45 protein-coding genes and 3 pseudogenes (1 of these 48 only partly in view) are annotated in these 57,267 nt (G+C 65.2%); 30 read left to right on the top strand and 18 right to left on the bottom strand.

The features are described from left to right. The 3 genes in view from IEW98_RS10860 to IEW98_RS10850 are tightly spaced (each overlapping or abutting the next) and all read left to right on the top strand, a layout consistent with a single transcriptional unit that may run on beyond the window. Positions 1-1,119, top strand: partial view of an RAD55 family ATPase gene (locus tag IEW98_RS10860; RefSeq protein WP_188762981.1) — the 3' portion only. It extends 402 nt beyond the left edge of the window; the window shows 1,119 of its 1,521 coding nt (coding positions 403-1,521); the start codon falls outside the window, past its left edge; the stop codon is at positions 1,117-1,119. Beyond that, positions 1,119-1,478 (top strand): response regulator, encoded by a 360-nt coding sequence (locus tag IEW98_RS10855; protein ID WP_188762980.1) that lies wholly within the window; start codon positions 1,119-1,121, stop codon positions 1,476-1,478. The genes IEW98_RS10860 and IEW98_RS10855 overlap by 1 nt, the downstream gene beginning before the upstream one ends. Then, positions 1,475-3,967 carry a PAS domain-containing sensor histidine kinase gene (locus IEW98_RS10850; RefSeq protein ID WP_188762979.1) on the top strand — a complete coding sequence of 831 codons (2,493 nt, stop codon included), beginning with the start codon at positions 1,475-1,477 and terminating at the stop codon, positions 3,965-3,967. The genes IEW98_RS10855 and IEW98_RS10850 overlap by 4 nt, the downstream gene beginning before the upstream one ends. Positions 3,968-4,165: 198 nt before the next feature. Here IEW98_RS10850 and IEW98_RS10845 read toward each other — a convergent pair whose 3' ends face one another. From IEW98_RS10845 to IEW98_RS10830, 4 genes are all read right to left on the bottom strand, one after another. Further along, a complete protein-coding gene (locus tag IEW98_RS10845; protein ID WP_207792559.1) occupies positions 4,166-5,419 on the bottom strand; it encodes an acyl-CoA dehydrogenase family protein in 1,254 nt (417 codons plus the stop codon). Positions 5,420-5,541: 122 nt separating this feature from the next. Beyond that, positions 5,542-6,441, bottom strand: a complete 900-nt coding sequence (locus tag IEW98_RS10840; RefSeq protein WP_188762978.1) for an NAD(P)H-hydrate dehydratase — start codon at positions 6,439-6,441, stop codon at positions 5,542-5,544. Further along, the gene (locus IEW98_RS10835; RefSeq protein ID WP_188762977.1) at positions 6,438-7,187 is read right to left on the bottom strand and encodes a histidine phosphatase family protein; all 750 of its coding nucleotides are present in this window, start codon (positions 7,185-7,187) and stop codon (positions 6,438-6,440) included. The genes IEW98_RS10840 and IEW98_RS10835 overlap by 4 nt, the downstream gene beginning before the upstream one ends. 241 nt (positions 7,188-7,428) lie before the next feature. Then, positions 7,429-9,846 (bottom strand): ligase-associated DNA damage response DEXH box helicase, encoded by a 2,418-nt coding sequence (locus IEW98_RS10830; RefSeq protein WP_188762976.1) that lies wholly within the window; start codon positions 9,844-9,846, stop codon positions 7,429-7,431. Between the two features lie 88 nt (positions 9,847-9,934). Between IEW98_RS10830 and IEW98_RS10825 the strand changes: the two genes are divergently transcribed. From IEW98_RS10825 to IEW98_RS10815, 3 genes are all read left to right on the top strand, one after another. Further along, positions 9,935-10,312, top strand: a complete 378-nt coding sequence (locus tag IEW98_RS10825) for a GFA family protein (RefSeq protein ID WP_188762975.1) — start codon at positions 9,935-9,937, stop codon at positions 10,310-10,312. A gap of 56 nt (positions 10,313-10,368) precedes the next feature. Next, on the top strand, positions 10,369-11,367 hold the full coding sequence (locus IEW98_RS10820; protein WP_188762974.1) for a ligase-associated DNA damage response exonuclease: 999 nt from the start codon (positions 10,369-10,371) through the stop codon (positions 11,365-11,367). Positions 11,368-11,429: 62 nt separating this feature from the next. Next, a complete protein-coding gene (locus tag IEW98_RS10815; protein ID WP_188762973.1) occupies positions 11,430-12,455 on the top strand; it encodes a quinone-dependent dihydroorotate dehydrogenase in 1,026 nt (341 codons plus the stop codon). A gap of 78 nt (positions 12,456-12,533) precedes the next feature. On the opposite strand, the gene IEW98_RS10810 is transcribed toward IEW98_RS10815, so the two are convergent. Continuing rightward, positions 12,534-13,478 carry a bifunctional helix-turn-helix transcriptional regulator/GNAT family N-acetyltransferase gene (locus tag IEW98_RS10810; RefSeq protein WP_188762972.1) on the bottom strand — a complete coding sequence of 315 codons (945 nt, stop codon included), beginning with the start codon at positions 13,476-13,478 and terminating at the stop codon, positions 12,534-12,536. Between the two features lie 96 nt (positions 13,479-13,574). Between IEW98_RS10810 and ggt the strand changes: the two genes are divergently transcribed. The 8 genes from ggt to IEW98_RS10770 all read left to right on the top strand — a co-directional run bounded on the left by ggt (position 13,575) and on the right by IEW98_RS10770 (position 24,750). Beyond that, the gene (gene ggt / locus IEW98_RS10805; protein WP_188762971.1) at positions 13,575-15,281 is read left to right on the top strand and encodes a gamma-glutamyltransferase; all 1,707 of its coding nucleotides are present in this window, start codon (positions 13,575-13,577) and stop codon (positions 15,279-15,281) included. 21 nt (positions 15,282-15,302) lie between these two features. Beyond that, positions 15,303-17,165: an AMP-dependent synthetase/ligase gene (locus IEW98_RS10800; RefSeq protein WP_243450700.1), complete on the top strand. Its 1,863-nt coding sequence runs from the start codon at positions 15,303-15,305 to the stop codon at positions 17,163-17,165. Between the two features lie 77 nt (positions 17,166-17,242). Next, positions 17,243-18,280, top strand: a complete 1,038-nt coding sequence (locus IEW98_RS10795; RefSeq protein WP_188762970.1) for a hypothetical protein — start codon at positions 17,243-17,245, stop codon at positions 18,278-18,280. Between the two features lie 114 nt (positions 18,281-18,394). After that, a complete protein-coding gene (locus IEW98_RS10790; RefSeq protein ID WP_243450699.1) occupies positions 18,395-19,564 on the top strand; it encodes a pyridoxal phosphate-dependent aminotransferase in 1,170 nt (389 codons plus the stop codon). A 236-nt stretch (positions 19,565-19,800) separates the two neighbouring features. Beyond that, complete coding sequence (locus IEW98_RS10785; protein WP_188762969.1) at positions 19,801-22,017, top strand: prolyl oligopeptidase family serine peptidase; 2,217 nt, start codon at positions 19,801-19,803, stop codon at positions 22,015-22,017. After that, complete coding sequence (locus IEW98_RS10780; protein WP_188762968.1) at positions 22,017-22,499, top strand: DUF3830 family protein; 483 nt, start codon at positions 22,017-22,019, stop codon at positions 22,497-22,499. The genes IEW98_RS10785 and IEW98_RS10780 overlap by 1 nt, the downstream gene beginning before the upstream one ends. A 14-nt stretch (positions 22,500-22,513) precedes the next feature. Next, on the top strand, positions 22,514-23,401 hold the full coding sequence (locus IEW98_RS10775; protein WP_188762967.1) for a bile acid:sodium symporter family protein: 888 nt from the start codon (positions 22,514-22,516) through the stop codon (positions 23,399-23,401). 47 nt (positions 23,402-23,448) lie between these two features. After that, positions 23,449-24,750 (top strand): NAD(P)/FAD-dependent oxidoreductase, encoded by a 1,302-nt coding sequence (locus tag IEW98_RS10770; RefSeq protein WP_188762966.1) that lies wholly within the window; start codon positions 23,449-23,451, stop codon positions 24,748-24,750. A gap of 3 nt (positions 24,751-24,753) precedes the next feature. Here IEW98_RS10770 and IEW98_RS10765 read toward each other — a convergent pair whose 3' ends face one another. Continuing rightward, on the bottom strand, positions 24,754-25,257 hold the full coding sequence (locus IEW98_RS10765) for a MarR family winged helix-turn-helix transcriptional regulator (protein ID WP_188762965.1): 504 nt from the start codon (positions 25,255-25,257) through the stop codon (positions 24,754-24,756). Positions 25,258-25,696: 439 nt separating this feature from the next. Between IEW98_RS10765 and IEW98_RS10760 the strand changes: the two genes are divergently transcribed. The 4 genes from IEW98_RS10760 to IEW98_RS10745 all read left to right on the top strand — a co-directional run bounded on the left by IEW98_RS10760 (position 25,697) and on the right by IEW98_RS10745 (position 33,303). Further along, on the top strand, positions 25,697-27,409 hold the full coding sequence (locus IEW98_RS10760; protein ID WP_188762964.1) for an alpha/beta hydrolase: 1,713 nt from the start codon (positions 25,697-25,699) through the stop codon (positions 27,407-27,409). 94 nt (positions 27,410-27,503) lie between these two features. Next, entirely contained in the window at positions 27,504-30,608 is a 3,105-nt protein-coding gene (locus tag IEW98_RS10755; RefSeq protein ID WP_188762963.1) for a TonB-dependent receptor domain-containing protein, read from the top strand. 50 nt (positions 30,609-30,658) lie between these two features. Then, positions 30,659-32,074 carry a M20/M25/M40 family metallo-hydrolase gene (locus tag IEW98_RS10750; RefSeq protein WP_188762962.1) on the top strand — a complete coding sequence of 472 codons (1,416 nt, stop codon included), beginning with the start codon at positions 30,659-30,661 and terminating at the stop codon, positions 32,072-32,074. Further along, on the top strand, positions 32,071-33,303 hold the full coding sequence (locus tag IEW98_RS10745) for a M24 family metallopeptidase (protein ID WP_188762961.1): 1,233 nt from the start codon (positions 32,071-32,073) through the stop codon (positions 33,301-33,303). Before IEW98_RS10750 ends, IEW98_RS10745 begins: the two co-directional genes overlap by 4 nt. Positions 33,304-33,321: 18 nt before the next feature. On the opposite strand, the gene pgl is transcribed toward IEW98_RS10745, so the two are convergent. Beyond that, on the bottom strand, positions 33,322-34,023 hold the full coding sequence (gene pgl, locus IEW98_RS10740; RefSeq protein ID WP_188762960.1) for a 6-phosphogluconolactonase: 702 nt from the start codon (positions 34,021-34,023) through the stop codon (positions 33,322-33,324). A 130-nt stretch (positions 34,024-34,153) separates the two neighbouring features. Between pgl and IEW98_RS10735 the strand changes: the two genes are divergently transcribed. Continuing rightward, positions 34,154-34,339, top strand: a complete 186-nt coding sequence (locus tag IEW98_RS10735) for a DUF3008 family protein (protein ID WP_188762959.1) — start codon at positions 34,154-34,156, stop codon at positions 34,337-34,339. Here IEW98_RS10735 and IEW98_RS10730 read toward each other — a convergent pair. From IEW98_RS10730 to dnaK, 3 genes are all read right to left on the bottom strand, one after another. Next, on the bottom strand, positions 34,336-35,103 hold the full coding sequence (locus tag IEW98_RS10730; RefSeq protein ID WP_188762958.1) for an SDR family NAD(P)-dependent oxidoreductase: 768 nt from the start codon (positions 35,101-35,103) through the stop codon (positions 34,336-34,338). The genes IEW98_RS10735 and IEW98_RS10730 overlap by 4 nt on opposite strands. A 112-nt stretch (positions 35,104-35,215) precedes the next feature. Then, positions 35,216-36,373, bottom strand: coding sequence for a molecular chaperone DnaJ (gene dnaJ / locus IEW98_RS10725; protein WP_188762957.1), 1,158 nt, complete (start codon positions 36,371-36,373; stop codon positions 35,216-35,218). Positions 36,374-36,522: 149 nt separating this feature from the next. Continuing rightward, positions 36,523-38,421 (bottom strand): molecular chaperone DnaK, encoded by a 1,899-nt coding sequence (gene dnaK, locus IEW98_RS10720; RefSeq protein ID WP_188762956.1) that lies wholly within the window; start codon positions 38,419-38,421, stop codon positions 36,523-36,525. A 242-nt stretch (positions 38,422-38,663) separates the two neighbouring features. Here dnaK and IEW98_RS10715 point away from each other — a divergent pair, with 242 nt between their 5' ends. Next, complete coding sequence (locus tag IEW98_RS10715; protein ID WP_188762955.1) at positions 38,664-39,155, top strand: copper chaperone PCu(A)C; 492 nt, start codon at positions 38,664-38,666, stop codon at positions 39,153-39,155. After that, positions 39,142-39,633, top strand: a complete 492-nt coding sequence (locus tag IEW98_RS10710) for a vgr related protein (protein WP_188762954.1) — start codon at positions 39,142-39,144, stop codon at positions 39,631-39,633. Before IEW98_RS10715 ends, IEW98_RS10710 begins: the two co-directional genes overlap by 14 nt. Here IEW98_RS10710 and IEW98_RS10705 read toward each other — a convergent pair. Then, positions 39,630-40,367, bottom strand: a complete 738-nt coding sequence (locus IEW98_RS10705; RefSeq protein ID WP_188762953.1) for a PEPxxWA-CTERM sorting domain-containing protein — start codon at positions 40,365-40,367, stop codon at positions 39,630-39,632. The genes IEW98_RS10710 and IEW98_RS10705 overlap by 4 nt on opposite strands. A gap of 406 nt (positions 40,368-40,773) precedes the next feature. On the opposite strand from IEW98_RS10705, the gene IEW98_RS10700 reads away from it, so the two are divergent. Then, positions 40,774-42,147, top strand: coding sequence for a glutamine synthetase family protein (locus IEW98_RS10700; protein WP_188762952.1), 1,374 nt, complete (start codon positions 40,774-40,776; stop codon positions 42,145-42,147). Between the two features lie 80 nt (positions 42,148-42,227). Here the strand turns inward: IEW98_RS10700 and IEW98_RS16470 are convergent. The 3 genes and pseudogenes from IEW98_RS16470 to IEW98_RS10690 form a co-directional block, all read right to left on the bottom strand. After that, positions 42,228-42,457: pseudogene (locus IEW98_RS16470) on the bottom strand (IS5/IS1182 family transposase); the annotation flags it as partial. A 117-nt stretch (positions 42,458-42,574) separates the two neighbouring features. Then, positions 42,575-43,714, bottom strand: coding sequence for a glutathione-independent formaldehyde dehydrogenase (locus IEW98_RS10695; RefSeq protein ID WP_188762951.1), 1,140 nt, complete (start codon positions 43,712-43,714; stop codon positions 42,575-42,577). A gap of 188 nt (positions 43,715-43,902) precedes the next feature. Beyond that, positions 43,903-44,253 (bottom strand): annotated as a pseudogene (locus tag IEW98_RS10690) (transposase); the annotation flags it as partial. A 103-nt stretch (positions 44,254-44,356) separates the two neighbouring features. Here IEW98_RS10690 and fsa point away from each other — a divergent pair. Further along, the gene (fsa, locus tag IEW98_RS10685; protein WP_188762949.1) at positions 44,357-45,010 is read left to right on the top strand and encodes a fructose-6-phosphate aldolase; all 654 of its coding nucleotides are present in this window, start codon (positions 44,357-44,359) and stop codon (positions 45,008-45,010) included. Continuing rightward, positions 45,003-45,914, top strand: a complete 912-nt coding sequence (locus IEW98_RS10680; RefSeq protein WP_243450698.1) for a tyrosine recombinase XerC — start codon at positions 45,003-45,005, stop codon at positions 45,912-45,914. The genes fsa and IEW98_RS10680 overlap by 8 nt, the downstream gene beginning before the upstream one ends. A 193-nt stretch (positions 45,915-46,107) precedes the next feature. Here the strand turns inward: IEW98_RS10680 and IEW98_RS10675 are convergent, their stop codons facing one another. Next, positions 46,108-47,841 carry a class I adenylate-forming enzyme family protein gene (locus IEW98_RS10675; RefSeq protein WP_188762947.1) on the bottom strand — a complete coding sequence of 578 codons (1,734 nt, stop codon included), beginning with the start codon at positions 47,839-47,841 and terminating at the stop codon, positions 46,108-46,110. 124 nt (positions 47,842-47,965) lie between these two features. Here IEW98_RS10675 and IEW98_RS10670 point away from each other — a divergent pair, with 124 nt between their 5' ends. From IEW98_RS10670 to ppc, 3 genes are all read left to right on the top strand, one after another. Continuing rightward, on the top strand, positions 47,966-49,543 hold the full coding sequence (locus IEW98_RS10670; protein WP_188762946.1) for an amidohydrolase: 1,578 nt from the start codon (positions 47,966-47,968) through the stop codon (positions 49,541-49,543). Positions 49,544-49,588: 45 nt separating this feature from the next. Continuing rightward, positions 49,589-51,058 (top strand): coniferyl aldehyde dehydrogenase, encoded by a 1,470-nt coding sequence (locus IEW98_RS10665; protein ID WP_188762945.1) that lies wholly within the window; start codon positions 49,589-49,591, stop codon positions 51,056-51,058. Between the two features lie 164 nt (positions 51,059-51,222). After that, positions 51,223-53,895 carry a phosphoenolpyruvate carboxylase gene (ppc, locus tag IEW98_RS10660; RefSeq protein WP_188762944.1) on the top strand — a complete coding sequence of 891 codons (2,673 nt, stop codon included), beginning with the start codon at positions 51,223-51,225 and terminating at the stop codon, positions 53,893-53,895. 68 nt (positions 53,896-53,963) lie between these two features. On the opposite strand, the gene IEW98_RS10655 is transcribed toward ppc, so the two are convergent. From IEW98_RS10655 to IEW98_RS10645, 3 genes are all read right to left on the bottom strand, one after another. Beyond that, positions 53,964-54,368 carry a VOC family protein gene (locus IEW98_RS10655; RefSeq protein ID WP_188762943.1) on the bottom strand — a complete coding sequence of 135 codons (405 nt, stop codon included), beginning with the start codon at positions 54,366-54,368 and terminating at the stop codon, positions 53,964-53,966. Between the two features lie 61 nt (positions 54,369-54,429). Continuing rightward, positions 54,430-55,266, bottom strand: coding sequence for a helix-turn-helix domain-containing protein (locus IEW98_RS10650; RefSeq protein WP_188762942.1), 837 nt, complete (start codon positions 55,264-55,266; stop codon positions 54,430-54,432). Beyond that, a complete protein-coding gene (locus IEW98_RS10645) occupies positions 55,263-55,877 on the bottom strand; it encodes a glutathione S-transferase family protein (protein WP_188762941.1) in 615 nt (204 codons plus the stop codon). The genes IEW98_RS10650 and IEW98_RS10645 overlap by 4 nt, the downstream gene beginning before the upstream one ends. Positions 55,878-55,902: 25 nt before the next feature. Between IEW98_RS10645 and IEW98_RS10640 the strand changes: the two genes are divergently transcribed. From IEW98_RS10640 to IEW98_RS10625, 3 genes and pseudogenes are all read left to right on the top strand, one after another. Beyond that, positions 55,903-56,232: a DUF1993 family protein gene (locus tag IEW98_RS10640; RefSeq protein ID WP_188762940.1), complete on the top strand. Its 330-nt coding sequence runs from the start codon at positions 55,903-55,905 to the stop codon at positions 56,230-56,232. Continuing rightward, complete coding sequence (locus IEW98_RS10635) at positions 56,232-56,540, top strand: YdeI/OmpD-associated family protein (RefSeq protein ID WP_188762939.1); 309 nt, start codon at positions 56,232-56,234, stop codon at positions 56,538-56,540. Before IEW98_RS10640 ends, IEW98_RS10635 begins: the two co-directional genes overlap by 1 nt. Positions 56,541-56,959: 419 nt before the next feature. Beyond that, positions 56,960-57,267 (top strand): annotated as a pseudogene (locus IEW98_RS10625) (transposase); the annotation flags it as partial.

Below are 57,267 nucleotides of genomic sequence, written 5' to 3'. Positions count from 1 at the left end.
GTTTCGGCGCAGGCATCGATGCAGATCGAGGCGCATTCTTCGTCGCATGGCGGGACCGGCGGCGACCAGGATTTCAAGATGTTCGTCCATGATTTGCAGGAGATCGCGCTGGCGACGGATTGCACGATGATCCTGACGACCAACACGGTGGACCGGATGTCGCCCGAGCAGACCATGGTCGACGGGCTGATCACGCTGACCGACGCCGTCTATGGCTGGCGATCGGAGAGCAGCTTGCAGGTGCGCAAGTTCCGGGGCAGCGGTTTCATGCGCGGGCGGCACACCTATGAGATCACCGACGCCGGGATCTCGGCGTATCCGCGGATGGAATTCCTGGTCAGCCGGGGGGTGCAGCCGGAAATGCTGAAGGCGCGGCTGCCGACCGGGATCGACGATCTCGACGTGATGCTCGAGGGCGGGCTGCCGGTGTTGTCGACGACGGCGCTGGTGGGTCCATCGGGCATCGGCAAGACCAGCACGGGCCTGCATTTTCTCAGCCGGTCGGTGCCGGCGGCGCCGGGGTTGCTGGTCGGGTTCTACGAACGGCCGGACGGGTTGGTCGACAAGGCCGACAATTTGGGGATCGACCTGCGCGGGCTGCTGGCAAGCGGCGCGGTCGAGATCATGTGGCAGCATTCGGAGGAACTGGCGCTCGACACGCTGGGCAGCCAGATCCTCGAGGCGGTCGAGCGGCGCGGGTTCAAGCGGGTGTTCATCGACGGTTACCTGGCATTCCGGGCGGCGGCGGTCGACGAACACCGGTTCCCCGGGTTTTTCACGGCGTTGGCGATCCAGTTGCAGCGGCTGGGAGCGACGATCGTCTATAGCCTCGAGACGCCGCGATTGTACGGGCGACTGGGCGAGCTGCCGGTCGAGGACCTGTCGCGGCTGTCCGAAAATATCATCGTCATGCGGTATCGCCGCATCGATGGCGACACCCACCGCGTGCTGTCGCTGCTCAAGGTGCGCAGCAGCGGTTATGACCCGGAGGAATATGTCTTTACCATGGGGGCCGATGGCGTCGGGTTGATGGTCGATGTGGCGCCGACTGAGCGCGGGCGAAGCGGGCCGGGGCGCGGGCGAAGCGGGCTGGGGCGCGGTGACGGGGGGCGGGGGTAATGGCTATCATTCTCGTCGTCGACGACGAGGTCGGCATTGCCAGGCTGCTCGAGGATGTGTTCGTTGATGACGGGCACGAGGTGATGCTGGCGTCGAACGGCCGGCAGGCGCTCGAACTGGCGTTGACGACCGTGCCGGCAATCATCCTGACCGACCTGATGATGCCGGTGATGGACGGGGCGGAATTGGCGGCGGCGCTGGCGGCCGAGCCCAGGCTGGCAGGCGTGCCGCTGGTGATGATGAGTTCGATGCCCGAGGGTGTCGTGGTGGCGAAGGGCGCGGCATTCACGGCGTTCGTGCGCAAGCCGTTCAATATCTATGCGCTGGTCGATCTCGCCAACAGTCTGATCGTGCGATGAGTGCGCCGATGCGATTGCCGGCGGCGTTGCGGTTCCTGGCGGGCGACGGCGAAATGGCGCGGCGGATCCGTGCCTTCGATTGGGCGGCGCATCCGCTGGGGGAGCCGTCGGGATGGCCGCAGGCGCTCAAGCTGTCGGTGCGGATCATGCTGACGACGCAGCACCCGGTGTTCGTTTTCTGGGGCGCAGACAGCTGGTGTTTCTACAATGATTCCTATGCACGGTCGCTGGGGCCCGAAAAGCATCCGGCGATGCTGGGCGAGGAGGGGGCGCTGGTGTGGCAGGAGGTCTGGCACGCCATCGGGCCGCAGATCGAGACGGTGATGTCGGCACAGGGCGCGACGTGGTACGAGAACCAGCGGCTGCCGATCTTTCGCCACGGCAGCCTGCAGGACGTTTTCTGGACCTATAGCTACGGCCCGATCGACGACGACACGGCGCCGGCGGGAGTGGGCGGCGTGCTGGTGCTGGTCACCGAGACGACGGCGCAGATGCAGGCGGGCCATGAGCAGGCGCGGGTGATCGACCGATTGCAGGCGCTGTTCGACCAGGCACCGGGCTTTATGTGCGTGATGACAGGGCCGGAGCATGTCTTCGAGGTCGCCAACGCCGCGTTTCGCGAACTGGTCGGGCGCAGCGAGATCATCGGCCAGCCGGTGCGCGAGGCGATTCCGGAGCTGATCGAGCAAGGGTTCATCGAGCGGCTGCAGCAGGTGTTCCGGACCGGCGAGCGGATGGTCGCCGAGCATTTGCCGGTCGTGTTGCAGCGGAGGGCGGGGGAGCCAGCCGAAGAGCGGTTCCTCAATTTCATCTATGAGCCGATCGTCGGGGCCGATGGCAGCGTGACCGGGATTTTCTGCGAGGGCAGCGACGTGACGGCGCGACATGTCGCCGAGCGGGCGCTGCGCGAATCCGACACGCGGTTTCGCAACATGGCGGACAGTGCGCCGATAATGATGTGGGAGACCGACCCGACCGGCAATTGCACCTATCTAAATTCGCGCTGGTACGAATATACCGGGCAGTCGGAGGCCGACGCGCTCGGCCTGGGGTGGACGCTGGCCGTGCATCCCGACGAGCAGGTCGAGGCCGAGCGGGTGTTCATGACGGCGAACAAGGCGCGCGGGCCGTTCCGGATCGAATATCGGGTGAAGGGTGCGGACGGGCAGTATCGGTGGATGATCGACGCAGCGACGCCGCGTCTTGCCGACGACGGGGCGTTCGTGGGGTTCGTCGGGTCGGTGATCGATATCGACGACCGCAAGCGCGCCGAGGACGGCATACGCATCAGCGAGGGCCGGTTCCGCGCGGCGGTGGAGGCGATACAGGGCTATTTGTGGACCAACGACGTCGAGGGCCGGATGACCGGGCGACAACCGGGCTGGGCAGCGTTGACGGGGCAAAGCGAGGCCGAATACCAGGGCTATGGGTGGGTCGACGCGGTGCATCCGGACGACGCAGAGGCAACGCTGGGGGCATGGCGCGCGGCGGTGGACGAGCAGCGGCGGTTCAATCACGAGCACCGGGTACGACGCAGCGATGGCAGTTGGGGGCGTTTTGCGATCTGCGCCATTCCGATCGTCGAGGGTGCCGGCGCCAGGCCCGGCGCGCTTTCGAGCGAGAGTGGCCAGCCGGTGGCCAAATGGGTCGGGGTGCATACCGATGTCACCGAGCAGCGCCGGACCGAGGACGCCTTGAAGGAGCTCAACCACACGCTGGAGGACCGTATCGCTGCGGAACTGGCGCGGCGGTCACGCGTCGAGGCGGCCTTGCGGCAGAGGCAGAAGATGGAGGCGATCGGCGTGCTGACCAGCGGGTTGGCACATGATTTCAACAATATGCTGACGGTGATCATCAGCGGGCTGTCGATCCTCGAGCGCACAATGGTGCGCGATCCGGGCAAGGCAAAAGTCTATATCGATGCTGCCAGCGACGGCGCGCGGCGGGCGGCAGCGCTTGTTGACCGGTTGATGGATTTTGCCCGGCAGAAGCCGCTGGAGCTGGCGCCGGTCGAGGTCAACGCGTTGATCGACGGCATGTCGGAAATCCTGCGGCGATCGGTGGGCGACGCGGTGGCACTCGAGGTGACGCTCGAAGCCGGGCTATGGTCGGTGGAGACCGATGTCAGCATGCTCGAGAACGTGGTGCTCAACCTGGCGATGAATGCGCGCGATGCGATGCCGGGTGGCGGCCGGCTGGCGATCCGGTCGGAGAATGTCGCGGTCGATGCGGCGATGGCGGCGGTGCTCGATGTGCTGCCAGGGGATTATGTGATGGTCGGCGTCACCGATACCGGGTCGGGGATGACGCCCGATGTCGTCGAGCGGGCGTTCAACCCGTTCTTCACGACAAAGGCGGTCGGCAAGGGGACCGGGCTGGGGCTGAGCCAGGTCCATGGTTTTGCCAAGCAGAGCGGCGGGACCGCGGTGATTGCATCGACGAGTTCGGCGGGTACGGAGATCTGCGTTTATTTGCCGCGGGTGGGGTGATTTAAGGCGCTTGGCGCGGCGGGTTGGGCGTCCCTCGACTTCGCTCGGGATGAGCGGGGTTCAGGGGTTGCGCGGAAGGCCCGGTGCTTCGGCTGGCGCGACTGGGCTCGGCGGCGCGGTGGATGCTGAAACAAGTTCAGCATGACGAAGGGCTTTACGAAGTGCTTTGGGCGGGGTTTTCGGCCCCGCCCTGCTCGTTCAGGCGTTGCCGTGGAGGCCGAGTTCGTGGCGGCCGACGACCATGTGATGGACTTCGTCGGGGCCGTCGGCGAAGCGCAGGTGGCGGACGTCGGCGTAGAGATCGGCCAGCGGGGTCCACTGCGAGATGCCGGCGGCGCCGTGAATCTGGATGGCCTGGTCGATGATCTGGCAGGTCTTTTCGGGGACCATCGCCTTGACCATCGAGACCCAGACCCGGGCTTCGCGGTTGCCGAGGACGTCCATGGCCTTGGCGGCCTTGAGGACCATCAGGCGCATGGCTTCGATCTCGATGCGGGCGCGGGCGACGAGCTCGAGGTTCTTGCCGAGCATGATCAGCGAGCGGCCAAAGGCTTCGCGGGACTTGCCGCGGTTGACCATGTAATCGAGCGCGATCTCGGCCTTGCCGATGGTCCGCATGCAGTGATGGATGCGGCCCGGCCCGAGGCGGACCTGCGAGATTTCAAAGCCGCGGCCTTCGCCGAGGAGGATGTTTTCATAGGGCACGCGGACGTTGTCGAAGCGGATGTGCATGTGGCCGCGCGGCGCATGGGCGTCGCCGAAGACGTGCATCGGGCCGAGGATCTTGACGCCGGGCGTGTCCATGGGGACGAGGATCTGCGATTGCTGGCCGCTGGCCGGGCCGTCGTCGGAGGTGCGGACCATGACGATCATGATCTTGCAGCGCGGGTCGCCGGCGCCCGAAATGTAGAATTTCTCGCCGTTGATGACCCATTCGCCGGCGATATGCTCGGCGCGGGTGCGGATGTTCTTGGCGTCGGACGAAGCGACGTCGGGCTCGGTCATGGCATAGGCCGAGCGGATTTCACCGGCGAGCAGCGGCTCGAGCCAGCGTTCCTTCTGGGCGTGGGTGCCGACGCGCTCGAGGACTTCCATGTTGCCGGTATCAGGGGCCGAGCAATTGAGCGATTCAGAGGCTAGCGGGGCCTTGCCGAGCTCGGCGGCGATATAGGCGTAGTCGAGGTTGCTGAGGCCTTCGCCGGTGGCGGCATTGGGCAGGAAGAAGTTCCACAGGCCCGAGGCCTTGGCCTTGTCCTTGGCGGTCTGGAGGAGCTCGAGTTGGCCCGGCGCCCAGCTCCACGGATCGGCGCGGTTCTTGCCAAGGGCTTCGAATTCCTCGGTGATCGGGACGACGTTTTCGGCGATGTGGCGGCAGACCGCGTCGAACAGCGGGCGTGCCTTTTCGGACATGCGCAGGTCGTTCATTTCATTGTGGCTGAAGATGTCGGTCACGGCGATTTCCCCGGTTGCTGATGTTTTGGCGGACCGGTCACGACACGAATGGTCGCTTGCACCGGCACTGTCGGGGCGACAATTCGGCGCGAAATGCGGCGGCGTCAATGGCTTTGGATCAATCAGGCGTTCTCGACCGAGGCGATGACGCGGGGGACTTCGGCGAGGAGTTCGCGGGCGAGGAAGCCGACGCGGCCGATGCGCTTGCCGAGCCGCTTGCCGGCCTTGCCATGGACATAGACCGCCCAGATCGCTGCCGACAGTGGCGGGGCGCCGCGCGCCATCAGGCCGAGCGCGATGCCGGCGAGGGTATCGCCCGATCCCAAGGTGGCAAGGCCGACGCCGCCACCGGCGAAGCGGAACAGCCGGCCATCGGGGGCAGCGACGACAGTGTTGGGGCCCTCGAGGACGATGATGGCCTGGAGGTCGGCAGCGGCGCGGGCGGCGATGCCGGCGGGATCGGCGAGGACTTCGTCGCGATTAATGCCGAGCATGGCGGCCATTTCGCCGGCGTGGGGGGTCAGGACGGTCGCGCCGCCGCGCTGGTGGAGGAGCGGGCGTAGCGACTTGATGGCGGCGAGCGGCGCGGCATCGAGGACGAGGCCGGCGTCGCCGAGATCGGCCGAGAGGATGGCGCGGGTGAATTCGTGCGCGGCGTCGCCGGCGGCCAGGCCGGGGCCGACGAGGATGGCGTCGGTGGCGGGGAGGCGGCGGCACAGTATCTCGATATTGTCGGCGCCGAAGCCCGAACCGCTGCCGGCGTCGCATTCGGTTAGTTGCACGACAAGTGCTTCGGGGACGGCGAGGGCGAGCATCGGAGCGACCGAGGCGCACGTTGCCATCTGGAGCTTGCCGGCGCCGGCGCGCAATGCCGCGACCCCCGAAAGCAGCAGCGCGCCGGGCATCTCGGTGCAACCGCCGATGGCGAGGGCGCGGCCGCGGGCGTCCTTGTCGACGTTGCCGCCATGCTCGGGGAGCGGCAGCGAGCGCAGCAGCGCCTTGTTGAGCTTGATATCGCTCATCCGGCGGCGACCGGGACGTCGGGGGCGGTCGTTACCGGGGTGGCGGCGACGTCGAGCGGTTGCACGAAGTTATAGGTGAGTAGCCGCGGTCGGACGCGGCCGCGATCGTCGGGGACAAAATCATATTCGGTGACGCTGCAATTGGCGATGTCGCCGGCGCGGTCGATGCCGAGGATGGTGGCCTCGTCGAACGATTCGAGGATGTAGCGCAAGCAGAGCACGACGACCTGGTGGGCGACGATGACGACGCGGTCGCCGGCATGGTGGAGGCTGATGGTGTCGACAAAGGCGCGCAGGCGCAGGATGACGTCGACCCAGCTCTCGCCGCCGGGCGGGCGGTGGTAGAATTTGCCGAGTGCGCTGAGGGCGGCGGCCTGGTCGGGGTGGAGTTGTTCGACGCCGCGGCGGGTGAGGCGATCGAGGATGCCGAATTCGCGTTCGCGGAGGCGTTCGTCGATGAATGGAGACTCGGCGGGATTGCTGTGCTCGGCGATCAGGCGGGCGGTTTCGCGGGCGCGCAGGAACGGCGAGGCAAGGATGATTTCAGGGCCGCGATCGAGGTTGGCGAACCAGCGCGCGACGGCTTCGGCTTGCTCGACGCCGAGGTTGCTGAGCGGGACGTCGGCGTCGCGGATGTCGAGCTTGATGCGCGGGTGGCCGGCCTCGTCGGCGGCGGCGGCGGCGACGTTGCCGGCGCTTTCGCCGTGGCGGACGATCCAGAGGTGAGCGGGCCAGCGCTGCGCCATGTTGGGCTTTCGTGATGTCGGTTGGTGGGTATCAACGCCGGGAGGGGCGTGGGGTTCATTGGGGGCGGTGAAGGGGGGAAGGGCCGGGTACGAGCAGCGCGTCCACATACTGCACACTCTGCCCGTCACCCCGGCGAAGGCCGGGGCCCATCTCCTGGACATTCCGGAGATGGGCCCCGGCCTTCGCCGGGGTGACGAAATTAGAGAGGGGGCGTGATTTTAAGGTGAAGCCTTGGCTTCGTCAGTCGAGGCGCATGGCTTCGGCGGCGAGGGCGTTGGCTTCGAGGAGGAGCGCCGTGTCGGCGGCGCCGGCGACGCGTTCGCGGCCGGCTTCGAGGAGGACGGGGACGGCGAGGGGCGAGACGCGGGGTAGCGCCATGAGCACCAGGTTGCGCTGGGCGAGATCGAGGAGCGCGCCGAGGCGTTCGATGTCGGTCAGCTTGCTGCGCGCGTCGGTCCAGGCGGCGGTCAACAACAGATGGCCGGGTTCGTGACGGCGCAGGACGTCGTAGATGAGATCGGACGAGACGCTCATCTGCTTGCCGGTCTTGTACTGGCCGGGCAACGCGCGTTCGATGAGGCCGCCGATGATGGCGACCTCGCGAAAGGCGCGGCGCAGGAATGGCGAGGCAGCCATCCATTCGGCAAGCTCCTCCTCGAAGACGTCGGGCGAGAACAAGGGCTTGGGATCGGTGACCTGCTTGAGCGACCAGACTGCGACGACGTAATCGCTGCCGACGAAGCCGAGCGGCTCGAGCCCGGCGGCCTCCATGCGCTGGGTGAGTAGCATGCCGAGGGTCTGGTGGGCGTGGCGGCCGGCGAAGCCATAGGCGACCATGTACCAGCGGCCCTCGCGTTCGAAGGTTTCGACGAGCAGGTCGTCGAGCCCGGGGAGCGCCGAGCGGCGTTGCTGGATCGCGAGCCATTCATGGACGTCGGGCGGCATTTCGGACCAGCGTTCGGGTGTATTGAACAGCCCGCGGACGCGCGCGGCGAGGTTGGTCGACAGCGGCATGCGGCCGCCGGCATAGGTCGGCACGCGCGGGTCGCCGCGGCCGTGGCGGACGAAGATGTCGGGGCCGTCGAAACCGGTCACCTCGAGCGTCTGACCGGCGAACATGAAGCTGTCGCCGATGCGTAACTGGCCGCCGAACCATTCCTCGACCTGGCCGAAGCGGCGCCCGGTGCGGCCGTTCTTGCCGAAGACGACGTTCATGGTGACGGCCTCGACGATGGTGCCGCTGTTGAGGCGGTGCTGGAGCGCGAGGCGGGGGTGGGTGAGGCGCCAGGCGCCGGACTTGTCCTGCTTCAGCCGCTGGTAGCGATCATAGGCGCGCAGCGAATAGCCGCCTGTGGCGACGAAGCTGATGACCTCGTCGAAGCGGGCGCGGGTCAGGCCCGCATAGGGCGCGGCAGTGCGGACCTCGGCATAGAGATCGTCGGCCATGAAGGGCGCCGCGGCGGCGCAGGCGACGACATGCTGGGCGAGGACATCGAGGCCGCCGGGGCGGAAGCGGTCTTCGTCGAGCTCGCCTTCGCGGACCGCGTCCTGCGCGGCGAGGGATTCAAGATACTCGAAGCGGTTGCCGGGGACGACGATGGCGCGGCTGGCCTCGTCCATGCGGTGGTTGGCGCGGCCGGTGCGCTGGAGCAGGCGCGACGAGCCCTTGGGGGCGCCCATCTGGACGACGAGATCGACATCGCCCCAATCGATGCCCAGATCGAGGCTGGCGGTGGCGACGATGGCGCGCAGGCGACCGGTGGCCATGGCGTTTTCGGTCTTGCGCCGGGCTTCGGCCGAGAGCGAGCCGTGGTGGATGCCGATGGGCAGCGCCTGGTCGTTTTCGGCCCAGAGGTCGCGGAAGACGAGCTCGGCGACGGCGCGGGTGTTGACGAAGACGATGGCGAGGCGCGAAGCCTCGAGCCGGCGCATGACGGCGCGGGCGGCCCAGCGGCCGTTGTGGCCGGCCCAGGGAATGCGGTCCTCGATGACGAGGATCTCCACGATGGGATCGGCGCCGGGATCGCCGGTGACGAGGGTGACGCTGGCGGAATCGGCGTCGGGGGCGAGCCAGCCCTGGTAAGCTTCGGGGTCGGCGATGGTGGCGCTGAGGCCGACGCGGCGCAGGCCCGGGGCGAGGCTTTGCAGGCGCGAGAGGGCGAGGGCGAGCTGGTCGCCGCGCTTGGTGGTGGCGAAGGCGTGAATTTCGTCGACGATGACGGTCTTCACGCCTGCGAGCATCGTCGCGGCGTCGGGGTAGGAGATGAGCAGGGCGAGCGATTCAGGGGTGGTGAGCAAGATGTGCGGCGGGCGTTCGCGCTGGCGTTTCTTGCGGTCGGACGGCGTGTCGCCGGTGCGGGTTTCGACGCGGATATCGAGGCCGATTTCCTCCACCGGAAGGAGCAGGTTGCGTTTTACGTCGACGGCGAGCGCCTTTAGCGGGCTGACGTAGATGGTGTGGAGGCCGTCCACCGGGTGATCGTGGAGATCGGCGAGGGTGGCGAGGAAGCCGGCGAGGGTCTTGCCGGCGCCGGTGGGGGCGACGAGCAGCGCGTGATCGCCGGCAGCGGCGGCGGCGACCATTTCGAGCTGGTGACGGCGCGGGGACCAGCCGCGCCTAGTAAACCAGGCGGCGATCGCGGGGGGGAGGGATGTCACGTGTCGGATATGGAGGGCCGGCGGATGTTGCGGAAGGGGTTTACGGATTTACGCTTGGCGGTGCATCTGGTGCCGAGGAGATCGCAGGATGACGAAGGGGTCGTGTTTGTGTGGGGCGGTGACGTTCGCCGTGACCGGGGACCTGGGGCCGCCCGATGCGTGTCATTGCGGGCAGTGCCGCAAGCAATCGGGACATTATTGGGCGTCGACCGATGTGCCGCTGGCGAATGTGACGATCGAGGGTGAGGCGGCGCTGAAATGGTACCAGTCGTCGGCGCGGGCACGGCGGGGATTTTGCCGGACTTGCGGGTCGTTTTTGTTCTGGCGGCCGGAAGGACGGGATTCGATTGCGATTGCGATGGGGGCATTTGACGAGCCGACGGGGATACGGCTGCACGAGCACATCTTTGTCGCCGACAAGGGTGATTATTATGAGATCGGGGACGGGTTGCCGCAGAAGGAATAGCGGCACGGTGACACGCTGCGCTGGCGGTTGGGCGAGCGCAGTCGCATATTATTGCAATGGCATCTCCCGATTGGCTCATTCCACACCCTGAGGGGATTTATGTCGCGCCGGCCGACGTGTGGATCGATCCGTCGCGGCCCAAGGATCGCGCGCTGGTGACGCATGGGCATGCCGATCATGCGCGGGGTGGGCATGGGCATGTCATGGCGACGCGCGAAACGCTGGCGATCATGGACGTGCGGTACGGCCAGCAGGTTGGGGCGCAGGGCGTGGCCTATGGCGAGACGGTGCAGGTCGGCGATGTAAGCGTGCGCTTCGTGCCGGCGGGGCATGTCTTGGGGTCGGCGCAGATCGTGCTCGAGCACAAGGGTGAGCGGATCGTGGTTTCCGGGGATTACAAGCGCCGCCCCGATCCGAGCTGTGCGCCGTTCGAGCCGGTGCCGTGCGATGTGTTCGTGACCGAGGCGACGTTCGGCCTGCCGGTGTTCCGGCATCCACCGACGCCGGGCGAGGTTGCCAAGGTGGGGGCGGCGCTGGCGGCGAACCCCGAGCGCTGCGTGCTGATCGGGGCGTATGCGCTGGGCAAGGCGCAGCGGGTGATCCGCGAGTTGCGGGTGGCGGGATATGATGCGCCGATCTTCATTCATGGGGCGCTGCAGAAGCTGTGCGCGCTGTACGAGAGCTTTGGAGTGGAGCTTGGGGATTTGCGGCCGGCGATGGGGTTGAAGGCGGCGGAGATGAAGGGATCGGTGGTGATCGCGCCGCCGTCGGCGCTGGCGGATCGGTGGTCGCGGCGGTTGCCGGATCCGGTGACGGCGATGGCCTCGGGGTGGATGCGGGTGCGGCAGCGGGCGGTGCAGCGGGGGGTGGAGTTGCCGCTGATTATCTCGGACCATGCCGATTGGGATGAGCTGACCGATACGATTACCGAACTGCGCCCTGGCGAGGTTTGGGTGACGCATGGGCGGGAGGAGGCGCTCGTGCATTGGTGCCGGTTGCGGCAGGTGAAGGCGCGAGCGTTGGATTTGGTGGGGCGGGAGGATGAGGAGGATTAGGGGTGGTGCAGCGTGACTCTCCCCTCCCTTGAAGAAGGGAGGGGAGCAGAGGTAGATGGCGCATGTTCAATGTCCTGCGCCCGCTGATTTTCAGGCTCGATCCGGAGGCGGCGCATGGGTTGACGCTGGCGGCGCTGCGGACGGGGCTGGGGCCGGCGTCGGGGCCGGATGATCCGGTGTTGCGGACGCGGTTTGCGGGGCTCGACTTGCCCAATCCGGTGGGGTTGGCGGCGGGGTTCGACAAGGACGTGATGGTGCCGGACGCGATGCTGCGGCTGGGGTTCGGGTTTGTCGAATGCGGGTCGGTGACGCCGTTGCCGCAGGTGGGTAATCCCCGGCCGCGGCTGTTCCGGCTGACCGAGGATGCGGCGGTCATCAATCGGATGGGGTTCAATAATCTTGGGCTGGAACATGCGGTTACGCGGTTGAAGGCGCGTGCCGGGCGGCTGGGGGTGGTGGGCATTAATTTGGGGGCGAACAAGGATTCGGCGGACCGGACGGGTGATTATGTGGCGGGAGTGCGGGCGGCGGCGGCGCTGGCGGATTATGTGACGGTCAATATCTCGTCGCCGAACACGCCGGGGCTGCGGGCGTTGCAGGATGGTGCGGCGCTGGCCGATCTGGTGGCGCGGGTGGTCGAGGCGCGCGGGCGGATTGCGGTGCCGTTGTTCGTCAAGGTGGCGCCCGACCTGGAAGCGGCGGATTTCGATACGATTGCGCGGATTGCTATCGATGGGAGCGTCGATGGGTTGATCGTGTCGAACACGACTGTGTCGCGGCCGGGGTTGCGGAGTCGGTTCGGCGGCGAGGCGGGTGGGCTTTCCGGGGCGCCGCTGGCGGGGTTGGCGATGGCGGCGTTGCAGGGGTTTGCGGCGGCGACGGGGGGTGCGTTGCCGTTGATTGCGGCGGGGGGGATTTCGAGCGGGGCGGAGGCTTATGCGCGGATTCGGGCGGGGGCGAGCGCGGTGCAGCTGTATTCGGCGCTTGTATTCGAGGGGCCGGGGCTGGTGGGGCGGATCAAGGCGGAACTGGCGGGGCTGTTGAAGCAGGATGGGTTTGGGAGTGTTGGGGAGGCTGTGGGGCGGTAGGGTTTTATCGTCGGCGCTGGGGACCCCCACCCCGCTCGCGCAAGGGCGCGAGTCGCCCTCCCCGCAGGGTGGAGGGAGTTAGAGTGCGATCGACATGGCGACGTTGCAGCGTTCGTAGCGGGCGCCGTAGCGTTGCATGATGTCGGCGTCATGGTCGAAGCCGAGCTTTTCGTAGAGGTGAATGGCGGCGCCGCATTTGGTGTTGGTGAGCAGGTAGAGGGTCTCGATCTGCATCGCGGCGGCGCGCTCGAGGATGACGGCGAGGAGGAATTCGCCGGCCTTGCGCCCGCGTGCGGCTTCGGTGACGGCCATCTTAGTGAGTTCGAAGGCGGTGTCGTCGATGCGCATCAGGGCGCAGGTGCCGATGATGCCGATGCCGGGGGCTTCGACGAACAGGATGATGCCGCCGCGGTCGATGATGGTTTCGCGTGGGTTGCCGAGGATTTTGCGGTCGTTGTCCTCGAGGGTGAACATCGACGCGATCCATTCGGCGTTGATGCGCTCGAATTCGCCGGCGAGATCGTCGGTATATTCCCGTATGCGGAGGGGTGCGCCGACGCGGTCGAGCAGCGAGCGCTGGTCGAGGCGGGCTTCGAGGCCGGACAGTTGGGTGAGGAGATCGCCTTCGAGTCCGGCGCAAAGTTCGGCGACGGCAGCGGTGACCGGTGGCCAGACCAGCGCCTTGCCGCGCGCCATGACGGCGGCGCCGGCAGCGGTGAGGGCGAGCGGCTTGAGGCGCAGGTCGCCGGCATGATGGGCGGGTTCGATGAGGCCAAGGGCAAGCAGGGCGCGGACCGAGCGGGTGATCGAGGGCTGGCTGATGCCGAGCGCCGCGCCCAGTTCGGTGACGGTGGCGGGGCCGCCGCTGTCGATTGCGGCGAGCAAGGGAAAGTGTGCGGGCTGGATTGGCAGGTCGGCGGCGCACATGATGCGCGCGGCGTCGGCCTGGAGACGCTCGGCGAGCCGCTTCAGCCGGCTGCCGAGGAAGAGTTCTGGATGCTGGGCGAGAATGTCCCGGGTCACATAGCCTCCAATGCTTAGCGCGTTATATAGCAGGCTATGGAGTTTGCAAGAGTGCGGGCTTGTCGCGGGACGCCGCACCTGCCTATGTTCGCCGCGATGACAAAGACCTTCGCATTATTCGCCATGCTCCTCCTTGGCACCGCATCTGTCGGAGCGAAGGAGCCATCGCCGGTCAGCGGCATGGCCAATGCCGTGACGGCAGCCGACCCGCGCGGCACGGCGGCGGGGCTGGCGATGCTGAGGCAGGACGGCAACGCGATGGACGCTGCCGCTGGGATGATGCTGGCGTTGACGGTGGTCGAGCCGCAATCGTCGGGCATCGGCGGGGGCGGCTTGCTGGTTTACCAGGCGGCGGGGGCCAAGGCGCCGGTCACCTTCGATGGCCGCGAGAAGGCACCGGGCCTCGCGACAACGCAATATTTCATGGGAGCGGACGGCAAGCCGCAGCCGCGACGCGAGGCGGTGCCCGGCGGCAAGAGTGTCGGCGTGCCGGGCAATATCGCGATGATCGCCAAGGCACATGCCAAATACGGCAAGCTGGCGTGGGCGAAGCTGTTCGAGCCGGCGATTGCCTTGGCGCGCGGCGGCTATGAGGTGACGCCGCGGATGGCCCGGGCGATCGCCGGCAGTGCCGCCACGTTGAAGCTGACGCCCGAGGCGGCGGCGCTGTTCCTTAATGCCGATGGCAGCGGCAAGGCGGCGGGGACGCGCATCGTCAACGAGCCGCTGGCGCAGACGTTCGAGGCGATCGCCAAATCCGGGCCGAAGGCGTTTTATACCGGGCCGGTGGCGGAGGCGATCGTCAAGCGGGTGACGACGGCGCCGAACAATCCATCGGTGATGACGACCGGGGACATGGCGGCATACGAGGCCAAGGAACGTCCGCCGGTATGCGTGACCTACCGGACCTACAAGGTGTGCGGCATGGGTCCGCCTTCGGCCGGCGGCATTGCGGTGCTGTCGATCCTGAAGCAGCTCGAGGGCTTCGATCTCGGCAAGCTCGGAGCCGCCGATCCGGTTGCCTGGCACCTGATTGCCGAAAGCGAGCGGCTGGCGTTTGCCGATCGTGCCATGTTCGGCGGCGACAGCGATTTCGTCTCGGTGCCCGTCGCGGGTTTGCTCGCCCCGGCGTATCTGAAAGCGCGCGGCAGCCTGATCAAGGCCGATTCGAGCCTGTTGCGGGCTGAACCGGGGCGGCCGGCGGGCGCGGCGGCGCGGACGCTCGCGCCGGGCGGCGAAGTGCCGTCGACGACGCACTTTGCAGCGGCCGATGCGGCGGGCAATGTCGCCTCGATGACGTCGACGATCGAGAGCGGTTTTGGCAGTTCGCTGGTGGCCGGCGGGATGGTCCTCAACAACGAGCTGACCGATTTCAGCTTCGAGCCCGAAGTGGCGGGGGCGCCGGTGGCGAACCGGGTCGAGGGCCACAAGCGACCGCGGTCGTCGATGGCGCCGACAATCGTCTATGATGCGCGCGGCAAGCCGTTGCTGGCAGTTGGCGCCGCCGGCGGGATGACGATTCCGGCGCAGATCGCCAAGGCGATCATCGCGGTGCTCGACTGGAAGCTGCCGATCGCCGATGCCATCGCGCTTCCGACGATCTATGTGTCGGACGACCTGGTCATCGTCGAGAAAGGTCCACAGGGCGCGCCGCTCGAGGCGATGATCCCGGCGCTGGAAAAGCTGGGCCATCGCTCCGCAGTCACGTCGATGCCGTTGAAGGCCAATGGACTCGAGCGTACGACTGCCGGCTGGCGGGGCGGCGCCGACCCGCGCAGCGAAGGCAATTCGGCAGGCTATTAGTCAGGCAACCAGGGTCCCGGCATGAGCATTCCCAAGCTTCCCCCCCTTCGCCCGGCCAAGATGTCGGCGCGGATCGACGGTTGGCCCAACCTGGTCACCATGTTCCTCGACCGGGCCGACGAGCATGGCGAGCGGCCGATGCTGTCGCGCAAGGTCGAAGGGGCGTGGCGGACGCAGACCTGGGCCGAGTGCCGCGACATCGTCGCGAGTCTGTCGGCGGCGCTGATCGATCTCGGCATCGTCAAGGGCGACCGGGTCGTGCTGGTCAGCGAGAACCGGCCCGAATGGTGCCTGGCGGACCTGGCGATCATGGCGGCGGGCGCGATTACGGTGCCGGCGTATACGACGAACACCCAGGCCGATCATGCGCATATTCTCGGGAATTCGGGGGCGCGGGCGGTGATCGTGTCGAATTCCAAACTGGCGGCGTCGCTGCTGCCGGCGGTGGCGGAAAGCGAGAATTGCCGGATCGTCGTCGGTATCGACCATCTCAAGGACAGCCAGCGCAGCACGCTCGAGGTGCACCAATGGGCGAAAATCGTCGACGCGCGGAGCGACACGCTGGTTGCCGACCGCCGCGGCCTGCGCGAGCGGGCGACGATGCAGCGGCATGACCTGGCGTGCGTGATCTATACCAGCGGCACCGGCGGCGCGCCGCGCGGGGTGCGCCAGCATCACGGCGCGATCATGCGCAATATCGCCGGCGCCAACGCCGTCATCGAGCAGGATTTTTTCATCAATCCGGGCGATCCGGTGGGGGAGCTGTTCCTGAGCTTCCTGCCGCTGTCGCACGCCTATGAGCATACCGCCGGGCAATATATGCCGATCGGGATGGGCGGGCAGATTTACTACGCCGAGGGGCTGGAGAAGCTGGCGGCGAACATCGAGGAGGTCGGCCCCAGCTTCATGGTGGTGGTGCCGCGGCTGTTCGAAGTGCTGCGGACGCGGATCGCCAAGCAGATCGAGAAGCAGGGCGGCGTCGCGGTTACGCTGCTCAACCAGGCGCTGCGGCTGGCACGCAAGGAAGCGCGCGGCGAGAGCCTGAATTTTGTCGAGCGCGGGCTCGATGCGGTGCTCGAGCGGACCATCCGCAAGTCGATCCGCGCCAAGTTCGGCGGGCGGTTGAAGGGGCTGGTTGCCGGCGGCGCGCCACTCAATCCCGAGGTCGGGGTGTTTTTTGCAGCGATCGGCATCGCCATTTTGCAGGGTTACGGCCAGACCGAGGCCGGGCCGGTGATCTCGTGCAACCGGCCGCGGGCCCGGTTGAAGATGCATACGGTGGGGCCGCCGCTCGGGCAGGTCGAGGTCAGGATCGCCGGCGACGGCGAGATCATGGTGCGCGGCGAGCTGGTGATGGACGGCTATTGGATGAACGATGCCGAGAGCCACAAGGTGCTGCAGGACGGCTGGCTGCTTACCGGCGATATCGGGCATATCGACGCGGACGGTCATCTGGTGATCACCGATCGCAAGAAGGACATCATCGTCAATGACAAAGGGGATAATGTTGCTCCCCAGCGGGTCGAGGGCATGTTGACGCTGCAGGACGAGATTTCGCAGGCGATGGTCTATGGTGACAAGCGGCCGTACCTCGTCGGCGTGGTGGTCCCTGAAGTCGAATGGGCGATGTGCTGGGCGCGCGACAAGGGCATGCCGGGCGACCTGAAGAAGCTGGCGCAGGAGCCCGAGTTCCACCGCGCAGTGATGGCGGCGGTCGACCGGGTCAATGGCCGACTGGCGGTGACCGAGAAGGTGCGGCGAGTGATCGTCGCCGGTGAAGCTTTCACCACCGACAACCAGCAGATGACGCCGAGCCTGAAGATCCGGCGGCATGTGTTGAAGCAGGTTTACGGGGCCCGGCTGGACAAGCTCTACGCTTCCTGATTTGGGCCGGTTGAGTCTCGATACGGGATACGTAACATTCAATTGCCCGGGCTTGCCGGTGAAAGCAGCAGCGCCCGGTGACCGAAACTCCATCCCTGACCCGCCGCGTTACGGATACCGCGCATGCAGCGCGCGACTGGCTCGATTCACCGGCGGGCAAGCGCGCCCAGAAATGGGTGAGCATCGGCCTTTCGGTAGCGATCCTGGCGATATTGGCGCGGTCGATCTCGGACATCGGCTGGCGGCAAGTGGTGCGAGTGCTGCCGACGACGCCGTTATTCTGGATCCTGTTCGGTGCTGCTTATTTCCTGCAGCCGCTGATCGACTGGATCATCTTTCGCCGCTGGTGGCCGATGGCGTGGCGGGCGGTTTCGATCTTCCTGCAGAAGCGGGTGATGAACGAAGCGCTGTTTTCCTATGCCGGCGACACGTATCTGATCGCCTGGGCGGCGAACAAGCTGGGCATCGAATATGATCCCGAGGCGCCGCCGAAGCGCTTGCTGGGGCGCGGCGACGGGCCGGGGCTGGACCCGCAGACGAGTCCGTTCGCCGCGATCAAGGATGTCGCGATTACGTCGGGACTGGCGGGAAACCTGACGACATTGGTGACGCTCGGGCTGGCGTTGGCGATGGGCGGCGACCGGGTGCTCAGCGAGGGCGTCGACCCGGCGGTGCTGCGCAATTCGATGATCGCCTTCGGCGCGCTGATCGTGCTGAGCGCGTCGATCGTGCTGTTCCGCAAGCAGGTGATGAGCATTCCGGTTGCCGACAACATGTGGAGTTTCTGGTGGCATCTGTTCCGGGTGCTGACGGCGCACGTGCTGATCGTGCTTTCCTGGGTGGTGGCCTTGCCGGCGATCGCTTTCACGACATGGTTCCTGCTCGGGGCGCTGCGGATGGTGATCGGGCGGTTGCCGTTGCCGAACAAGGAATTGGTCTTCGCCGCGGTCGCGGTCAGCCTGACCGGCGATGCGTCGGTGCAGGTGGCGGCGTTGATGGCGGCGCAGGGGGCACTGCACCTGGTCTTCCATGGCCTCGCCTGGGTATTGGCGGCGGCGATCGAGAAGAGCGGGCCGGCGATGACCAGCGACGCGCAGGCGCCGCGCGGAGTCTAGCGAGGCGTAACTGGCGGCAAACGACCGACTATCGCACGACCCGGTTGACATCGGGGCGAGCGCGCCGCGACAAGGCGGACGGCGCGGGTGGCGGCGATGGGGGAATATTCGACGATGAAGTGGCCGGCAGAGCGTCTGGTGGGCGGGTCCACGAAGAGTTTCGGGATGTACGAGGTGGCGGCGCGGCTGGACGCCGAAGGGGTCGATCTGATTCACCTGGAGTTCGGGCGGCCGTTTGCCGACACGCCTTTGCATATCAAGGAGGCGACGAAGGCGGCGCTCGATGCGGGGGTGGTGCATTACGGCGACTTTCGGGGGACGCTGCCGTTGCGCGAGGCACTGGCGGCGAAGCTGCGCGATTTCAATGGGCTCGATTACGGCGTCGACGAGGTGCTGGTTACCAACGGGCTGACGCATGCGTCGTTTGCGGCGTTCATGGCGGCGATCGATCCGGGCGACGAGGTGATCTTGCTCGAGCCCTATTATCCGCAGCATATCGGCAAGACGGAATTGGCCGGCGGACGCGTTGTCGTGGCGGGGCTCGATGCGGCGAACGGGTTCGCGATTTCACGCCAGGCGATTGCGGCGGCGATCACGCCGCGGACGCGAATGATCGTGCTGGTCAATCCGGCCAATCCGACGGGACGGGTCTATACGCGCGCCGAGTTGCAGGACGTGGCCGACCTGGCGATCGCGCATGATTTGCTGGTGCTGTCGGACGAGGTTTACGAGTTCATCACCTATGATGGGGCGCGGCATGTCAGCATCGCGGCCTTGCCGGGAATGCGCGCGCGGACGATCAGCTGTTTTGCCTTTACCAAGGCCTATTCAATGGATGGTTGGCGCATTGGGTATTTGACCGCCGACGCGGCGTTGATGCCGGCGCTGATGCGGATCACGATGACCGACGTGACGCATGTGAACGTGTTCATCCAGGAAGGGGCGATCGCGGCGGTGACGGGTCCGCAGGCGCCGATGCTGGCAATGGTCGAGGCGGATCGGCGCAAGCGTGATATCGTGGTCGCGGGGCTCAATCGCTTGCCGGGGGTGAGTTGCGCGGTGCCGGAGGCGACGATTTATGCGTTTCCGGATATTCGCGGGACTGGCAGGACATCGAGCGAATTAGCGATGTTGATCCTCGATAAGGCGCATGTGGTTGTCGAGGCGGGTGACTTTTACGGGCCTGCGGGCGAGGGGCATTTGCGGGTTTGCTTCGGATCGGTGTCGGAGGCGCGGCTGATCGAGGCGATGGAGCGATTGTCGGTGTTTTTCGAGAGCCTTTAGAGCGGGTTGTGCCGTTCTCGCGCACTGTCGAAATCGTTAACATTTTCCGCATTTTCCGCTTTCGGCGTTTTTTGTGGGGCGGCGGTGTAAAGTGGTCGGAAGCGAAGCGCATTGTTAGCGGCTTTGGGGGGTGTAGGACAGCAGTGTCTATTTCGAACGGCCTTGACCGTTGTCGCATAATATGACCAAAATCACATGCTTATGAGCCGAAGAAATGATCGGGGGATGTTGCGACGATGTTGAATGTTCGCCGGTGGGGGGCGGTGGTTCTTGCGTGCTGGTTGGCGCTGATGGCGGCGGGCGCTTGCGCACAGGTTGCGCCGATGCGCGGAACGGCGGCGGTGGCGGGGACGACGCTGTCGATCGACGCGCTTTACCAGCCGCAGAGCATTATCGGCACGACGCCGGAGGGCTTTGCCTGGTCGGCGGATGGCGGGCGGGTGTTGTTTTTGTGGAACGACGAGGGCCGGCGCTTTCGCGATATCTGGGTCTACGAGGTTGCGACCGGCCGGAAGTCGCGGCTGACGCAGCTTGGCAAGAACGGTGGCGACGATGGCGCTGGCGTGTCGCAGACCGTCGATCTGGGCGGCGGCCGCATCGCTTATGTGCTCGGCGGCGGGCTGTATCTGCGCGCGGCCGATGGCGCGGTGGCGGCGATCGAGGCGGGTTACCGGGGCGTGCGGCAGCTGGCGGTGTCGCCGGACCGGACGAAGCTTGCGTTCGTGGCGGACCTGCCGGGGGATTCGCGAGGACGGGTGATGCCGGGCGGGGTGCTGCTGGTTCGCGATGTGGCAGCAGCCGGGAGGAAGGCGCGGGCGATTGCCGGCGGTGATGATCCCAAGCTTTATGTGAAGGATTTTCAATGGTCGCGCGATGGGCGGGCGATCGCGTTCGACCTGGCCGATGACCGGCTGATGCCCGAGCGCGATATCCATTATTATGCCGGCGGGAAATTGCAGGACAACCGCGTCGCGCGGGCGTTTCCGGGTGACGAGACGACGCGCGAGCGGATCGGGGTCGTCGATGTCGCTTCGGGGCGCCCGCGATTTTACGATCGGCCCGATGTGAAGGGGCTGGTTTGGAATTATGGCCTGTCGGGTGATGGCCGGCGGTTGTTCATCAACAGCTCCGACCTCGAGGCGAAGGACCATGCGGTCGATGTCTATGACGTTGCCAGCGGGGCGCGCGAGCGGTTCTATGGCTTGCGCGATGCGGTGCATCTGCGGCCCGACTGGCAGGTCGAATGGGCGCCGGACGATGATGGGCTGATTATCCTGACCGATCGCGATGGCTATTTGCAGCTGTATCATCAGAAGACCGCGGGGGCGGTGCCGCGGCAGTTGACCAGCGGCAAGTGGGAGATCGCGTCGTTCAGCGTCGATCGCGACGCTGGGCAGATTTATTTCCTCGCCAACGAAGCGCAGTTGGCGGAGCGGCAGCTTTATCGCGTGGCGATGGCCGGTGGGACGATGACGCGGGTTAGTCCGAAGACGCCGGGGACGCATGAGCCGGTGTTTTCGCCGGGGTTCTCCCATGCAGCGAGTTTCTTCAGCAATGATGTGACGCCGCCGGAATTGCTGATGCTCGATCTTGGCAAGCCGGGCGATGCCGTGGCGGTGACGAAATCGCCGTTGCCGGGGTTCTACAGGCAGACCTGGGCACGGATCGGCTACATGGAGTTTCCGAGCCATGTGGATGGCACCAACCTTGTCGCGCGGGTCAGCCTGCCGGCGAATTATGACCCGGCGAAGCGGTATCCGCTGATCGTCGGCTCGGTCTATTCGGACAGCGTGCGCAACCAGTGGGGCGGGCGGCGGGCGCATCCGACCTGGGGAATCGACCAGTATTTCGTCGGGCAGGGCTATATCGTCATCAACGTCAATGTGCGCGGCAGCTGGGGCCAGGGGCGGGCGCATAATGTCGGGCAGCATCACAGCTATGGCGAGACCGATATCAACGACCTCGAGAGCGGGGTTCGGCACCTGGTGGCGAAGGGTTATGTCGATCCGAAGCGCGTCGGCATCTGGGGGTCGAGCTATGGCGGGTTGGTGACGTTGATGTCGTTGGCGAAAAAGCCCGGCGTCTATGCGGCGGGCGTTGCCGGGGCGCCGGCGACGAATGTCTGGCATGCCTATCCATCGGAGATGATGGTGGCGGGGCCGCCGACAGGGGCGGACATGCCCGGTCGCTATGAGGCGCAGTCGCCGCTGTTCCAGAGCAAGGGCATCGCCGACCCGTTGATGATCATTCATGGCAGCCGCGATCCGGTGGTGCTGTATTCGGATACGGTGGCGTTCACCGAGAAGCTGATCGCCAATGAGCAGCCGTTCGAGCTGGTGACGCTGCCGGGCGGGAACCATGCCTGGGCGAGTGATAATCTGGCGCAGACGCGCTTTGCCTTCAACAAGATGGCGGCGTTTTTCGGGCGCTATCTCAAGCCGGAGCAGCCGTGATGCGCCATATTCGATTTACCGAGCCGCGGTCGGGGCTGTCGGCGCGGTGCCTGTTGCTCGAGGCCGAGGCGCCGCAATCGTGCGAATTTCTGTGGGCGCTGGCAGAGCGGCGATCGAGCTTCGATGCGGTGCATGCGATGTGGACCGGGCCGGAGATATCGGTGCCGATTCCGGCGGGATTGCTGCCGGCGGATTTTGCGGCGTCCGCGATTGCCGAGGAGAATGCGACGTCGTTTCCGGACGCTGGCGAGATCGTGCTGTCGTACCTGGCGGCGGGCAGCATCAAGGGGCTGCCGCCGGGCAATTTCTATGACATCGGGCTGTTTTATGCGGGCGGCGGGCGGTTGTTGATGCCGTTCGGGTGGATCAGGGCGAATGTCTGCGCGCGGATAGTGCCCGAGGATCTGATGCAGGCGCAGGCCGATTTTCGGACGATCCGGCGGAACGGGGCTTGCCGGTTGACCATCGAAACGGCCGGTTGATGCAATATTCGGACATGATGGCATTGATCGGGGACTGGCTGCTGCCAGGGTCTTTGGTCTGTGTCATGGCGGCGATGGGGCTGTCGCTGACCGCGGATGATTTTCGCATGGTGTTCCGCAACCGGCGGGCGCTGGTGTTCGGGGTCGCCAGCATGATGGTGGTGCCGCCGCTGATCGGGTTGGCGATGGCGTTGACGGTGGCGCCGACGCCGGGGCTGGCGGTCGGCTTCATCCTGCTCGCGACGACGCCGGGCGGCATGTTGTCGAACCTTTTCACCGACATGGCCAAGGGTGATCTGGCGCTTTCGATGTCGATGACGCTGGTGCTCAGCATGATCTATATCGTCGTGGTGCCATTCTATGCGCATTTCGCCATCCTGCATTTCATGGGTGTCGAGGCCGATGTCGATGTGCCGCTGGGCGCGTTCATCTGGAACATATTCTCGATCACGGTGCTGCCGGCGGCGGCGGGGTTTGCCATTCGGGCGCTGCGGCCCACGTTGGCGGCGCGGATCAAGGCGCCGTTGAAGCTCGGCGCGACCTTGGTGCTGTTCACCTCGTTCGGCTTCATCCTGGCCGATCAGTTGCCGGTGCTGCGGGTCAATCTGGGGGCGCTGTTCTGGATCACGCTGGCGATCAATCTGATCACGCTGGTGGTGGTGCTGGCGAGTGTGAAAATGATGCGTTTCAATCGCCGCGAAGGGGTCGCGATCGGCGTCGAGCATCTGATGCGGCAGGAGGGGACGGCGATTTTCATCGCCGTCAGCATCGTCGGCAACAACGAGATGTCGTTGCCGATGATCATGAATACGCCGGTCGCGCTGGTGGTTGTGCTGCTGTTCGTCGTCGCCGCGCGGCGGCTTGCCGTGGAGAGCGCGCCCAAAGAGGCTTCGCTCGCCTGAAACCGCGGACCGGACCCGAAGACGGGCCATCAGGAAAGTTGCGAACGATGAGTTCTTTGAACGGTCATAGCCGCCGACCGGGTGGCGCGGTAGCGGGGTCGCTGTGGCGGGAAACGGCGGCGGCTGGGCCTGAATTCGGAGCGTTGGTCGGTGACCGCGAGACCGACGTGCTGGTCATCGGCGGCGGTGTAGCCGGACTGTCGGCGGCGCTGCATCTGGCCGAAGCGGGGGTTAATGTGACCTTGCTCGAGGCGGGCGAAGTCGGCAGCGGCGCGACCGGGCAGAGCGGTGGGTTGATCGCGCCCGATTTCATCCGGCACAGCCCGGCGAAGGTCGAGGCGGCGTTCGGGACGCAGGCGGGGGGACGGCTGGTGCGGCTTGTCGCCAAATCGGCGCAGCTGTGTTTCGACCTGGTTGCGCGCCACGGCATCGATTGCGACGCGCGGCAGGACGGGTTCTGGAGCCCGGCGCATACCGAGCCGCTGGTCGCGGCGCAGCAGGATTATGCCGAGCAATGGCGCGAGCGCGGGTTCGATGTCGATTTTGTCGGGCCTGAGGAAACCGGCGCGGCGCTTGGGTCGCGCGAATATCTGGGGGCGTTGCGGTTCATCGACGGCGGCTCGCTCAACCCGCTGGCGTTTGCGCGCGGGTTGGCGCGGGTGGCGGCGGGTGCCGGGGCGGGGGTGTTCACGGGGTGTCCGGTGTCGGGGCTGGTGCAGACCGCCGGTGGCTGGCGCGCGGTGACGCCGCGGGGGAGCGTGACGGCGCGGCGGCTGGTGCTGGCGGCGAACGGCGGCAATCCGGCGCTGCACCCGGCGCTGCGCGATACGATTCTGCCGCTGCGGGTGGTCGAGTTCGCCACCGAGCCATTGTCGGCGGCCGAGCGCGCGTGGATTCTGCCGCGGGGCGGGAGCTTTACCGACAAGAAGCCGTATGTTTTCACGGCGCGCTATGATGGCGGCGGCGGGCTGGTTTCGGCGTTTGCGCGGACCTTTCTGGTGCAGGGCGAACGGGCGGTGCGGGCCGAAGCGCGCCGGCGGCTGGTGCGGGCGTTCGAGGGGATGGCGACGCCGCGGATCAGCCATGTCTGGGAGGGCACGGCCTGGGTGAACACGTCGTTCCTGCCCGAGCTTTATGACCTGGGCGGTGATGCGCTGGCGATCCAGGCATGCAACGGGCGCGGCCTGGCGATCAATGCCGGGATCGGCCGTGAGGTGGCGCAGGCGCTGGCGGCGGGGAGCCGGAGCGGACTGTCGGTGACGCCGCGGCGGCCGGTGCCGATCCGCATGCACGCCGGGGCGATGGTGTTACCGCGGCTGCTGATGTCGTTGGCGCGACTGTCGAATTAGCGACTATTCGATCGGCAGCTTGCTGAGATTCTGGCCGATGCGGGTCAAGATGCGCAGCAAGGCGGTTATGTCGCGCGGGCCGAGGCCCTCCATGGCGCGGGCCATCTGGCGGCCGACGACGGGGGTCAGCTTGCGGAGCAGCTGCTGGCCGGCGGGGGTGAGCATGACCTCGGTGACGCGGTTGTCCTCGGCATTGGGCTCGGTGCTGACAAGGCCCTGTTCGAGCATGCGTTCGATGAGCCGGCTGACCGTCGAGCGCTTGGTCAGCGCGGCGTCGGCGATGGTGCCGATGCTGGCGGGCTGGCGTTCGCGCAGGACGGTCATGATGCGGTAGATCGGTTTTGAAACGCCGTGCTTGTGCAGCACCTTGTCCATGTCGACATGATATTTGAAATCGGCATGGGCCATCAGATAGAATGGCGAATTATCGAGCCGGAAACTGCTGTTGCTCGGATCGAAGACGCTGGCTGCAACAGTTGGTTTGTCTGTCGTTTCTTTACGTGTCATCGTTCATCCACCAAAAGCGTTTTTCAGTACACAATTCGTTCGCGCCGATTGCGTATCTGGGCTGGCAGTAGCAGAAAAAGGCTGGTGCCGAGTCTATAATCCGACAGAAGACACGCTTTTTTTCATGTAATGTGCTTTTTAACCCCCGGCGCGGGCGCTGCCTGGGTGCAGCTCCGGCCCGTTGTGGCCATTTTGTCACTATAACCAATCGGCTTTCACAATTCGTGTGAAAATGGACGGATTTTGCTGGACGACTCACGAATTGCGGCTATCAATTATAGCGTGGAAACGTTGCATTTCCGCGTCAGTGCAAGCGCAGTGCCTTTTGGGCCGCCAGCGCGTGCAAAGCCAGAGTGCCGGGCGGGGAGCCGGCGACGGCGGTCCGACGCGGCGGGTGAGGCGGGGCCCGGGCCGAACAAGGATGACCAGGGGTGGTGGTATGAGCAAGCGTGCGTTGATTTGTGGCCTGGCGTTCGGCATGGCCGCGGTGCCGGTGGCGGCGGAGAGCTTTCGCCTCACGCTGCCGGCGACGGGGATCGATGCTTCGAACGACGGCCGAATGCTGGTCATCATCACGCCCGATGGCAAGACCGAGCCGCGCTTCCAGGTCGGCGCCGACAATTTGAATGCGCAGATCTTCGGGGTCAATGTCGACGGATTGAAGCCCGGTGGCGCGGTGGCGATCGGCCCGGGCGTGCTGGGTTATCCCGCCGAGGACATGGCGAACTTGCCCAAGGGCGATTATTTCGTCCAGGGCGTTTTTCACAAATACCAGACGTACAAGCTTGCGGGTGGCAAGAACGTCAAGTTGCCGGCGGCGCGCGGCGCCGGGCAGAATTGGCGCAAGGAGCCGGGCAATATCGTCAGCAAGCCGGTCAAGGTTTCGTTCGATCCGGCGAAAACCGGCGAAGTCGCGGTGGCGCTCGATACGGTCCTGCCGGCGATCGCCGAGCCCAAGGACACCGAATTCGTCAAGCATTTCAAGATCCGTAGCGAGAGACTGTCGAAATTCTGGGGCACCGACGTGTTCATTCGCGGGCACGTCCTGGTCCCCAAGGATTTCGACAAGCATCCGGAAGCAAAATATCCGCTGGTCATCTATCACGGGCATTTTCCCGATGATTTCGGCGGGTTCCGGACGACGCCGCCCGATCCGAACGCCAAGTGCGTGCCGAGCGCACGGTTCAACGAGCCTTGCTATAACCGCATCGAGGACAAGGAGGCGTACGACCTCTACCAGAAGTGGAATTCCAAGGACTTCCCGCGGATGCTGATCGTCGAGATCGACCATAGCAATCCGTATTATGACGACAGTTATGCGGTGAATTCGGCCAATCTTGGGCCGTATGGCGATGCCATTACCTATGAGTTCGTGCCCGAGCTCGAGAAGCGCTATCGCGGCATCGGTGCTGGTTGGTCGCGGTTTCTCTATGGCGGCTCGACGGGGGGCTGGGAGGCGCTCGGGGTCCAGGTGAAATATCCGGATTCGTATAATGGTGCGTTTGCCGCCTGCCCCGACCCGATCGATTTCCGCCAGAACATGGTCACCAACATCTACGAAGACGAGAATGCCTATTGGAACGAAGGCAAGTTCGGCCGTGTCGCCAAGCCGGGCAAACGCAACTATCTCGGGCATGTCGCCTATACGACCGAGATGGAAAACCGGCTTGAGCTGGTGCTTGGCGACAAGACGCGGTCGGGTGGCCAATGGGATGTCTGGGAGGCGGTTTATTCGCCGATGGGCGCCGATGGTTATCCGCAGCGCATCTATGACAAGCGCACCGGGGTGATCGACAAGAAGGTCGCCGAATACTGGCGCCAGAATTACGACCTTCGCTACATCATGGAGCGCGACTGGAAGACGCTGGGGCCCAAGCTTGCGGGCAAGGTGCATATCTATATCGGCGACATGGATAATTACTATCTCAACAATGCGGTTTACTTGACCGAGGACTTCCTCAAGAAGGCGACGCCGGCGTACCAGGGTGAAGTCACCTATGGGGATCGCGACGAGCATTGCTGGAATGGTGATCCGAACCTGCCGAATGCCATCGGCCGGCTGCGTTATCACACCATGTATGTCGACAAGATGCTCAAGCGCATGGCGGATTCAGCACCGCCGGGCGCCGACCTGACCAGCTGGCGGTACTAGGCCGAACTTTCGAGCTTTCGATCGCTGTTTTTAAAGGGCCGGGTTGCGGTGACCGCCACAGCCTTGCTTGCACCAATCATTCCAGGAGAAATTCATGCGCCATTTCAATGCCAGAGCTGCCCTGATGGCCTCGAGCATGCTGATCGGCTGGGTCGCCGCTGCGCCGGTGGCGGCCCAGACCGCCGCGCCCGAGACGGGCGTTGCTGCCGGTCCGGCGATCGACGCTGCGGTCGATGCTGGGGTCGATGACGAAGCGATCATCGTCACCGGTTCGCGCATCCGGTCGGGCAATGCCATCAGCGTCAGCCCGATCACCTCGGTGAGCAGCGAGGATTTCACCATCCGCGGTGTCGTCCGCACCGAGGATTTGCTCAACCAGTTGCCGCAGGTGTTTGCAGCGCAGGGGGCCAATAACTCCAACGAAGCCACCGGCACCGCGCAGGTCGATCTTCGCGGGCTGACGCCGTCGCGTACCCTCGTCCTCGTCAACGGCCGGCGGCTGCCTTATGGCTCGCCCAAGAATATCCCGTCCGACGTCAACCAGGTGCCGCAGGCGCTGATCTCGTCGGTCGAAGTGCTGACGGGCGGCGCCTCGGCGATCTATGGTTCGGATGCCATCGCCGGCGTCGTCAATTTCAAGCTGATCGACGATTTCCAGGGCCTCAAGGCCACGGCGAATGTGTCGACGTTCCAGCACAACAACAACAATGCCGAACTGCGCGGGCTGGTCGACAGCTTCAATGTGCGCGTGCCGGGCCAGTATCCGCTCGCCGACAAAAATGTCTGGAACGGCTTCGCCCAGGACTATTCGGTCGTCGTGGGCACCAACTTTGCCGAAGGCAAGGGCAACGTCACGGCGTTCGCGTCGTACCGCAAGGTCAACCCGATCCTGCAGAAGGATTTCGACTATAGCGCCTGCGCCCTGGGCGCGACCGGCGTTGGCGGGACCGATTACACCTGCAGCGGTTCGGCCAACAATGCGCCGGCGAACCTGACCAATGGCGGGCGCCTTGGCGGCGTACCGACGTCGTTCCGGGTTTCCAATGGCACTTTCGTACCCGGCACCTCGACCTATAACTTCGCGCCGGCGAATTACTACCAGCGTCCCGACCAGCGCTACATGCTGGGGGCGCTGGCGCATTACGAGATCAACGCGCATTTCGTGCCCTACCTCGAGCTCAACTTCATGGATGACCGTTCGGTCGCCCAGATCGCCCCGGGCAACAACAGTGGCGGCATCAACGTCACGTCGAGCGGGATCAGCGGCATCAACTGCGACAACCCGTTCCTGAGCGCCCAGCAGGCCAATTTCCTGTGCACGGCCAGCGGCCTGGCCACCGGCAGCACCTATGACGCGTCGGGCAATTATGTCGGGCCGCAGGGCGTGGCGACCGGCGTGCTGGTGGCGCGCCGCAACGTCGAGGGCGGCAACCGGCAGGACGATATCCGCCACACCACCTACCGCATCGTCGGCGGCGTCAAGGGCGACCTGTTCGGGCCGTTCCATTATGACCTGTACGGCCAGTACGCCAATGTCGGTTACCGCAGCCGCTTTACCGGCGATGCCAATCGGGCGCGGACAGCGAACGCGTTTTACGCGGTGCGCGACCAGCGTGCCGGCTCGGCGACGTTCGGGCAGACGGTCTGCAAGATCAACGCCGACGCCAACCCCGACAACAACGACGCCAAATGCGCGCCGCTCAATTATTTCGGGCCGCAAGCGAGCCAGGCCTCGGCAGACTATGTTGCGGAGTTCAAGTCGATCACCGGTGACACCAGCCTGACCAACATCGTGCTGTCGATCGACGGCAACCTTGGCGAATACGGTATCCAGTCGCCCTGGGCGGAGAACGGCGTCGGCATCGCTTTCGGGGCCGAGTATCGCAAGAATACCGTCGACTACCAGCCCGACGAAATCTATCAGCAGGCGGCGTCGCCCGAACTGCCAATCACGGGTTCGACCGTGGCCAAGGAAGCGTTCATCGAAATCAACGCGCCGATCGTCGAAAACCGGCCGTTCTTCGACCTGTTGTCGATCGAAGGCGCCTTTCGCTATTCGGATTACGACACCGGCTTTACCTCGAACGCCTACAAGATCGGCGGCACCTGGGCGCCCATCCCGGACATCCGCTTCCGCGGCAGTTTCCAGCGTGCCGTTCGCGCCCCGAACGTCATCGAGCTGTTTTCGGGGCAGTCCTTGTTCGAAGTCGAGCTGACCGAGAATGCCGACGGCTCGTTCGATCCGTGCGCCGGCGCACGGCCGTTTGCCAGTGCTGCGCAATGCGCTCGCACCGGCGTGACGGCGGGGCAATATGGCTTTATCGTCGACAACCCTGCCGGGCAGTTCAACTCGCTGATCGGTGGCAACCCCGATCTTCAGCCCGAGACCGCCGATACCGTGTCGGTCGGCACCGTGCTCCGGCCATCGTTCGCGCCGGGCCTGACAATCTCGATCGATTACTTCAACATCAAGGTCAAGGACCTGGTCGGCAGCGTCAACCCCAACCTGTCGCTGAGCAACTGCATCAACAGCGGCGACCCGTACTTTTGCAACCTGATCCAGCGCAACCCCGGCACCGGTTCGTTGTGGCAGGGTGAAGCGGGCTATTTCAAGCGCTTTAACGTCAACACTGGGCAGCTGCAGACCAGCGGCATCGATCTCGCGATCGACTACCGCCTTGGCCTCGATGAGACCTTCGGCAGCGACCTCGGTTCGGTCGCCTTCAATCTGAACGGCACCTACCTCAACAGCTTCAAGACGACGCCGCTGCCGAATTCGCCAGAGGCCGACATCTATGAATGCGCCGGGCTTTATGCCGGGTTGTGCGGTCGGCCGCGTCCGGAATGGCGCCACCAGCTGATGATCACCTGGAACACGCCATGGGACCTAAATTTGTCGCTGACCTGGCGCTATGTCTCGTCGGTCAAGGTCGCGCAGACCAGCGACCAGCCGGTGCTGACCGGCAGCTTCGCCGAGGTCAATCGCGAGCTTGGGGCGCGCAGCTACTTCGATCTGTCGGCTGGCTATGAGATCCGCAAGGACTTCAACCTGCGCGTCGGCATCAACAATTTGTTCGACAAGGATCCGCCGCTGACGACGACGGCAGCGATCGAGGACGGCGGCAACGGCAACACCTATCCGCAGTTCTACGATGCGACGGGGCGGTTCCTGTTCGCCAGCGTCACCGTCGGATTCTGATGAGCAGGGGACGGGTGCATCCCGCCACCTGCTACCGTACACGATAGGACATGATGATGATCAAGCGGCTTGGCGTGCTGGCCGGCGTGGTTTTGCTGACGGCGGCTGCTCCGCCGCCGGTGACGCCTGCCGAGAAGGCCGAGGCGCGAGCGATCATCAGGCAGATGATCGCCATCAAGACCGCCAAGGGCGAAGGCCAGGTGCCGGTGCTGGCGGAGGCGCTGGCGGTGCGGTTTCGCGCGGCGGGGTTTGCCGCCGAGGATATCGTCATGCTGCCGGCGGTGATCGACGGGGAGAAGACGGTAGGCCTGTTGGTGCGGTATCGCGGCAAGTCGGCGGCGCGCAAGCCGATTGCACTGTTGGCGCATATGGACGTCGTCGGCGCGCTGGCGGAGAATTGGGCGACCGATCCGTGGCAGCCGATCGAGAAGGACGGCTATCTTTATGGCCGCGGGTCGAGTGACAACAAGGCCGGCATGACGTTGCTGGCGACAAGTTTCCTGCGGTTGAAGCGCGCCGGATGGGTGCCCGATCGTGATGTCGTGCTGGCGTTTTCGGGTGACGAGGAAACCGGCATGCGGACGACACGCCTGCTCGCGGCGCATGCGTGGGTGAAGGACGCCGAGTTCGCGCTAAATTCGGATGCCGGCGGCGGGCAGATGGAGCGCGACGGATCGAACCCGCGTTTTGCCATCCAGTCGGCGGAAAAAACCGTCGCGACGTACCAGATCGCGGCGGCGAATTCGGGTGGACATAGCTCGGTGCCGCGGCCGGACAATGCGATCTTCGATATCGCCGATGCGATCAAGGCTGTGCAGGCGGTGCGGTTTCCGGTCGAATTCAACGAGATTACGCGGGCAATGGTGGCTGATCGGGTGGCAGCTCGTAGCGATGAATTGGGCGGGGCGCTAAAGGCGTTGCTGGCCAATCCGGCCGATGCAGCGGCGCGGGCGATTGCCGAGAAACATCCGTCGGATGCCAATATCCTGTGGACGACGTGCGTGCCGACGATGCTGAAGGCGGGCAATGCGCCGAATGCGTTGCCGCAGAACGCCGTGCTGACCGTCAATTGCCGGATCTTTCCGGGGACTTCGGTGGCGGCGGTGCAGGCGGTGCTGACAAAGGCGATCGGCAATGCGGCGATCAAGGTGACGCTCGATGGCGATACCGTCGAGAGCCCGGTGTCGCCGGTCAACGCCAGGCTGTTCGATTCGCTGACGCGGGCTGTGCATGTGAATTATACGGGGGCGCCGGTGAAGCCGAACATGTCGTCGGGGGGCACCGATGGCCGGGTGTGGCGGCGGGCGGGGGTGCCGACCTATGGGGCAGGCAGCCTGGCGATGGTGCACCCCGACGATGGGCGCGCGCATGGGACTGATGAGCGGGTGCGGCTCGATTCGTTCGACAAGGAGCTGCTGTACTGGGACGTCTTGCTGCGCGATGTCGCGGGGCCGGTGCGCCCATGACGACAAGCCGCCGGGATGTGATGGCGCTGGGCGGTGGGTTTGTCGCGGCGCTGGCGGGTGGAATGCCGGCCATGGCGGTAGGCGGCATCGCCGAGGCCGCACCGATCGGGCGGGCCGAGCGCATGGCGCGGCTGGGGCGGGCGCAGGCGCTGATGCGCGCCAATGGCATGGCGGCGTTGCTGGTCGAGGCCGGGTCGTCGCTGAATTATTTCACCGGGGTCAAATGGTGGCGCAGCGAGCGGCTGACCGCGGCGGTGCTGCCGGCGGACGGCGAATTGTGCGTGTTCACGCCGGGGTTCGAGGAGCCGTCGATCCGCGAGATGCTGGTGGTGCCGGGCGATGTGAAGGTCTGGCAGGAGGATGAGAATCCGGCGGCGCTGGTGGCGGATTGGCTGAAGTCGCACAAGCTGGCGGGCGGCGTCATCGGCATCGAGGATACGGTGCGGTTCTTTGCCATCGACGGGCTGCAAAAAGCCTTGCCGGGGGTGCGGATCGTCAATGGTGCGGCGATCGTCAACGGCTGCCGGATGATCAAGACGCCGGCGGAGATCGCTTTGATGCAGCGCGCGTCGGATATCACCATCGCCGCGTATCGCGCCATGTCGAGCAAGGTCGAACCGGGCATGGGCACGGCCGATGTCTATGCGCTGATGGCGGCTGCGGTGACGCGACTGGGCGGCGACACGCCATCGGGCGGGGTGCAGATCAACGAGGGGTCGGCGCTGCCACACGGTTCGCGTGAGCCGCAATTCGTGCGGGCCGGATCGGTGGTCCTGATGGATTGCGGTTGCACAGTCGACGGCTATCACGCCGATATTTCGCGAACCTTCGTGTTCGGCGAGGCGACCAGGGCGCAGCGGACGATGTGGGACGAGGTGCATCGCGGGCAGGAAATTGCCTTGGCGGCGGCGAAGGTCGGCGCGGCGGCGGGGACGGTCGATGACGCGGTGCGGGTGTATTACGAGAAGCTCGGCTATGGGCCGGGATACAGGACGCCGGGGCTGCCGCATCGGACGGGGCACGGCATCGGGCTCGATGTGCATGAGCCGGTCAATCTGGTTCACGGCGAGACGACGAAGCTGGCGCCGGGCATGTGTTTCTCGAACGAACCCGGCCTGTATCGGCCGGGCTCGTACGGGGTGCGGCTCGAGGATTGCTTCTACATGACGGCGTCGGGGCCGCGCTGGTTCTCGGTGCCGCCGCCTTCGATCGACAATCCGTTCGGCTGATGCCTGTCGCGGGCTGGGCTATTCGCACCAGTGGATGTCGATGTCCATTTCGAGGTCGGCCAGCAGTCGCCCGATTGGGAGGGTGCTCGAGGCGCCGTCCTTGAGGGCTTTTTCGACGAGCTTGCGCTTGTCCTTGCCGGTGAGGACGAGGGTGACGGTGCGCGCGGAAACGAGCGCGGCCTTGGTCAGGGTGACGCGGGCGACGGGCATGTTTTCGGGCATCGGATCGGGGCGGACGCCGATGGCGCGGCGGGCCTTGGGGCCGTTGATCGCGGCGTCATAGTCGGGGCCGGGGAAGATCGAGGCGACATGGCCGTCGGCGCCGACGCCGAGCCAGGCGAGATCGAGCGGCCATTCGAGATCGGCGAGGCGCTCGTCGGCAGCGCGGCCGGCGAGGACGGGGTCGGTTTCGCCGGCGCATAGCGGCACGACGCGGGCCTTTTTGGGCAGGAACAGCTTGGCGAGCATGCCGACGTTCGAGCGCGGGTCGGTCGGCGGCACCAGGCGATCGTCGGTGGGGACGATGGTGACGTCGGCCCATTCGATCTTGCGCGCGGCGAGCAGCGTCAGTGCGGCCTTGGGGGTTTCGCCACCCGGAAGCCCGATGATGGCGCGGCCGCGGGCTTCGAGGGCCTGTTCGATGATGAACCCGGCATCGCCGGCGACGGCCTCGGCGAGTTCGTCGGCATCGTCATAGTCCCACCATTCGGCGTCGATCATTTACGGGCTCCAAAGGAATCGTCGGGGGCGTTTGGCATATATGCCGGGCGAGGTCACGCCGTCTGCGCGGGTTAGCGGAACCCGGCGCGGTCGTTGGTGGTTTTTTTGGGGCCGCAGAGGGAGAGATGTGATGCCCGCGAAATCGAAAGCGCAGCAAAAGGCCGCAGGGGCTGCATTGTCGGCGAAGCGCGGTGAGATGCCGAAAGCTGGGTTGCAGGGGGCGTCGAAGGCGATGCTGGATTCGATGAGCGAGAAGCAGTTGGATGAGCTGGCTTCGACGAAGCGGAAGGGGAAGCCGGAGCGGGTTGAGGACTAGTCGACCGCGACGGTGTAGTTGAGACCGAGGCGGCCGCCGTCGGCGTAGATCGTCTCGCCGGTGATGTAGGAGGCGTCGTCGCTGGCGAGAAAGGCGGCGATGGCGGCGATTTCGCTGGGCTCGCCGGCGCGGCCCAAGGGCGTGCGCGACAGGATCATCCGGCGGGCGGCTTCGTCGGAGAGGACGGCGTTTTTGGCGAGCTCGGTGAGGATCGTGCCAGGGCCGATGCCGCAAACGCGGATGCCGTGCGGGGCGAGGGCAACGGCGGTGTTGCGGGTGAGCTGGTTGAGGCCGCCCTTGGCGACGTTGTAGGCGAGCAGGGTCGGGATGGTGAGCACGGCGTTGACGCTGCTCATGTTGATGATGACACCCTTGGCTTGTGCGATCATGTGCGGGGCGGCGAGCTGCGTGGCGTGGAAGGCGGCCTTGAGGTTGATGGCGAGGACGCGGTCGAACAGGGCTTCGTCGGTGGTCAGGATATCGCCGCGCGGGGCGATGCCGGCGTTGTTGACGAGGACGTCGATGCCGCCCCAGCGGGAGACGCAATTTTCGATGGCGGCGGCGATGTCGGGGCGGCTGGAGACGTCGCAGGGGATGAAGGCGGCGTTGGGGCCGAGGGTTTCGGCGGCGGATTGGCCGTTTTCGGTGTCGATGTCGGTCAGGAGGACGCGGGCGCCTTCGGCGATGAAGCGGACGGCGCAGGCCAGGCCGAGGCCGTTGGCGGCGCCGGTTACGAGGATGCGGCGGTTGTGGAGGCGGGACATGGGGGACGCCTTCGCGGTTGGATGGGGCTTGTGAAGGCGTGTTCCTTGGGGCGGGCTCGGGAGATGGGCCCCGGCCTTCGCCGGGGTGACGAACTAAATTATGCTGTCCCGATCAATCGGTCAGTTCGTTCCAGGCATCCTTGAGCTTGTCGAAGAAGCCGGTCTGGCGGGGGTTGTTCTTGCCGCCTTCGGCCGATTCTAGGGTCTGGAATTCCTCGAGGAGTTCGCGCTGGCGCTTGGTCAGCTTGACCGGAGTTTCGACCTCGACCTGGACGACGAGGTCGCCGAAGCCGCCGCCGGATTGACCGTTGTTGAGCGCCGGCATGCCGCGGCCGCGGACGCGGAATTGCTTGCCGGTCTGGGTGCCGTGGGGGATCCGGACGACCGCGGCCTCGCGGTCGAGGCCGGGGACTTCGATCTCGCCGCCAAGCGCCGCGGTGGTGATCGAGATGGGGGCGACGGCGAACAGCGTGGTACCGTCGCGCTTGAACAGGCTGTGCGCCTTCAGATGGACGAAGATGTACAGGTCGCCGGTCGGGCCGCCGCGCGTGCCGGCCTCGCCTTCGCCGGCGACGCGGATGCGGGTGCCGTCATCGACGCCGCGCGGCACATTGACGTTGAGGGTCTTTTCCTTTTCGACGCGTCCGGCGCCGCCGCAGGTTTCGCACGGATCGGCGATGATCTGGCCCGAACCATGGCATTGGGGGCAGGCGCGTTCGACGGCGAACAGGCCCTGGCGCATGGCGACGCGGCCCTGGCCGTTGCAGGTGGTGCAGGTGCGTGCCGAGGTGCCGGGCTTGGCGCCGCTGCCGCTGCAGGGCTCGCAGGCGGCGGCGACTTCGACGGTCAGCGTCGCGGCCTTGCCGGCAAAAGCTTCCTCGAGCGACATTTCAAGGTCGTAGCGCAGGTCCTGGCCGCGGGTGGCGCCGCCGCGACCGCGTTGCTGGCCGCGGTTGCCGCCCATGAATTCGCCGAAGATGTTTTCGAAAATGTCGGAGAAGCCGCCGAAGTCCTGCGCGCCGGCGCCGGCACCGCCGCCCTGCTGGAAGGCGGCATGGCCGAAGCGGTCGTAGGCGGCGCGCTTCTGCGGGTCCTTGAGGCAGTCATAGGCCTCCGAAATTGCCTTGAAGCGGTGTTCAGCGGCATCGTCGCCGGGGTTCTTGTCGGGATGCCATTTCATCGCCAGCCGGCGGTACGACGACTTGATCGTGCCATCGTCGGCGGTCTTGCTGCATTCGAGCAGCTCGTAATAATCGGTTTCAGTGCTCATCGAATCGCCTGCCCCGCGCCCGTTACGTCCCTCGACTTCGCTCGGGATGAGCGGTCTGGGTCACCCGGAATGAGCGATTGCTCACCGGCTACCAAACAAGACGAGCGCCCCGGTTTCTTTACGAAACCGGGGCGCGTCATCCCAACCGCTTACTTCTTTTCGTCCTCGACGTCCGAGAACTCGGCGTCGACGACATTGTCGTCCTTGGGCGCTTCCGCCTCGGGCGATGCGGCCTTGGCCTGCTCGGCGGTGTAGATCGCTTCGCCGAGCTTCATCGCCGCGGTCGACAGCGTGGTTGTCTTCGTCGTCAGGGCGTCGGCATCGCCGCCGTCGAGGACCGACTTCAGATCGGCAACCGCGGCTTCGATTTCGGCCTTCACATCGGCACCGACCTTGTCGCCGTGCTCGACAAGCTGGCGCTCGGTCGAGTGGACGAGGCTGTCGGCCTGGTTGCGGGCTTCGGCGACTTCGCGGCGCTTTTTATCGTCGGCGGCGAACTTCTCGGCGTCCTTGACCATCTGCTCGATGTCGTCCTTGGACAGGCCACCCGATGGCTGGATGCGGATCTGCTGTTCCTTGCCGGTGCCCTTGTCCTTGGCGTTGACGGCCACGAGCCCGTTGGCGTCGATGTCGAAGGTGACTTCGATCTGCGGGATGCCGCGCGGTGCCGACGGGATGCCGACGAGGTCGAACTGGCCAAGCATCTTGTTGTCGGCGGCCATTTCGCGCTCGCCCTGGAAGACGCGGATCGTCACGGCGCTCTGATTGTCATCAGCCGTCGAATAGGTCTGCGACTTCTTGGTGGGGATCGTCGTGTTGCGGTCGATCATGCGGGTGAAGACCCCGCCGAGCGTCTCGATGCCGAGCGACAATGGCGTCACGTCGAGCAGCAGCACATCCTTGACGTCGCCCTGGAGGACGCCGGCCTGGATCGCGGCGCCCATGGCGACGACTTCATCGGGGTTGACCGAGGTGTTGGGCTCCTTGCCGAACAATTCCTTCACGAACTGGCGGACGCGCGGCATGCGGGTCATGCCGCCGACGAGGATGACTTCGTCGATGTCGGATGCCTTGACGCCGGCTTCCTTGATCGCGTCGAGGCACGGCTTGCGGGTGCGCTCGATGAGGTCGAGGACGAGCTTTTCGAGGTCGGTGCGACTGATCGCCTTGACCAGATGCTTCGGCCCGGTGGCGTCGGCGGTGATGAAGGGCAGATTGACTTCGGTGGAAGCCGTCGACGACAGCTCGATCTTGGCCTTTTCGGCGCCTTCCTTGAGGCGCTGCAGGGCCAGCTTGTCCTTGGTAAGGTCGATGCCTTCGGACTTCTTGAAGTCGGCTGCGAGGAATTCGACCAGCTTGGCGTCGAAATCCTCACCGCCGAGGAAGGTGTCGCCCGAAGTCGACTTGACCTCGAAGACGCCGTCGCCGAGCTCGAGCACCGACACGTCGAAGGTGCCGCCGCCGAGATCATAGACCGCGATTGTCTTGGCATCGGTCTTCTTGTCGAGGCCATAGGCGAGCGCCGCGGCCGTCGGCTCGTTGATGATGCGCAGGACTTCGAGACCAGCGATCTTGCCGGCGTCCTTGGTGGCCTGGCGCTGGGCATCGTTGAAATAGGCAGGGACGGTGATGACGGCTTGCGTCACGGTCTCGCCGAGATAGGCTTCGGCGGTTTCCTTCATCTTCTGCAGGATGAAGGCGGAAATCTGCGAGGGGCTGTAGCTTTCGCCGCCGGCACCGACCCAGGCGTCGCCATTGCCGCCCTTGACGATCTGGTACGGAACGAGCGCCATGTCCTTCTGGGTCATCGGATCGTTGAAGCCGCGACCGATGAGGCGCTTGACTGCAAAGATGGTGTTCTCGGGGTTGGTCACTGCCTGGCGCTTGGCCGGTTGGCCGACGAGGCGCTCGCCGTCCTTGGTAAAGGCAACCTGCGACGGCGTCGTGCGCGCGCCTTCGGCGTTTTCGACGACCTTTGGTGTCGCGCCTTCCATGACGGCAACGCAGGAATTGGTGGTGCCGAGATCGATTCCGATAACTTTAGCCATGATGTTCCGTTCGTCCTTTTCGTCCATGGGCCCGTGCAGCGGCGCCCCGAAGCAGCGCCGCCCATCGTCCCTCGCTGTTGTCAGATAAGGGTCACTTTTGGGCGTTCAATAGTGGGGCGGATATAAGTAGGCCGTCCGGGGGGTGCAAGCGCTGTTGGTGGCGATCGCACCGGCTGCCGCAGCCCCCATGACAAGCGGGGGATTGGGCTCTAGATGGAGCGGTCAATATCAGGAAGTCCCCGATGATCCGCAGTTTGTTCGCGATGATGCTGATGGCCATGCCGATCGTTGCCGTGGCAGCGGTCGCGCCGGCGAAACCGGCCCCCGTAGAGGAAGCGTGGGACCGGACCAAGCCGCGCGTCGAGGGCGCCTGGGTGCGGTTGGCGGCGGTGCCGGGGCGTCCTTCTGCTGGGTATCTGGGGCTGACCGGCGGCGGCCAGCCCGACCGGTTGACGGGGGTGACGGCGCCAGGGGCGCGGATCGAGATGCACAGCATGTCGATGGCGAACGGAGTGATGAAGATGGCCAGGCTGGAGGGCGTGCCGATACCCGCCGGCGGCAAGGTTGCGTTCGCGCAGGGCGGCAACCACCTGATGATTTTCGGGCTGGCGGGGACACCGAAAACGCTGCCGCTGACGTTGCAGTTTGCCAGCGGGGCGAAGGTGACGGTGAATGCGGCGGTGCAGGCGGCTGGGAGCGAGGCGCCAAAGCCGGGGGACCATGGCGCACACTGACGAGAGCGAAGTGCGGCCACCGATCCGGGCGTTGACGCCAGGGGAGCGGGCGCTGGCGGCGTCGGTGTTCGGCGAGACGCTGGACCCCGATGCGGTGACAGTGCGCGCGCAGAAATTCTGGGCGTTTCACCCGTGGTGGGTGACGATGGCGCCCGACGGCCATATCTGGTGCCATCCCAATGGCTTTGACTGGTGCGCCGATTATACCGCGCAGGCGCTCGGGATGCGGGCGCATTTCGTCCACGAGATGGTGCATGTCTGGCAGCGGCAGCAGGGCATCAATTTGATCCTGCGGCGCCCGCCGATGGCGCGCTATGGCTATCGGCTGGTGCCGGGCAAGGCGTTCGGGGGCTATGGTATCGAGCAGCAGGCGTGCATCGTCGCCGATGCCTATATGCTGCGCGAGGGACGCGAAATCCCCGGCAAACCGGCGCTTGCCGATTATGCCGGGGTGATTCCGTTCGGGCGCTGGACCTAGGCGGCAACGACCGCGATGCGGCGGTTGCGGCGCATCGAGGTGCCGACGAGGCCGAAGCCGGCGATGAGCATCGCCCAGGCGGCAGGTTCGGGCACGGCGTTGGCGGACAGCGTATCGAGGCGATAGCCCTGGCCCTTGTCGCCGCCGTATGTCACGTCGCCGCCGACGCGGGTGGTGAACAGGAACTTCGAATAGGCTTCAAGCGGCGAGTTGAAGGTCAACTGGGTGGTGCCGCCGACATTGTTGGTGATGGTGCCGGTGTTGGCAAAGCCGGCAAGGCCGCCGAAGCCCGAGGCGATGGTGCCGTTGAAGCCGAGTGAGGTCAGCGCGCCGCCGGCACCGACGCCGTAGATCTGCAGCGTATCGTTGAGATCGACGACCGACAGCTTGAGGCCGGTGATCTTGAGGAAGCTGGTCGAGCTGATGAGAAAGGCTTCGCGTGGGGCGCCGCGGGTGGCGTTGGTATCGAGCTGCGAATTGGCACCGCCGGTGACGCCGATGCTGCCGGAGATGCGATCGATCGTGCGGCCCGGCGTGAGCTGCGACAGGTTGGTCAGCGCCGATGGCTGTGGGGTGAAGCCCAGTGCCGTGACGGTGAGGGTGGCGACGCTGGGTACGGAAACGGCGAGCGAGGCGAGCTGGGCGTTACTGCCGCCGAAGGCCCAGGTGGTGGCATTTGCCGGAGCGGCGAGCGCCGGAACGGCGATCGCCAGAGCGATGAGACGATTTGACATTGCTGAACCCCGTTTGAATTTCTGTTACGGGGGTAGCACGATTCCGATGAATGACTATGTTAAGAATTGGTAAATAGCGGTTAATGGGGGTTTATTCGCGCGCGGTCGGCGGATCGTCGGGGGGGTGTTTGCGGGCATGACGAAAGGCTTGGGGAACTGGAGGACCCTAGGATTGTTGTTATGTCCGTGACGATACAAGGATTTTTCGATGGGCAAGGGTTGCTTGCTGTGGGCGGTCGGGGTTCCGGTCCCGATTATCATCCTGCTTTATCTGTTCGTGTTTCGTTGAGGCGGTGACAGGCTTTTGCTGGTTAGGGCGGGGAGATGGGCCCCGGCCTTCGCCGGGGTGACGAAAGGAAGTGGGTCGTACTTGCGTGAAAGGCGCCGTTCGCGGTAGTCGCCGTGGATGAAACGACCTGCTGGCGCTGCCGATGTTGCCGAACTTGCGGGGTTTGTCGCCGCGCATCCGGGCATCGAATTTCTCGACGTTTATTATACCAATCTGGCGGGCGTGCCGCGCGGGAAGCGATTGCGCGCGCATGAATTCCTGTCGGCGTTCGAGCAGGGGCGGTATCTGCCGGGGTCGTTGCTGGTGGCCGATATAACGGGCCTCGATGTCGAGGAATCGGGGATGGTGTGGGAGGACGGCGATGCCGACCGGGTCGGCTGGCCGGTGGCGGGGACGTTGAAGCCGGCGACCTGGTTGGGCGACGACAGCGCCGAAGTCATGTTGTCGATGTTCGAGTTGAGCGGGGCGCCGTGCGACCTCGATCCGCGGCGGGTGCTGATGAATGTCATCGAGCGGTTTACCGCCGACGGGCTGGTGCCGGTGGTGGCTTGCGAGCTGGAATTTTATCTCGTCGATGCGCGGCGGGGGCGGGATGGCGGCATTCGGCTGGCGCGGACCAGCGAGGGGCGGGCGCCGCTGCACCGGCAGGTCTATGGGCTCGATAGCGTCGATCTCGATGGCGATTACCTGCGCGATTTGTGGGCGGCGTGCGATGCGCTGGGGCTGCCGACGGGGGCGGCGATCGGCGAATATGCGCCGGGGCAGTATGAGATGACGCTGGCGCACAAGCCCGATGCGCTGGGGGCGGCGGATGATGCGGTGCGCTTCAAGCGCGCGGCCAAGGGCGTGGCGGACCGGCACCGGCGGACGGCGACGTTCATGGCCAAGCCGTTCGCCGAGCTTTCGGGGTCGGGGCTGCATGTCCATGTCTCGGTGAACGACAAGAAGGGGCGGAATATCTTTGCCAGCGCGGATCCGGCGGGGTCGGCGGCGCTGGGGTTTGCGATCGGCGGGGCGGCGAACTTGATGCCGGGGTCGATCGCGGTGTTTGCGCCCAATGCGAACAGTTACCGGCGGTTTCGCCCGAACAGCTATGCGCCGGTGCGGGCCGGGTGGGGGGTGAACAACCGCACCGTGCCGCTGCGGATTCCGGCGGGGCCGCCGGCGTCGCGGCACCTCGAGCACCGGCTGTCGGGGGCGGATGCCAACCCGTATCTCGCCGTCGCGGCGGTGCTGGCGGGGGTGCATCATGGATTGACGCACGAGATCGATCCGGGGCCGCCGGTGACCGGGGACGGAGAGACGACGGGGGAGCGGTTGCCGACGGATTGGTCGCATGCGCTGGCATTGTTCGAGGGGTCGCGGGTGCTGGCGGATTATTGGGGCGGGCGGGCGGCGGAGATGTTTGCGACGGTGAAGCGGGTGGAGCAGGAGCGGTATAATGCGGTGATTACGCCGCTGGATTTTGACTGGGTGCTTCGGTCGGCTTGAGGGGACCCACAATGGCGTGACTTGGAAAAGTACCGGTACCAACATCCGCGCAGAGTCTAAAAGTTTGGTTCAAAGGTGTTTTAAATCGAAGCAGTATTTGCGGTTCGGCGTGTGGACCTGCGGACACACCCGATACAAGCCCGTGCGGTCGATGAGGCGATGGCTGTCTCCAGTCTTTGGTCAATCGGCAGCAGCGGCCGAACCAAATCACGTTTGATAGCCAACCATCTGCGGGCAGGAGCTTGAAGCCTTTTGCGGTATTGGACCGCCTGATGATCTCAAGGGTCCGTTTGCCCATTGGCGCCAGTGCCTCCCCGGCTATGTCCGCCGGGCAATGCCAGTGGATCTCATCGCTCAATCCGTCTCGTTGCAACGACGGTGTAACCACAAGATACTGGTATTGCCCGACGAATGTCGGATTAGCTTCTTAGGCAGCTGATTTGAGCACAACCTTTGTCCAGCCGTTGTCGCGAGCGTTGAAGTGTTTGAAAGCGTTTGGCGCTTCTTCGAGCGGCAGCCGATGGGATATGATTTTGGACGGCTCGGCGCGGCCCATGTGAATCAAGTTCATAAGCCGCCGGTTGTAGGTTTTCACGTTGCACTGGCCGGTACGGATCTGCTGACCCTTGAACCAGAACGCCCCGAAGTCGAAGGCCATCTTGCCCTGCTTCGCTAACTCATCCTTTGCATTGGGGTCTTCCGGAATAAATACCCCTACCACGCCTATACCACCGGCTGCCTTGGTGCTGCCAACCAAGCAGTTCATCGTGTAGTTGTTGCTCTCGTGGCCGTGCCGGTCGCAGCATTGGTAGCCGACGCACTCACAGCCGCGGTCGGTTCCCAGACCATTGGTATGTGCCAGTATTTGCTCGACAGGGTCGGACTTTCGCATGTCGATCGGTATGGCCCCTAACGACTTGGCAAGCTTCAGTCGGTCATCGTGAGAGTCAACCACAAATACTTGAGAAGCGCCCTTGATCATTGCCGAATGGGCGGCCATCAGCCCAACCGGCCCCGCACCGTAGATCGCCACGGATTCACCGGGCAGCAGCCCCGCCAGCTCTGTCGCGTGCCAGCCAGTTGGAAAAATGTCAGACAACATTACATAGTCGTCCTCTTTCGCCACCGCGTCATCGGGCAACACCAAGCAGTTGAAATCGGCATAGGGCACACGCAGCAATTCCGCTTGGCCACCACGGAAAGGTCCCATGCCGGCAAAGCCATAGGCTGCACCCGCTGTCCCCGGATTACAGGTCAGACAATAGCCTGTAAGTCCTTTTTCGCAGTTTTCGCAAAAGCCGCAGGCAACATTGAAAGGCACACAGACCCGATCGCCCTTCTTTACCCGGTCAACGCCGGCGCCGACCTCAACGACTACGCCGAGGTTTTCATGTCCGAAAACGCTGCCCTTCTCGAAGTTGGTTCGACCCTCGTACATGTGCAGGTCCGAACCGCAAATGTTTGTGGTGGTGATACGAATTATGACATCCGTCGGCTTTTCGATCCGAGCATCGTCGACGTTGCTGACACTGACATCGCGAGGGCCATTATATACTACGGCTTTCATTGTCCTAGTCTCCAATGTAGCTATATAACGGAAATCCTTGGGGCCCTTGAAAGTTCCCGCCGCACCGCAAATTTCCGATAGAACTAGCCCGGATTATTCATCGGACGGAGCATTTGGGGTCGCCAATCGTAGCTGAACTTGCCGACTTGGTGTAGTTAATTGGTGCTATAGGTTGATTCAAAACTGTTTTAAGCGAAACCGCATTTTGCGGACTGATGGGTAAGCATTCGGATAGACGCGATGTGAGCCGATGCGGTCGATGAGGCGATGGCTGCCTTTCGGTCTTTGGCCAATCGGCGGCAGCGGCTTGAAGTTTTTGCGGTATCGGACTTCTTGATAATCTCGAGGGTCCATTTGCCCATGGCCGCCAGCGCGTCCCTGAGCTTGCTGCGAACATAGTTGCCATCGGCAACGACATGCCGCAGCCACGGGAAGACAAAGTATAACGCTTTCAGCACATCGGCGGCCCCCTCACCGTCCTGGATGTCGGCGGCATGGACCAAGCGCCACGTGCCGCATCGGGAAAGCAGCGATTTTCTTGCGGGAATTGGGATGGACGAAAGCTGCGCCAAGTGCGGTTGACGGTTCCCTGACGGGTGGGAGTTCGGGTAAGGGGTGGCTGTTCATAAGAGGCCGCTACCGATGAAGTTTTTTGCTGATACTGCCGATACTGCCGAGATTGCTGCTTTGGCAGCCACCGGCTTGCTTGATGGGGTGACGACGAATCCGTCGCTGATCCACAAGTCGGGGCGCAATTTTCTGGAGGTTATCCGGGAGATTGCGCAGCTGACGCCAGGGCCGGTTTCTGCGGAGGTAGTGGCGTCGACGACGGCGGAGATGCTGCGTGAGGCGGCGGTGTTGCGCAAGCTGGGCGAAAATATCTGTATCAAGCTGCCGTTGACGATGGACGGGCTGACGGCGTGCAAGGCGTTGGCCGACGACGGCGTGATGGTCAATGTGACGCTGTGTTTTTCGGCGAACCAGGCGTTGCTGGCGGCGAAGGCGGGGGCGGCGTTCATCTCGCCGTTCGTCGGGCGGCTCGATGATATCGGCTACGATGGCATGGCGCTGATCGAGGATATCAAGATCATCTACGACAATTATGCCTTCGATACCGAGATCCTGGTGGCCTCGGTTCGGCACCCTGTCCATGTGTTGCAGGCAGCGAAGCTGGGGGCCGATGTGGCGACGATGCCGCCTTCGGTGATCCGGGCGCTGGCGCTGCATCCGTTGACCGACAAGGGGCTGGCGACGTTTGCCGACGATTGGGCGAAGACCGGGCAGTCGATTGTCTGACGGCCTCGCAGCCCTGACGCGGGTGTGGCTGGCGAGCTTGGCGGATGCGCGCCGGCTGTCGCCGCATACGGTCAGGGCTTATGAGACGACGATGGAATTGTTCGGGGATTTCCTGAGCGCGCATGTCGGCGGGATCGTGGGGGCGGCCGAACTGTCGGCGATGACGCCGGCGGATTTCCGGGCGTTCCTGTCGATGCGGCGCGGGGATGGGCTGGCGAATGTGTCGGTGGCGCGGGATGTGTCGGCGCTGCGCACGTTTTTCGGCTGGGCGCGGCGGACGCAAGGGGTGGTTTGCGACGGGCTGGCGGGGTTGAAATCGCCGAAGTTGGCGCGGCGGGTGCCGCGGCCGGTTTCGCCGGGGGATGCTGTCGGGTTGATTGCGGCGGTGGGGGATATTGCGCGGCTGCCGTGGACTGCCGCGCGGGATACGGCGGTGTTGCTGCTGCTGTATGGCAGCGGGTTGCGGATTGCCGAGGCGCTGTCGTTGACGGGGGCGGTGCTGCCTTTGGGCGAGACGATATTGGTGACGGGGAAGCGGAACAAGACGCGGTCGGTGCCGGTGCTGCCGGTCGTGGCGGAGGCGATCGAAGCTTATGTGAAGCTGACGCCCTGGGCGCCGGTGCGCGATTTGCCGTTGTTTCGGGGGCTTCGGGGTGGGGCTTTGGATGCGGGGATAGTGCGGGCCGCCATTCGCGCGGCGCGGCCGGCTTTGGGGTTGCCGGATAGTGCTACGCCGCATGCGCTCAGGCATAGTTTTGCGACGCATTTACTGGCGCGGGGGGCGGATTTGAGGTCGATCCAGGAGTTGCTGGGGCATGCCAGTTTGTCCTCGACGCAGATTTATACGGCGGTGGATGCGGCGCAGTTGCTGGATGTTTATCGGAATGCGCATTCGAGGGCGTGAGAGGTTTTATGCGGGGGGAGTGGGAGATGGGCCCCGGCCTTCGCCGGGGTGACGGGTAAAAAGAGGGGTGCCCTTTGAACTAACCGATCGTCATGCTGAACTTGTTTCAGCATCCATTGTGCGGTTGGCACATTTTCGCGTGGTGGGGCGATGGATGCTGAAACGAGTTCAGCATGACGAGGTCCTTGTCAGGTTAGGCGCCGACTAGCTTTTTTAGTTCGGTTTTCAGGATCTTGCCGTTGGCGTTGCGGACGAGGGGCTCGTTCGAGAAGGTGATCGCTACCGGGACCTTGAAGGCGGCCAGACGCGCGGCGACGAAGGTGCGGAGTTCGTCTTCGGTGGCGGTGGTGCCGGGTTTCAGGGTGACGAAGGCATAGGGTTCCTCGCCTAGCGTCTTGTGGGGGCGGCCGACGAGGGCGGCGTCCATGATGGCGGGGTGCTCGGTGAGGGCGTTTTCGACTTCGACGCAATAGATGTTTTCGCCGCCGCGGATGAGCATGTCCTTGGCGCGGTCGATGATGAAGCAGAAGCCCTCGTCGTCGAGGCGGGCGAGGTCGCCGGTGCGGACCCAGCCGTCGACGAAGGTTTCGGCGCTGGCCTCGGGCTTGCGCCAATAGCCTTTGACGACGTTGGGGCCGAAACCCCAGAGCTCGCCGACTTCGCCTGCGGGCAAGATGTTGCCTTCGGGATCGGTGACCTTGAGGTCGCAAACGGCGCAGGCTGGTCCGCAGCTGTCGGGGCGGAGTTCATAGTCCTCGCCAACGTGGCTGGTGAAGGTGGCGCTGGTTTCGGTCATGCCCCAGCCGTTGCCGGGTTGGGCCTTGCCGAAGACCTTCTTGATCTGGCGGACGAGTTCGGGGGCCGAGGGCGCGCCGCCGTAGCTGACGGTTTCGAGGCTGGAGAGGTCGAAGCGGCCGCGTTCGGGGTGCTCGATGATCTGCCAGGCGATGGTGGGGACGCCGCCGCAGCCGGTGATGCGCTCGCGTTCGATCAGGGCCATGGCCTCCATGACGTCCCATTTGCGCATCATCACGAGTTTGACGCCGCCGAACAGCGCCGGCGACAGCATGGCGTGGCAGCCGGTGGCGTGGAAGAACGGCACGCTGATGAGCAGGGCCTTTTGCGGCGCGGCGGGGTCGGGGGCGGGCGGTGTCTCGCCGCGGCGCAGGTAGCTGCGCGCGGCGGCAAAACCCGATGCCATGATGTTGGAGACGATGTTGCGGTGGGTGCCGAGGGCGCCCTTGGGCTTGCCGGTAGTGCCGCTGGTGTAGAAGAGCGTGGCGTCGTCTTCGGGGACGAGGGCGACATCGGGGGCAGGGCGGTCGGCGAGGTCGCCCCAGTGATGCGGGGTGCCGATTATCGATTCGAGCGGGATTTCGCGGGGGTCGCCCTGGGGTTCCTCGGTGCTGCGGGCGACGTAGATGCGCGTCAGGTCGTGGAGATCGGGGAGGTGGGGGGCGATGCGGGCGAGGCGTTCGTTGTCGACGACGAGGATCGAGGCGCCGGAATCGGTGAGGCCGTATTCGAGCTCGGCGCCGGTCCACCAGGCGTTGAGGGGGGTGACGATGGCGCCGCAGAGGCTGGCGGCGAAGAAGGCGACCGGCCATTCGGGGAGGTTGCGCATGACGATCGCCACGCGATCGCCTTTGCGGAGGCCATCGGCGGTGAATTGCGCGGCGAGGCGCAGGGCCGCGCGGGAGAAGTTTTCGAAGCTGACGCGCTCGTCCTCGTGGACGAGGAAGATCTTGTCGCCGTGGGTGCGGCCGGCGCCGAAGACGGCGGCGAGGGTGGGCGGGGCGTTCTTCCAGGTGCGGGTGGGGAGGCCGCGGATGGTGACGGTCTCCATTTCGAGGAGCGAGCCGGGGGCGGTGAGCAGGGCGTGGGCGTCGGCGATGGTCATTGCCGGAAAGTCGGCTTGTACGGTCATGATGGTCCCCAGGGATGTTTTGCTTTGGAGGCATCAAAGCCGAAGCGGCGGCGGGGCGCCAGTGGGTAATGCGCGTGTTGAAAGGGCGGGGGATTTGGCTAGGTTGGGGTCAAAGGGGATCTGTATGGCGAAATATCTGGTGGTGGCGGCGCTGTTGGTTGCGCAGCCTGTGGTGGCGCAAGATGCGCAATTGGCGGCGCGCAAGGCGGGCGTGGTGGCGGGGGTCGCGGCTCGGGCCAAGCAGGCGCAGGTGATGACCGACCAGGTGTTCAGCTATGGCGAGCTGGGGTTCCAGGAGGTCGAGACATCGAAATATCTGACGGGGGTGCTCGAGAAGGCCGGGTTTACCGTGGTGCGCGGGGTGGCGGGACTGCCGACCGGGTGGACGGCGACGTGGACGAACGGGAAGGGCGGGCCGGTTATCGCGCTGGGAAGCGATCTCGATGGGATTCCCAAGGCGTCGCAGAAGCCGGGAGTGGCGGTGCGCGCGCCGATCGTGGCCGATGCGCCGGGGCATGGCGAGGGGCATAACAGCGGCCAGGCGGTGAATATCGTCGCGGCGCTGGCGGTGAAGGAATGGATGATCCGCGAGAAGATCGCGGGGACGCTGATGCTGTGGCCGGGGGTGGCCGAGGAGCTGGTGGCGGGCAAGGCGTATATGGTGCAGGGTGGGGTGTTCAAGGGTGTCGATGCAACGATCTTTACCCATGTCGGCGACAATCTGAGCGTCAGCTATGGGCAGCCGAACGGCACTGGGCTGATATCGGCGAAATATCATTTCCACGGTGATTCGGCGCATTCGGCGGGGGCGCCGTGGCGGGGCAAGAGTGCGCTCGATGCGGCGGAATTGATGGATATCGGCTGGAACTTCCGGCGCGAGCATCTGCGGCCCGAGCAGCGGTCGCACTCGATCATCTCGGATGGCGGTGACCAGCCCAATGTCGTGCCTTCCGAGGCGACGACCTGGTATTATTTCCGCGAGCAGAGCTTCGAGGCGATCCGGCGGAATTTTGCTATCGGGAACAAGATGGCCGAGGCGGCGGCGATGATGACCGATACGCGCACCGACCACGAGATCGTCGGGGCGGCGGCTCCGCAATATTACAACAAGCCGATTGCCGAGGCGGCGGCGGCGAACATGGCGGTGGTCGGGTTGCCGGTATGGGATGCGGCGGACCAGGCATTGGCGAAGGCGGTGCAGAAGACGGTGGCTTCGGAGAAGAAGGAGGGGCTGGCGACAAAGATCGAGGGGCTGAAGGCGCCGCAGGAGAAGCCCGAAAGCGGCGGGTCGGACGATATCGGCGACATCAGCTGGATCATGCCGACGATCAACATTCGTTTTCCGGCGAATATTCCAGGGTTGCCGGGGCATCATTGGTCGAACGCGATCGCGATGGCGACGCCGATTGCACACAAGGGCGTTGTCGCGGGGGCCAAGGTGGTGGCGATGACGCTGGTCGATTTGATGACGCGACCGGCGTTGATGACCGAAGCGAAGGCGTTCTTTGCCGATGTGCAGACCAAGGACCAGAAGTATCAGCCGTTTATCGGGCCGAATGACAGGCCGCATACCGAATTGAACGAAGCGACAATGGCGCGGTTTCGGCCGGCGATGGCGAAGTTCTATTATGATGCGGCGAAATATCCGACGTATCTCGACCAGTTGGGGATCAAATGGCCGTCAGTGCCGCTCGACAAATAGCGGCGGTTGAGTCAGGCTCGGAACGCTTGATCCTTGGGGAATGATATGGCCAGCACTGCAACGGCGGCGACGACGGCAGTTTGGGATGCGCGTGACGCGGCGGCGATGCTGGAGGTGTTGCAGCGGCAGCGCGCGGCGTTCATGGCGGAATTGCCGGTGACGGCGGCGACGCGCAAGGCGCGGTTGCAGCGTGCGGTGGCGGTGGTGCTCGACAACAAGGACCGGTTGGCGGCGGCGCTGTCGGAGGACTTCGGGCACCGGTCGACCGAGATGTCGATGGTGACCGATATCATGGCGTCGGTGAAGCCGTTGAAGCATGGCATCAAGCATCTGGATCGGTGGATGAAGGCGGAGAACCGCCCGCTCGATTTTCCGATGAAATTGTTGGGGGCGCGGGCGCGGGTCGAGTTTCAGCCCAAGGGGGTCATCGGGATTATCTCGCCGTGGAATTTTCCGGTGAATTTGACGTTTGCACCGCTGGCGGGCGTGCTGGCGGCGGGCAATCGGGCGATGATCAAGCCGAGCGAATTCACCCCGGTGACGTCGGCGTTGATGAAGGAAATCCTCGAAGCGGCGTTCGACGAGACCGAGGTTGCGGTCATCACCGGCGGGTCGGAGGCGGGCAAGGCGTTTTCGGAACTGCCGTTCGATCATCTGGTGTTCACCGGCGGGACCGCGATCGCGCGGCACGTGATGGCGGCGGCGGCGAAGAACCTGGTGCCGTTGACGCTCGAGCTGGGTGGCAAGTCGCCGACGATCATCTCGCGGACGGCGGATATCGGGGTGGCGACCGAGCGCATCGCGATGGGCAAGATGATGAATGCCGGGCAGATTTGCCTGGCGCCGGATTATCTGCTCGTTCCCGAGGAGCAGGAGGGCGATGTCGTCGCCGGGTTGAAGGCGGCGACGGCGAAAATGTATCCGACGTTGCTGTCGAACCCCGATTATACCTCGGTGCTCGGGGCGCGGCATCGGGAGCGGCTCGAGGCGCATGTCGAGGATGCGCGCGCCAAGGGGGCTACGATCGATGTGGTGAACCCGGCGAACGAGGATTTTTCGAAGCAGAATACCAACAAGATGCCGCTGCACATCATCCGCGGCGCCACCGACGAGATGACGGTGATGCAGGAGGAAATTTTCGGGCCGCTGCTGCCGGTGCGGACCTATTCGACGGTCGACGGCGCCATCGACGAGGTCAACCGCCGCGACCGGCCGCTGGGGCTGTACTGGTTCGGCAAGGACGACGCCGAGCAGCGCCGGGTGCTCGATCGGACGATCTCGGGCGGCGTTACAGTCAACGACGTGATTTTCCATGTGTCCGCCGAAGAACTGCCGTTCGGCGGGGTCGGGAATGCCGGGATGGGGAGTTATCATGGGCATGATGGCTTCAAGGAATTCAGCCATGCCAAATCGATCTATACCCAGCCGAAAATCGATCTTGCCGGGCTGGCGGGGTTCAAGCCGCCCTATGGGGACAAGACGCGCAAGGCATTGGCGCGGGAATTGAAGGCTTAGGGCAGAGCCTCCGGCGGCTGGGGCCTTGGCCCCAGACCCTATTTGCTGGATTGTGCATCGATCGGGGTCTGGGGCTGCGGCCCCGGCCGCCGGAGGCCCTTGACACTATAGATAGGTTAGCGATTGCTGCACGTGCGAACCGATTTCAAAAGGCCTGCGCTGATATGACGATCGATCCGGGAACCGTGGCGGCGACCGACCGCGCCGATGTGAAGTATCTCGGGCGGCTGCTGGGGGATGTCATCCGCGAGCAGGATGGGGTCGCGGTATTCGATGCCATCGAGGGGGTGCGCCAGGCTTCGGTGGCGGCGCACCGGGCGCCCGATGCGGCGAATGTGGCGGCGCTGACCGAGCGGCTTGGGGCGCTCGACCTGGGCGATACGCTGCGGTTCGTGCGGGGGTTTTTGCTGTTTTCGCTGCTGGCCAATTTGGCCGAGGATCGCAGTGGGCCGGGGGCGCGCGAGGCGACGCTGGCGGGGGCGATGGCGACATTGGCGAAGGCGGGGGTGGAGCGCGACGCAGTTGTGGCGCTGTTGCAGAAATCATTGATTGTTCCGGTGCTTACTGCACACCCGACCGAGGTTCGGCGCAAGTCGATGATCGACCGCGAGGCGAGCATAGCGGCGTTGATGGCGGGGTGTGGAAACGGGTTTTGCGACGCCGATACCGAGGCCGAGCTGATCCGGCAGATCACCATCTTGTGGCAGACGCGCCCACTGCGATCGACCAAGCCGGTGGTCGCCGACGAGATCCAGTCGGCGCTGTCGTATCTCGAGGCGAGCATCCTGCCGGTGCTGCCGAAATTGCATGCGCAGTGGGAAAAACTGACCGGTTCGGTGCTGCCGCCGTTCCTGCGGCCGGGGAGCTGGATCGGCGGGGATCGCGATGGCAACCCCAACGTGAATGCCGGGACGCTCGAGGCGGCGCTGGCAGCACAGGCGGGGGTGGCGATCGGGCATTATTTGGGCGAACTGAATTCGCTGGGGAGCGAACTGTCGATTTCCTCAGCGAATGTCGAGGTGACCGGGGACCTGGCGGCGTTGGCCGAGGCGAGCGGCGATCTGGCGGCGAGCCGGGCCGACGAGCCGTATCGGCGGGCGCTTTCGGGGATTTATGCCCGGACGGCGGCGAGCTTCCGGGCGTTGACGGGGCGGGCGCCGGCATTGCCGGGGATCGTTGCGGGGGATCCCTATCCGCGCGCGGGTAATTTCCTGGCCGACCTGCGAATTATTGCGGCTTCGCTGCAGGCGCATGGCGGCGCGGCGATGGTGGGGACGCGGTTGCGGTCGCTGATCACCGCTGTCGAGATTTTCGGGTTTCACCTGGCGACGCTCGATTTGCGGCAGAATGCCGATGTCCATGCGCGGGTGGTGGCCGAGTTGTTGCAGGTTGCCGGCGTTCCGGGTGATTATGCGGCACTCGACGATGTGCAGCGGACGGCGTTGCTCGGCGATGAACTGTCGTCGCCACGGCTGCTGTTCAACGGCTTCGCCGAATATGGCGACGAGACGCTATCGGAGATGGCGATCCTGCGCGCGGCGGCGGCGGCGCATGCGCGGTTCGGGCCGGACGTCATTCGTGCCTATATCGTTTCGAAGACCAGCGGGGTGTCGAACCTGCTGGAGGTTTACCTGCTGTTGAAGGAGGTCGGGCTTTATATTCCAGGCGATCCGCCGGCGTGCGCGATCATGGCGGTGCCGTTGTTCGAGACGATCGAGGATCTCGAAGCGGCGCCCGAGGTGATGGCGACGTATCTCGACCGGCCCAAGGCAGCGGCGCTGGCGGCGGAGCGCGGCCACCAGGAAGTCATGATCGGATATTCGGATTCGAACAAGGACGGCGGCTATCTGACGTCGAACTGGTCGCTGCACGAGGGGGCGCTGGCACTGGCCGATGTGTTTGCCGAGCGTGGGTTGCAGATGCAGTTGTTCCATGGCCGGGGCGGCGCGGTCGGGCGCGGCGGCGGGCCGGCGTTCGATGCGATTCGCGCGCAGCCGCAGGGCAGCGTGATGGGGCGGATCAGGATTACCGAGCAGGGCGAGGTGATCGCGTCGAAATACGGGACGCCGGCGGTGGCGGAAACCAGCCTCGAGACGATGGCGGCGGCGACATTGCTGGCGAGCCTCGAGCCGGCAAGACTCGCGGCGGGGGAGTTCGCGCGGTTTCGTGGCGCGATGAGCACGATCAGCGCGGCGGCGTGCCGACAGTACCGCGGGCTGGTTTACGAGACGCCGGGGTTCAACGAATTTTTTCGCAGTTGCACGCCGATTACCGAGATTGCCGAACTGAAGATCGGGTCGCGGCCGGCGTCGCGGACCAAGAGCGACCGGATCGAGGATTTGCGGGCGATTCCGTGGGTGTTCAGCTGGGCGCAGGCGCGGATCATGCTGCCGGGATGGTATGGCGCGGGCGAGGCGCTGGCGGCGTTCGAGGATCGCGGGTTGCTGGCGGAGATGGTTGCGGCGTGGCCGTTTTTGGGGGCGGCGCTGTCGAATTTGGAGATGGTGCTGGCGAAATCGGACATGGAGATTGCGCGGCGTTATGCCGGTCTGGTGGGGGATGTGGCGCTGCGGGAGCGGATTTTCGGGACGATTGCCGATGGCTGGCAGCGGACGCATGACCAGTTGCTCGATCTGACCGGGCAGGCGGCGCTGCTCGATCGGCAGCCGGCGCTGGCGCGTTCGGTGAAGCTGCGGTTGCCGTATATCGATCCGCTGAACGAGTTGCAGATCGATTTGATCCGCAGGCGCCGGGGTGGGGAGGAGGATCCCCGGATTGCCGAGGGGATTCATTTGACGATCAACGGGATTGCGGCTGGGCTCAGGAATAGCGGGTAGGGTTGGGCTCGGTAGAGTCACCCACCCCCGACCCCTCCCTTGAAGAAGGGAGGGGAGCAAGAAGAGAGTCAGGCCCAGGGGTCGTAGCTGCCGAAGGTCCAGATGTGGCCACCGGGGTCGCGGACGTCGTAGCTGCGGCCGCCGTAATCCTTGTCGCTGGGCGGCGTGACGATGTCGGCGCCGGCGGCGACGGCGCGGGCGTGGTGGGCGTCGGGGTCGGTCAGGGTGACCGAGATCGTGCCGGTGACGCCGCCGAGGTTGGCCGGGCTGTCGATGCCGTAGATGTTGGCGGGTTTGAGGCTCGAGACCATGATGAGGTTGCCGTCAAGCGTCAGTTGCGCGTGGGCGATACCGCCTTCGCCATCGGGGTGGATGGCGTGCTGTTCGAAGCCGAAGGCGGTTTCGAGATATTCGATCGCGGCGGGGCAATCGCGGTACTGCAGGGTCGGGTAGATGCCGGGGCGGATGGTCATGGCGAGGCTCCTTTTCCAGGCGCATATTGGCATGGGCGGCGGGGGCGGGCTTGGACGGAATTTACGCCGGGTGCTGGAGGCCGCCGCCGTTCGGCACGAGGTTTGCTAGCCATTGGCTGGGGCTCATCCCGGAAAAGCGGGTGAAGTCGCGGACCATGTGGGGCTGGTCGAAATAGCCGGCGTCCTGCGCGAGATTGGCCCAGGATTTGGTGGGCCCGGCGCTGCGGATGAGGCGGTCGAAGCGGGTGATACTGGCGAAGCGGCGCGGGGTGAGGCCGATATGGCTGCGGAAGCCGGCAATGAGGCGGCGGTGGCTCCAGCCGGTCTGGGTCGCGAGCGCGGCGATCGACAGGTTGGGGCGGGTGCGGAGTTGCTGCCAGGCCCAGGTGATTTCGTCGGGTGGCGCGGCGGCGGCGTGGAGGCGGGCGGCGCAATAATTGGCGAGGATGGCGGTGCGGGCGGTGCTGTCGGGGGCGTTCAGGAGCGCGTCGGCGAGGTCTCGGTCGTCGAGCAGGGCGTCCAGTGGGATGACGTCGCCAGTGAAATTGCCGATGGGTTGGCCGAGCAGCGCGCCGGCGGCGAGCGGGGTGAGGGCGACCTGGAGGCCCGATTGGCGGCCGCTGCTCTCGGAGATGGCGGGGGCTTCGTCGAGACCGGCGACAAAGCCCTTGCCGGCGGCGAGGATGGTGCGGCGACCGATGCCGTCGGTGATCGCGATGGGGTCGCCGAGATTGATGATGAGGACGGGTTCGGGGTGGGGGAGCTCGCGGCGGGCGGTGAAACTGGTCGCTTCGGAATAATCGGCGAAATGGTGGATGCCGGGCAGATTGGAGGGGGTAACCGCCGAGCGCCACCAGCCGTCGGGCCCGGCATGTTGGGAAATGACCGGCGCGGTCATTGCGGCGGGCGGGTGGCGATGAGCGCGGGGGTGTCGGTGAGGCGGGACTGGAGAGCCGCGAGGGCGGGCTGGGTGGTGCGCCAGTCGATGGCGGCAAAGCGGAGGTCGAGGTACTCGCAGGCGATGACGATGCAGATGTCCTCATAGGGGCTGGCGCCGATGCGCGCGGGCAGGGCAGCGAGGGTGCGGTCGATGGCGGCGTATTGGCGATCTGTCCAGACGCCCGAAGTGACGCCCTGGCCGGTGTTGAAGCGCAGGATGATGGCGGCGTCGAGGATGCCGTCCGTTAGCGCCTCGGTGGTGCGGGCGTGCCAATGGGCGGTGCCGGTTGTCGGCATCAGGGTTTGAGTCGGGGACCGGGCGAGCAGCCAGGCAGCGATGACGGGGGAGTCGACGATGGCTGTGCCTTCGCCCAGCACCAGCGCCGGGACTTTGCCGAGCGGGTTGGCGGTGAGGAGCGCGGCGGGGTTGTCCATCGGCGCGGTGGGCACGACCGGGATATCGAGGCCGAGCTCGGCGATGAGGATCCGCAGACGGCGGGCGTAGGGCGAGGTGAGCGAGGCGAGGAGTTGCATGGCGGCAGGGTGCGGGATTTCGGGTGGCGATGGCAAGGGGGGTTCCTGTGCGGCGCATTCGGTGGGCGGGATCGAGGGCGTGCGGGCGGGGAGTTTCTCGCCGGAGATGTCGGCGTGGCCGACCGATTTTGCCGGGCTGCACGGGGTGTTGCAGACGGCGATCGCGAGCCTGAAGGCGATCGACCGCGAAGAGTTCGATGCGTTGGCGGAAAGCGATACGAAGTTTGCGTTCGGCACGACGATGATGCCGTTTACGGGGGCGAATTTCCTGTTGTCGTTCTCGCAGCCGAATTTCTATTTTCATGCGACGACGGCGTATGGGATTTTGCGGGCGCAGGGCGTGAAGCTGGGCAAGCGCGATTTCATGGGGATACCGCGGATCAAGCGCTGATGGCCGGCGATTTCCCGCAAGGCACCGTCCACCGGGCGGGTGACGACCTGGAGGCCGCGGTGCGGGCGGATGCCGGGACCGCGGCGCTGTGGAAACGCCTGACGCCGCTGGGGCGGAACGAGTTCATCTGCCGGGTGGATGACGCGAAGCAAGCGGCGGCGCGGGCGCGGAGGATTGTGCGGACTTGCGAGGAATTGGCGGAGGGGAAGAAGCGGCCGTGCTGCTGGGCGGGGTGTGCGCACCGGACGGACAAGGCGCCGGGGAGGTGGCAGCAGGCGGTTTTGGTTGAGGGGAAGAGGCGGGGTTAGAGGGCCGGGGTGTGAAGCTGAGCAACCGTGAGTTTTCAGGCGCCGCGGATCAAATGGCGGACTTGGAAAGGGCGCTGGCCACTGTTGGTTAGAGTGGTAAGGTCTAAGCTTAAGGGGAAGACGCAGAAATGTCCTCGGAAGGCTGTGCCCCGTCCCGTACGCCGTAATCAGACGCGATAAGAAGATTACGCTGTGCCAACATCCGAACGAAAGAACGCGGGCTTAAGAACTCAGCCGCCATCCGGTTGGTGATATGCCAGCCGACCTGCATGTATTCTGGGACGCCCTCCCGCCCCCCGTTTTCGGGGAAATAGGTCAGCGGCATCTCAGGATCACCACTGTGCTCAATCCGGCCGCCGACCCCANGCAATACCAGTATCTTGTGATTCAACCGTCTTTGCAAAGAGATGGAGTGGGCCATGGGATGGACTGGTATTGCCCGGCGTGAACATAGCCGGGAAGGTTTGCGGTATCCAAGCGATATGACGGAGCGCGAATGGCTGCTGACGGCGCCATTCATACCGCCTGCCAAGACGGGCGGTCGGCGTCGGACGACGGACATGCGCGAAGTTGTGAATGCGCTGCTGTACATAGCATCGAGCGGCGGCGCGTGGCGGATGTTCCCAAATGCTTTGCGCCGGTACCGGCGGTGCGGCGCTATTTCTACGCATGGCGGAACATCGGCTTGTTCGAGACGATCAACACCGTGCTGGTGATGAACCTGCGC

The sequence above is a fragment of the Sandarakinorhabdus glacialis genome (genome assembly GCF_014643455.1).
Taxonomy (GTDB): Bacteria; Pseudomonadota; Alphaproteobacteria; order Sphingomonadales; family Sphingomonadaceae; genus Sandarakinorhabdus; species Sandarakinorhabdus glacialis.
The sequence above is the reverse complement of the archived record's forward strand: the minus strand, read 5'-3'. Positions and strand labels throughout refer to the sequence as shown.

What these genes read in the sequence shown, in the direction of transcription:
- IEW98_RS10855 (WP_188762980.1), top strand. Translation starts at nt 1,119, where the DNA reads ATGGCTATCATTCTCGTCGTCGACGACGAGGTCGGCATTGCCAGGCTG.
- IEW98_RS10850 (WP_188762979.1), top strand. Translation starts at nt 1,475, where the DNA reads ATGAGTGCGCCGATGCGATTGCCGGCGGCGTTGCGGTTCCTGGCGGGC.
- IEW98_RS10840 (WP_188762978.1), bottom strand. Translation starts at nt 6,441, where the DNA reads ATGAGCGATATCAAGCTCAACAAGGCGCTGCTGCGCTCGCTGCCGCTC.
- IEW98_RS10835 (WP_188762977.1), bottom strand. Translation starts at nt 7,187, where the DNA reads ATGGCGCAGCGCTGGCCCGCTCACCTCTGGATCGTCCGCCACGGCGAA.
- IEW98_RS10825 (WP_188762975.1), top strand. Translation starts at nt 9,935, where the DNA reads ATGACGAAGGGGTCGTGTTTGTGTGGGGCGGTGACGTTCGCCGTGACC.
- IEW98_RS10820 (WP_188762974.1), top strand. Translation starts at nt 10,369, where the DNA reads ATGGCATCTCCCGATTGGCTCATTCCACACCCTGAGGGGATTTATGTC.
- IEW98_RS10815 (WP_188762973.1), top strand. Translation starts at nt 11,430, where the DNA reads ATGTTCAATGTCCTGCGCCCGCTGATTTTCAGGCTCGATCCGGAGGCG.
- ggt (WP_188762971.1), top strand. Translation starts at nt 13,575, where the DNA reads ATGACAAAGACCTTCGCATTATTCGCCATGCTCCTCCTTGGCACCGCA.
- IEW98_RS10800 (WP_243450700.1), top strand. Translation starts at nt 15,303, where the DNA reads ATGAGCATTCCCAAGCTTCCCCCCCTTCGCCCGGCCAAGATGTCGGCG.
- IEW98_RS10790 (WP_243450699.1), top strand. Translation starts at nt 18,395, where the DNA reads ATGAAGTGGCCGGCAGAGCGTCTGGTGGGCGGGTCCACGAAGAGTTTC.
- IEW98_RS10785 (WP_188762969.1), top strand. Translation starts at nt 19,801, where the DNA reads ATGTTGAATGTTCGCCGGTGGGGGGCGGTGGTTCTTGCGTGCTGGTTG.
- IEW98_RS10780 (WP_188762968.1), top strand. Translation starts at nt 22,017, where the DNA reads ATGCGCCATATTCGATTTACCGAGCCGCGGTCGGGGCTGTCGGCGCGG.
- IEW98_RS10775 (WP_188762967.1), top strand. Translation starts at nt 22,514, where the DNA reads ATGATGGCATTGATCGGGGACTGGCTGCTGCCAGGGTCTTTGGTCTGT.
- IEW98_RS10770 (WP_188762966.1), top strand. Translation starts at nt 23,449, where the DNA reads ATGAGTTCTTTGAACGGTCATAGCCGCCGACCGGGTGGCGCGGTAGCG.
- IEW98_RS10765 (WP_188762965.1), bottom strand. Translation starts at nt 25,257, where the DNA reads ATGACACGTAAAGAAACGACAGACAAACCAACTGTTGCAGCCAGCGTC.
- IEW98_RS10760 (WP_188762964.1), top strand. Translation starts at nt 25,697, where the DNA reads ATGAGCAAGCGTGCGTTGATTTGTGGCCTGGCGTTCGGCATGGCCGCG.
- IEW98_RS10755 (WP_188762963.1), top strand. Translation starts at nt 27,504, where the DNA reads ATGCGCCATTTCAATGCCAGAGCTGCCCTGATGGCCTCGAGCATGCTG.
- IEW98_RS10750 (WP_188762962.1), top strand. Translation starts at nt 30,659, where the DNA reads ATGATGATGATCAAGCGGCTTGGCGTGCTGGCCGGCGTGGTTTTGCTG.
- IEW98_RS10745 (WP_188762961.1), top strand. Translation starts at nt 32,071, where the DNA reads ATGACGACAAGCCGCCGGGATGTGATGGCGCTGGGCGGTGGGTTTGTC.
- pgl (WP_188762960.1), bottom strand. Translation starts at nt 34,023, where the DNA reads ATGATCGACGCCGAATGGTGGGACTATGACGATGCCGACGAACTCGCC.
- IEW98_RS10735 (WP_188762959.1), top strand. Translation starts at nt 34,154, where the DNA reads ATGCCCGCGAAATCGAAAGCGCAGCAAAAGGCCGCAGGGGCTGCATTG.
- IEW98_RS10730 (WP_188762958.1), bottom strand. Translation starts at nt 35,103, where the DNA reads ATGTCCCGCCTCCACAACCGCCGCATCCTCGTAACCGGCGCCGCCAAC.
- dnaJ (WP_188762957.1), bottom strand. Translation starts at nt 36,373, where the DNA reads ATGAGCACTGAAACCGATTATTACGAGCTGCTCGAATGCAGCAAGACC.
- dnaK (WP_188762956.1), bottom strand. Translation starts at nt 38,421, where the DNA reads ATGGCTAAAGTTATCGGAATCGATCTCGGCACCACCAATTCCTGCGTT.
- IEW98_RS10715 (WP_188762955.1), top strand. Translation starts at nt 38,664, where the DNA reads ATGATCCGCAGTTTGTTCGCGATGATGCTGATGGCCATGCCGATCGTT.
- IEW98_RS10710 (WP_188762954.1), top strand. Translation starts at nt 39,142, where the DNA reads ATGGCGCACACTGACGAGAGCGAAGTGCGGCCACCGATCCGGGCGTTG.
- IEW98_RS10705 (WP_188762953.1), bottom strand. Translation starts at nt 40,367, where the DNA reads ATGTCAAATCGTCTCATCGCTCTGGCGATCGCCGTTCCGGCGCTCGCC.
- IEW98_RS10700 (WP_188762952.1), top strand. Translation starts at nt 40,774, where the DNA reads ATGAAACGACCTGCTGGCGCTGCCGATGTTGCCGAACTTGCGGGGTTT.
- IEW98_RS10695 (WP_188762951.1), bottom strand. Translation starts at nt 43,714, where the DNA reads ATGAAAGCCGTAGTATATAATGGCCCTCGCGATGTCAGTGTCAGCAAC.
- fsa (WP_188762949.1), top strand. Translation starts at nt 44,357, where the DNA reads ATGAAGTTTTTTGCTGATACTGCCGATACTGCCGAGATTGCTGCTTTG.
- IEW98_RS10675 (WP_188762947.1), bottom strand. Translation starts at nt 47,841, where the DNA reads ATGACCGTACAAGCCGACTTTCCGGCAATGACCATCGCCGACGCCCAC.
- IEW98_RS10670 (WP_188762946.1), top strand. Translation starts at nt 47,966, where the DNA reads ATGGCGAAATATCTGGTGGTGGCGGCGCTGTTGGTTGCGCAGCCTGTG.
- IEW98_RS10665 (WP_188762945.1), top strand. Translation starts at nt 49,589, where the DNA reads ATGGCCAGCACTGCAACGGCGGCGACGACGGCAGTTTGGGATGCGCGT.
- ppc (WP_188762944.1), top strand. Translation starts at nt 51,223, where the DNA reads ATGACGATCGATCCGGGAACCGTGGCGGCGACCGACCGCGCCGATGTG.
- IEW98_RS10655 (WP_188762943.1), bottom strand. Translation starts at nt 54,368, where the DNA reads ATGACCATCCGCCCCGGCATCTACCCGACCCTGCAGTACCGCGATTGC.
- IEW98_RS10650 (WP_188762942.1), bottom strand. Translation starts at nt 55,266, where the DNA reads ATGACCGCGCCGGTCATTTCCCAACATGCCGGGCCCGACGGCTGGTGG.
- IEW98_RS10635 (WP_188762939.1), top strand. Translation starts at nt 56,232, where the DNA reads ATGGCCGGCGATTTCCCGCAAGGCACCGTCCACCGGGCGGGTGACGAC.